Source organism: Lysinibacillus sp. NPDC093688 (assembly GCF_050280145.1).
Taxonomy (GTDB): Bacteria; Bacillota; Bacilli; order Bacillales_A; family Planococcaceae; genus Lysinibacillus; species Lysinibacillus xylanilyticus_B.
This window is the reverse complement of record NZ_JBNNUX010000001.1, coordinates 355,259-412,929: the sequence shown is the minus strand read 5'-3', so window position 1 is coordinate 412,929 and position 57,671 is coordinate 355,259. Positions and strand designations below refer to the sequence as shown.

At 34.4% G+C, this 57,671-nt stretch carries 66 protein-coding genes and 1 pseudogene (1 of these 67 cut by a window edge); 10 read left to right on the top strand and 57 right to left on the bottom strand.

Going from position 1 to position 57,671, the window contains the following annotated elements; translation table 11 throughout:
• On the top strand, positions 1–731 hold the 3' portion of the coding sequence (locus tag ACQKN2_RS02085; RefSeq protein WP_427413454.1) for a TRM11 family SAM-dependent methyltransferase. Its footprint begins 223 nt before the window's first position; 731 of the gene's 954 nt are visible here — the last part of the coding sequence; its start codon lies off the left edge, out of view; its stop codon occupies positions 729–731.
• A 336-nt stretch (positions 732–1,067) separates the two neighbouring features.
• On the opposite strand, the gene ACQKN2_RS02080 is transcribed toward ACQKN2_RS02085, so the two are convergent.
• From ACQKN2_RS02080 to ACQKN2_RS02070, 3 genes are all read right to left on the bottom strand, one after another.
• On the bottom strand, positions 1,068–1,163 hold the full coding sequence (locus ACQKN2_RS02080; RefSeq protein WP_427413453.1) for a putative holin-like toxin: 96 nt from the start codon (positions 1,161–1,163) through the stop codon (positions 1,068–1,070).
• Between the two features lie 549 nt (positions 1,164–1,712).
• Positions 1,713–2,099, bottom strand: a complete 387-nt coding sequence (locus tag ACQKN2_RS02075) for an SET domain-containing protein (RefSeq protein WP_427413452.1) — start codon at positions 2,097–2,099, stop codon at positions 1,713–1,715.
• Between the two features lie 97 nt (positions 2,100–2,196).
• Entirely contained in the window at positions 2,197–2,406 is a 210-nt protein-coding gene (locus tag ACQKN2_RS02070) for a hypothetical protein (RefSeq protein ID WP_323649546.1), read from the bottom strand.
• Between the two features lie 370 nt (positions 2,407–2,776).
• On the opposite strand from ACQKN2_RS02070, the gene ACQKN2_RS02065 reads away from it, so the two are divergent.
• A complete protein-coding gene (locus tag ACQKN2_RS02065; RefSeq protein ID WP_427413451.1) occupies positions 2,777–3,118 on the top strand; it encodes a hypothetical protein in 342 nt (113 codons plus the stop codon).
• Positions 3,119–3,254: 136 nt separating this feature from the next.
• Here the strand turns inward: ACQKN2_RS02065 and ACQKN2_RS02060 are convergent, their stop codons facing one another.
• From ACQKN2_RS02060 to ACQKN2_RS02000, 13 genes are all read right to left on the bottom strand, one after another.
• Complete coding sequence (locus ACQKN2_RS02060) at positions 3,255–3,572, bottom strand: thioredoxin family protein (protein ID WP_427413450.1); 318 nt, start codon at positions 3,570–3,572, stop codon at positions 3,255–3,257.
• A gap of 129 nt (positions 3,573–3,701) precedes the next feature.
• A complete protein-coding gene (locus tag ACQKN2_RS02055) occupies positions 3,702–4,598 on the bottom strand; it encodes an NAD(P)/FAD-dependent oxidoreductase (protein ID WP_427413504.1) in 897 nt (298 codons plus the stop codon).
• Positions 4,599–4,781: 183 nt separating this feature from the next.
• On the bottom strand, positions 4,782–5,168 hold the full coding sequence (locus tag ACQKN2_RS02050) for an Rrf2 family transcriptional regulator (RefSeq protein WP_427413449.1): 387 nt from the start codon (positions 5,166–5,168) through the stop codon (positions 4,782–4,784).
• Between the two features lie 123 nt (positions 5,169–5,291).
• Positions 5,292–5,810 carry a DinB family protein gene (locus tag ACQKN2_RS02045; protein ID WP_427413448.1) on the bottom strand — a complete coding sequence of 173 codons (519 nt, stop codon included), beginning with the start codon at positions 5,808–5,810 and terminating at the stop codon, positions 5,292–5,294.
• Positions 5,811–6,207: 397 nt separating this feature from the next.
• Positions 6,208–6,417 carry a DUF6440 family protein gene (locus ACQKN2_RS02040; protein ID WP_427413447.1) on the bottom strand — a complete coding sequence of 70 codons (210 nt, stop codon included), beginning with the start codon at positions 6,415–6,417 and terminating at the stop codon, positions 6,208–6,210.
• Positions 6,418–6,611: 194 nt separating this feature from the next.
• Positions 6,612–7,628: an aminoglycoside phosphotransferase family protein gene (locus tag ACQKN2_RS02035; protein WP_427413446.1), complete on the bottom strand. Its 1,017-nt coding sequence runs from the start codon at positions 7,626–7,628 to the stop codon at positions 6,612–6,614.
• Positions 7,625–8,692 (bottom strand): ribosome small subunit-dependent GTPase A, encoded by a 1,068-nt coding sequence (rsgA, locus tag ACQKN2_RS02030; protein ID WP_427413445.1) that lies wholly within the window; start codon positions 8,690–8,692, stop codon positions 7,625–7,627. The genes ACQKN2_RS02035 and rsgA overlap by 4 nt, the downstream gene beginning before the upstream one ends.
• 863 nt (positions 8,693–9,555) lie before the next feature.
• Positions 9,556–10,092 (bottom strand): methyltransferase family protein, encoded by a 537-nt coding sequence (locus ACQKN2_RS02025; RefSeq protein WP_427413444.1) that lies wholly within the window; start codon positions 10,090–10,092, stop codon positions 9,556–9,558.
• Positions 10,093–10,357: 265 nt separating this feature from the next.
• Complete coding sequence (locus ACQKN2_RS02020) at positions 10,358–11,185, bottom strand: CPBP family intramembrane glutamic endopeptidase (RefSeq protein WP_427413443.1); 828 nt, start codon at positions 11,183–11,185, stop codon at positions 10,358–10,360.
• Between the two features lie 160 nt (positions 11,186–11,345).
• Positions 11,346–11,960: an NDxxF motif lipoprotein gene (locus ACQKN2_RS02015; protein ID WP_427413442.1), complete on the bottom strand. Its 615-nt coding sequence runs from the start codon at positions 11,958–11,960 to the stop codon at positions 11,346–11,348.
• A gap of 55 nt (positions 11,961–12,015) precedes the next feature.
• Positions 12,016–12,147, bottom strand: a complete 132-nt coding sequence (locus ACQKN2_RS02010) for a hypothetical protein (RefSeq protein ID WP_427413441.1) — start codon at positions 12,145–12,147, stop codon at positions 12,016–12,018.
• 239 nt (positions 12,148–12,386) lie between these two features.
• Positions 12,387–13,181, bottom strand: a complete 795-nt coding sequence (locus ACQKN2_RS02005) for a MerR family transcriptional regulator (RefSeq protein WP_427413440.1) — start codon at positions 13,179–13,181, stop codon at positions 12,387–12,389.
• A 197-nt stretch (positions 13,182–13,378) separates the two neighbouring features.
• On the bottom strand, positions 13,379–14,122 hold the full coding sequence (locus tag ACQKN2_RS02000; RefSeq protein ID WP_427413439.1) for a GNAT family N-acetyltransferase: 744 nt from the start codon (positions 14,120–14,122) through the stop codon (positions 13,379–13,381).
• A 592-nt stretch (positions 14,123–14,714) separates the two neighbouring features.
• Here ACQKN2_RS02000 and ACQKN2_RS01995 point away from each other — a divergent pair.
• Entirely contained in the window at positions 14,715–15,917 is a 1,203-nt protein-coding gene (locus tag ACQKN2_RS01995; protein WP_427413438.1) for a macrolide family glycosyltransferase, read from the top strand.
• Between the two features lie 119 nt (positions 15,918–16,036).
• On the opposite strand, the gene ACQKN2_RS01990 is transcribed toward ACQKN2_RS01995, so the two are convergent.
• Complete coding sequence (locus ACQKN2_RS01990; RefSeq protein WP_427413437.1) at positions 16,037–16,486, bottom strand: VOC family protein; 450 nt, start codon at positions 16,484–16,486, stop codon at positions 16,037–16,039.
• Between the two features lie 114 nt (positions 16,487–16,600).
• Between ACQKN2_RS01990 and ACQKN2_RS01985 the strand changes: the two genes are divergently transcribed.
• Positions 16,601–17,536 (top strand): helix-turn-helix transcriptional regulator, encoded by a 936-nt coding sequence (locus ACQKN2_RS01985; RefSeq protein WP_427413436.1) that lies wholly within the window; start codon positions 16,601–16,603, stop codon positions 17,534–17,536.
• A 155-nt stretch (positions 17,537–17,691) separates the two neighbouring features.
• On the opposite strand, the gene ACQKN2_RS01980 is transcribed toward ACQKN2_RS01985, so the two are convergent.
• On the bottom strand, positions 17,692–19,353 hold the full coding sequence (locus ACQKN2_RS01980; RefSeq protein ID WP_427413435.1) for a M28 family peptidase: 1,662 nt from the start codon (positions 19,351–19,353) through the stop codon (positions 17,692–17,694).
• A 278-nt stretch (positions 19,354–19,631) separates the two neighbouring features.
• Here ACQKN2_RS01980 and ACQKN2_RS01975 point away from each other — a divergent pair, with 278 nt between their 5' ends.
• Positions 19,632–20,714: a helix-turn-helix transcriptional regulator gene (locus ACQKN2_RS01975; RefSeq protein ID WP_427413503.1), complete on the top strand. Its 1,083-nt coding sequence runs from the start codon at positions 19,632–19,634 to the stop codon at positions 20,712–20,714.
• A 207-nt stretch (positions 20,715–20,921) separates the two neighbouring features.
• Complete coding sequence (locus ACQKN2_RS01970; RefSeq protein ID WP_427413434.1) at positions 20,922–21,443, top strand: GrpB family protein; 522 nt, start codon at positions 20,922–20,924, stop codon at positions 21,441–21,443.
• Between the two features lie 346 nt (positions 21,444–21,789).
• Here the strand turns inward: ACQKN2_RS01970 and ACQKN2_RS01965 are convergent, their stop codons facing one another.
• A complete protein-coding gene (locus ACQKN2_RS01965) occupies positions 21,790–22,884 on the bottom strand; it encodes a DUF418 domain-containing protein (RefSeq protein WP_427413433.1) in 1,095 nt (364 codons plus the stop codon).
• 271 nt (positions 22,885–23,155) lie between these two features.
• Between ACQKN2_RS01965 and ACQKN2_RS01960 the strand changes: the two genes are divergently transcribed.
• Entirely contained in the window at positions 23,156–23,884 is a 729-nt protein-coding gene (locus ACQKN2_RS01960) for a MerR family transcriptional regulator (RefSeq protein ID WP_427413432.1), read from the top strand.
• Between the two features lie 192 nt (positions 23,885–24,076).
• Here ACQKN2_RS01960 and ACQKN2_RS01955 read toward each other — a convergent pair whose 3' ends face one another.
• The 26 genes from ACQKN2_RS01955 to ACQKN2_RS01830 all read right to left on the bottom strand — a co-directional run bounded on the left by ACQKN2_RS01955 (position 24,077) and on the right by ACQKN2_RS01830 (position 41,265).
• Positions 24,077–24,799: an SDR family NAD(P)-dependent oxidoreductase gene (locus tag ACQKN2_RS01955; RefSeq protein ID WP_427413431.1), complete on the bottom strand. Its 723-nt coding sequence runs from the start codon at positions 24,797–24,799 to the stop codon at positions 24,077–24,079.
• Between the two features lie 121 nt (positions 24,800–24,920).
• Positions 24,921–25,649 carry a DUF2087 domain-containing protein gene (locus ACQKN2_RS01950; protein WP_427413430.1) on the bottom strand — a complete coding sequence of 243 codons (729 nt, stop codon included), beginning with the start codon at positions 25,647–25,649 and terminating at the stop codon, positions 24,921–24,923.
• A 172-nt stretch (positions 25,650–25,821) separates the two neighbouring features.
• Entirely contained in the window at positions 25,822–26,070 is a 249-nt protein-coding gene (locus tag ACQKN2_RS01945; protein ID WP_427413429.1) for a hypothetical protein, read from the bottom strand.
• A gap of 18 nt (positions 26,071–26,088) precedes the next feature.
• The gene (locus ACQKN2_RS01940) at positions 26,089–26,319 is read right to left on the bottom strand and encodes a hypothetical protein (RefSeq protein WP_427413428.1); all 231 of its coding nucleotides are present in this window, start codon (positions 26,317–26,319) and stop codon (positions 26,089–26,091) included.
• Between the two features lie 37 nt (positions 26,320–26,356).
• A complete protein-coding gene (locus ACQKN2_RS01935) occupies positions 26,357–26,950 on the bottom strand; it encodes a TetR/AcrR family transcriptional regulator (protein ID WP_427413427.1) in 594 nt (197 codons plus the stop codon).
• Positions 26,951–27,298: 348 nt separating this feature from the next.
• The gene (locus ACQKN2_RS01930; protein WP_427413426.1) at positions 27,299–28,165 is read right to left on the bottom strand and encodes a phosphotransferase; all 867 of its coding nucleotides are present in this window, start codon (positions 28,163–28,165) and stop codon (positions 27,299–27,301) included.
• 195 nt (positions 28,166–28,360) lie between these two features.
• The gene (yiaA, locus tag ACQKN2_RS01925; protein ID WP_427413425.1) at positions 28,361–28,831 is read right to left on the bottom strand and encodes an inner membrane protein YiaA; all 471 of its coding nucleotides are present in this window, start codon (positions 28,829–28,831) and stop codon (positions 28,361–28,363) included.
• Between the two features lie 233 nt (positions 28,832–29,064).
• On the bottom strand, positions 29,065–29,421 hold the full coding sequence (locus ACQKN2_RS01920; RefSeq protein WP_427413424.1) for a hypothetical protein: 357 nt from the start codon (positions 29,419–29,421) through the stop codon (positions 29,065–29,067).
• A 239-nt stretch (positions 29,422–29,660) separates the two neighbouring features.
• Positions 29,661–29,948, bottom strand: a complete 288-nt coding sequence (locus ACQKN2_RS01915) for a GNAT family N-acetyltransferase (protein WP_427413423.1) — start codon at positions 29,946–29,948, stop codon at positions 29,661–29,663.
• Positions 29,949–29,990: 42 nt separating this feature from the next.
• Positions 29,991–30,380, bottom strand: a complete 390-nt coding sequence (locus tag ACQKN2_RS01910) for a hypothetical protein (protein WP_427413422.1) — start codon at positions 30,378–30,380, stop codon at positions 29,991–29,993.
• A gap of 122 nt (positions 30,381–30,502) precedes the next feature.
• The gene (locus ACQKN2_RS01905) at positions 30,503–30,910 is read right to left on the bottom strand and encodes a GNAT family N-acetyltransferase (RefSeq protein ID WP_427413421.1); all 408 of its coding nucleotides are present in this window, start codon (positions 30,908–30,910) and stop codon (positions 30,503–30,505) included.
• A 269-nt stretch (positions 30,911–31,179) separates the two neighbouring features.
• A complete protein-coding gene (locus ACQKN2_RS01900) occupies positions 31,180–32,448 on the bottom strand; it encodes a DUF4179 domain-containing protein (protein ID WP_427413420.1) in 1,269 nt (422 codons plus the stop codon).
• Positions 32,445–32,945 carry a sigma-70 family RNA polymerase sigma factor gene (locus ACQKN2_RS01895; protein WP_427413419.1) on the bottom strand — a complete coding sequence of 167 codons (501 nt, stop codon included), beginning with the start codon at positions 32,943–32,945 and terminating at the stop codon, positions 32,445–32,447. The genes ACQKN2_RS01900 and ACQKN2_RS01895 overlap by 4 nt, the downstream gene beginning before the upstream one ends.
• A gap of 340 nt (positions 32,946–33,285) precedes the next feature.
• Positions 33,286–34,455, bottom strand: a complete 1,170-nt coding sequence (locus tag ACQKN2_RS01890) for a hypothetical protein (RefSeq protein ID WP_427413418.1) — start codon at positions 34,453–34,455, stop codon at positions 33,286–33,288.
• A 13-nt stretch (positions 34,456–34,468) separates the two neighbouring features.
• Entirely contained in the window at positions 34,469–35,287 is an 819-nt protein-coding gene (locus ACQKN2_RS01885) for a hypothetical protein (protein ID WP_427413417.1), read from the bottom strand.
• Entirely contained in the window at positions 35,284–35,973 is a 690-nt protein-coding gene (locus ACQKN2_RS01880) for an ABC transporter ATP-binding protein (RefSeq protein WP_427413416.1), read from the bottom strand. The genes ACQKN2_RS01885 and ACQKN2_RS01880 overlap by 4 nt, the downstream gene beginning before the upstream one ends.
• Complete coding sequence (locus ACQKN2_RS01875; RefSeq protein ID WP_053596876.1) at positions 35,970–36,359, bottom strand: GntR family transcriptional regulator; 390 nt, start codon at positions 36,357–36,359, stop codon at positions 35,970–35,972. The genes ACQKN2_RS01880 and ACQKN2_RS01875 overlap by 4 nt, the downstream gene beginning before the upstream one ends.
• Before the next feature lie 359 nt (positions 36,360–36,718).
• Positions 36,719–37,204 carry a hypothetical protein gene (locus ACQKN2_RS01870; RefSeq protein WP_427413415.1) on the bottom strand — a complete coding sequence of 162 codons (486 nt, stop codon included), beginning with the start codon at positions 37,202–37,204 and terminating at the stop codon, positions 36,719–36,721.
• 69 nt (positions 37,205–37,273) lie between these two features.
• Positions 37,274–37,561, bottom strand: coding sequence for a hypothetical protein (locus tag ACQKN2_RS01865; RefSeq protein WP_427413414.1), 288 nt, complete (start codon positions 37,559–37,561; stop codon positions 37,274–37,276).
• A gap of 132 nt (positions 37,562–37,693) precedes the next feature.
• Entirely contained in the window at positions 37,694–37,987 is a 294-nt protein-coding gene (locus tag ACQKN2_RS01860) for a hypothetical protein (RefSeq protein WP_427413413.1), read from the bottom strand.
• Between the two features lie 292 nt (positions 37,988–38,279).
• On the bottom strand, positions 38,280–38,849 hold the full coding sequence (locus ACQKN2_RS01855; protein ID WP_427413412.1) for a hypothetical protein: 570 nt from the start codon (positions 38,847–38,849) through the stop codon (positions 38,280–38,282).
• Between the two features lie 245 nt (positions 38,850–39,094).
• Positions 39,095–39,511, bottom strand: a complete 417-nt coding sequence (gene arr / locus ACQKN2_RS01850) for an NAD(+)--rifampin ADP-ribosyltransferase (RefSeq protein WP_427413411.1) — start codon at positions 39,509–39,511, stop codon at positions 39,095–39,097.
• 121 nt (positions 39,512–39,632) lie between these two features.
• Positions 39,633–39,851, bottom strand: a complete 219-nt coding sequence (locus ACQKN2_RS01845; protein ID WP_427413410.1) for a hypothetical protein — start codon at positions 39,849–39,851, stop codon at positions 39,633–39,635.
• Positions 39,838–39,996: a hypothetical protein gene (locus ACQKN2_RS01840; RefSeq protein ID WP_427413409.1), complete on the bottom strand. Its 159-nt coding sequence runs from the start codon at positions 39,994–39,996 to the stop codon at positions 39,838–39,840. Before ACQKN2_RS01840 ends, ACQKN2_RS01845 begins: the two co-directional genes overlap by 14 nt.
• Positions 39,997–40,023: 27 nt before the next feature.
• The gene (locus ACQKN2_RS01835; protein ID WP_427413408.1) at positions 40,024–40,473 is read right to left on the bottom strand and encodes a GNAT family N-acetyltransferase; all 450 of its coding nucleotides are present in this window, start codon (positions 40,471–40,473) and stop codon (positions 40,024–40,026) included.
• Between the two features lie 294 nt (positions 40,474–40,767).
• Entirely contained in the window at positions 40,768–41,265 is a 498-nt protein-coding gene (locus ACQKN2_RS01830) for a hypothetical protein (RefSeq protein WP_427413407.1), read from the bottom strand.
• 292 nt (positions 41,266–41,557) lie between these two features.
• On the opposite strand from ACQKN2_RS01830, the gene ACQKN2_RS01825 reads away from it, so the two are divergent.
• Both ACQKN2_RS01825 and ACQKN2_RS01820 read left to right on the top strand, forming a co-directional pair.
• Positions 41,558–42,049, top strand: coding sequence for an RNA polymerase sigma factor (locus tag ACQKN2_RS01825; RefSeq protein ID WP_427413406.1), 492 nt, complete (start codon positions 41,558–41,560; stop codon positions 42,047–42,049).
• Positions 42,049–42,960, top strand: a complete 912-nt coding sequence (locus ACQKN2_RS01820; RefSeq protein WP_427413405.1) for a sigma factor regulator N-terminal domain-containing protein — start codon at positions 42,049–42,051, stop codon at positions 42,958–42,960. The genes ACQKN2_RS01825 and ACQKN2_RS01820 overlap by 1 nt, the downstream gene beginning before the upstream one ends.
• A gap of 197 nt (positions 42,961–43,157) precedes the next feature.
• Here ACQKN2_RS01820 and ACQKN2_RS01815 read toward each other — a convergent pair whose 3' ends face one another.
• The 7 genes from ACQKN2_RS01815 to ACQKN2_RS01785 form a co-directional block, all read right to left on the bottom strand.
• A complete protein-coding gene (locus ACQKN2_RS01815; RefSeq protein ID WP_427413404.1) occupies positions 43,158–43,550 on the bottom strand; it encodes a DUF5071 domain-containing protein in 393 nt (130 codons plus the stop codon).
• A gap of 173 nt (positions 43,551–43,723) precedes the next feature.
• Positions 43,724–44,131: a DUF6157 family protein gene (locus tag ACQKN2_RS01810; protein ID WP_427413403.1), complete on the bottom strand. Its 408-nt coding sequence runs from the start codon at positions 44,129–44,131 to the stop codon at positions 43,724–43,726.
• Positions 44,132–44,260: 129 nt separating this feature from the next.
• Positions 44,261–44,581: a putative quinol monooxygenase gene (locus tag ACQKN2_RS01805; protein ID WP_427413402.1), complete on the bottom strand. Its 321-nt coding sequence runs from the start codon at positions 44,579–44,581 to the stop codon at positions 44,261–44,263.
• Positions 44,582–44,847: 266 nt separating this feature from the next.
• Positions 44,848–45,441 (bottom strand): DUF2441 domain-containing protein, encoded by a 594-nt coding sequence (locus ACQKN2_RS01800; RefSeq protein WP_427413401.1) that lies wholly within the window; start codon positions 45,439–45,441, stop codon positions 44,848–44,850.
• 240 nt (positions 45,442–45,681) lie between these two features.
• Positions 45,682–47,511, bottom strand: coding sequence for an ABC transporter ATP-binding protein (locus ACQKN2_RS01795; protein WP_427413400.1), 1,830 nt, complete (start codon positions 47,509–47,511; stop codon positions 45,682–45,684).
• The gene (locus ACQKN2_RS01790; protein WP_427413399.1) at positions 47,504–49,267 is read right to left on the bottom strand and encodes an ABC transporter ATP-binding protein; all 1,764 of its coding nucleotides are present in this window, start codon (positions 49,265–49,267) and stop codon (positions 47,504–47,506) included. The genes ACQKN2_RS01795 and ACQKN2_RS01790 overlap by 8 nt, the downstream gene beginning before the upstream one ends.
• Before the next feature lie 72 nt (positions 49,268–49,339).
• The gene (locus ACQKN2_RS01785) at positions 49,340–49,771 is read right to left on the bottom strand and encodes a MarR family winged helix-turn-helix transcriptional regulator (protein ID WP_427413398.1); all 432 of its coding nucleotides are present in this window, start codon (positions 49,769–49,771) and stop codon (positions 49,340–49,342) included.
• Positions 49,772–50,153: 382 nt separating this feature from the next.
• On the opposite strand from ACQKN2_RS01785, the gene ACQKN2_RS01780 reads away from it, so the two are divergent.
• Positions 50,154–50,666 carry a peroxiredoxin family protein gene (locus ACQKN2_RS01780; RefSeq protein ID WP_427413397.1) on the top strand — a complete coding sequence of 171 codons (513 nt, stop codon included), beginning with the start codon at positions 50,154–50,156 and terminating at the stop codon, positions 50,664–50,666.
• A 202-nt stretch (positions 50,667–50,868) separates the two neighbouring features.
• On the opposite strand, the gene ACQKN2_RS01775 is transcribed toward ACQKN2_RS01780, so the two are convergent.
• The 5 genes and pseudogenes from ACQKN2_RS01775 to ACQKN2_RS01755 form a co-directional block, all read right to left on the bottom strand.
• Entirely contained in the window at positions 50,869–51,714 is an 846-nt protein-coding gene (locus ACQKN2_RS01775) for a nucleotidyltransferase (protein ID WP_427413396.1), read from the bottom strand.
• A 275-nt stretch (positions 51,715–51,989) separates the two neighbouring features.
• Positions 51,990–53,615: a DNA topoisomerase gene (locus ACQKN2_RS01770; protein ID WP_427413395.1), complete on the bottom strand. Its 1,626-nt coding sequence runs from the start codon at positions 53,613–53,615 to the stop codon at positions 51,990–51,992.
• A gap of 122 nt (positions 53,616–53,737) precedes the next feature.
• Positions 53,738–55,633, bottom strand: coding sequence for a group II intron reverse transcriptase/maturase (gene ltrA, locus ACQKN2_RS01765; protein ID WP_427413394.1), 1,896 nt, complete (start codon positions 55,631–55,633; stop codon positions 53,738–53,740).
• A gap of 697 nt (positions 55,634–56,330) precedes the next feature.
• Positions 56,331–56,882 (bottom strand): toprim domain-containing protein, encoded by a 552-nt coding sequence (locus tag ACQKN2_RS01760; protein WP_427413393.1) that lies wholly within the window; start codon positions 56,880–56,882, stop codon positions 56,331–56,333.
• 554 nt (positions 56,883–57,436) lie between these two features.
• Positions 57,437–57,671: pseudogene (locus ACQKN2_RS01755) on the bottom strand (hypothetical protein); the annotation flags it as partial.

Sequence of the window (57,671 nt, the reverse complement as noted above, 5' to 3'; positions counted from 1 at the left end):
TGAAGGATTTAAAAGTAAAGGAAGCAACTTATAAAATAGTTTGTTTAAATAATATGGATATAGGTGAAGAGAAGAAAATTCATCTGCCGGAGCGTAGATTGATAGAACGCGAGGTAGGACTGTGCATAGATGGCGAACCAGACCTAAATGAGCCTGAAATTGTATTTGGCCTTATTTTAATAGATCGAATATGGTATTTTGGAAAGCATATGAAGAGTGAATCCATTTGGCATAATCATTTACACAAACCACACAGTTATTCAACGGCACTTAGTACTAGAGTAGCTCGTACTGTTGCAAATATCGCAGTTCCCCAGCCTCAAAATATTCGTGCGATCGACCCTTGTTGTGGTATAGGGACGGTAGTAATTGAAGCCCTTTCTATGGGAATTAATATTGAAGGGCGAGATATAAATTACAATGTTTGTCAAGGTTCCAGAAAAAACATCACTTATTTTGGGTTAACAGGCAATATTACATTAGGTCCAATCTCCGAGGTTAAGGAACATTATGATGTCGCTATAATTGATTTACCCTATAACTTATTTACGCATACATCAGCCGAAGATCAATATGATATTTTAAAACATGCTCGACGCATTGCCGATAAGGTAGTTGTCGTTACTATTGAAACAATTGATGACATGATAGAGGATGCAGGTTTTGTTATATCTGATCGATGTGTTGCTAAAAAACAATCGTTTTTACGTCAAATTTTATTATGTGAATAAAAACCATTATATCTGCTAATTTGGAAAAAATACGCCCATTAGCTTCCGATCATCTCTAAAAAAACAGTTACATAAAACAGACAACTATTTAGTTATCTGTTTTTCGCCTGTCGAATTTTATATTCTTGTGAAGCTTATATAATTCTGTATTTATTTGTTCTAATTGAATAAATACTTATCTGCGTGTTATAATTCATATTAAAGATGTATATAAAATATATAAGACCATTTAGTGTTGTAGCACCAAATGGTCTTCGTAACAAGACGAATCGCTTCAAAGGCGATTTGCAAAATGATCAAGTAAACCGACTCACATGCTTGGGAGGCAAGGGCGGTTTACTTTTTTTGTGTAAAAGTAAACGACAATGCAATTACTGAAACTATAAGTGATGAAAAACTTATAGCAACCATAATTGCTTCAAAAATAGTCATTGGCATCAACTCCTTTCTCTTCAATGGCTTGAAGAAAATAGGTGGAAATTTGATTACCAATCGCCCATAAAACCTCTATCTAGTTACTCTCTCATTATACCATATTTTAAGAATAACTCCTTTTTCGCGTAGAAATTCAAGCCACGTCAATGGACAAAAAAGCCCACTCTATTTGAATGAATAGTAGTCTTTTTCATATCGAGTGACTAAAATTAGTTGAAAAATGCTAGCAAAAACATTTTCCGGAAAAAAGTCTCTAAACCATGACAGGTTTATATCACGGTTTGTTTTGTATCATAGAAATATAAACAAGGTACAACTAGGAGGAACGCAACATGGAAAGTAGAAATTAGAGAAGCTGGAAAATCAGCTAAAGCTCCCTCCCTCCTTTCCATCTATAATGGATTATTTATTTCCAAATTTACTTTCTCGAAAAACACCATTTGAATCACGGTGTACTGTAGCAGCAAACATACCTGATAAGTAATAGACTCAATAACTTCAACAAAAAAAGCGTCAATCCTTCTTGGATCAACGCCCTGATTTATTTTAATCCTCTTTTTCCTGATCAAACCACAGTAGCTCTTTGTCATCAACATCGCCATTATAATTGATTAGAATTTCATCTCCGGCTTTAATATCCGTATAAGCAAAGAAGTCAAATGTTTGGTTTTTAAAATTAATCTCATATGTTGCATTAGGTTCATAAGAATGGTTAAACAACATACCATAACCAAGAAGGATAGCAGTTCGACCGATCCCATACTCAAAAGCGTAATCAGCGAGTAACGTTTGCTCAATGTATTGGTGTTCTTCATTTGGATAAGCAATGACAGGGGCTTCGTGTAAAAGTTGTCCTTTTTTGATATCACACGTTGCAAATACCCCTCTATTGAATTCTCCATCACTTAATGGAGATGTTTTGATCTCTATCATGTTTGTTCTCCTACTCACTTTTAAAATATTCTTTGTAGCTGTAATCATTGAACTTTTTTTATTAGCTAGTTCATTTAAACACTTCGTTTATCATTGATTAGCGTGACTCTTTTGGCGGTTGGCAAACGTCACATTTACGTTGATGTTTATTTTTAAACTTTGTAAATGTTTTTTCAAACTTGCTACCACACGCACATTTTAATAATAACTTTTGAGAAAAACCGTGATATTCCGTCGTTAGCAACTTACTTTCCGAATTAGTCTCAATAAATTCTTTAATTTTTTCAATCGTCCATTTTTTATTCAATCTTTTACACCTCTATATTTTATCTCTATGCGGAGGCTTTCATGGCATCCGTTCAGTTATAAGGAACGTCTTAATTACCTTAAGTTACTCATTATAACACGAGCTGGTATATAATCAAAACAGATTGAAAAAATCATATTTGACTAACATTCTACTACAAACATTTATGTATCAACGGTCTACCACTTTCATGTTGGGAGGAAATGTCCCCCTGTTTTATTTATGACGGTACTTCTAATGATACAAGCGCAATCTTCCCGTAATTCGAAAAGACTTCATACACGCTATTGAAATGTTCTTATGCTCCACCGAATTATTTCCTTTTTACAATATGTGTTATTCTATTAACAAAAAAAGGAGTGATATTTTGATGAATTCCTTTAGCAAATTTATAACATATATACCACCACTCATTTTAATTTTCAAATTAATTTATTTTGGAATTCCGGAATATGTGAAGCCTGTTTTTGTTTATGAATATATAATATTTTTCGGAGTATCTTATTTATTTGCTATTCTTCAAGATTTTTTTAATCCAAGTGAAAAAACAGATATATTACTACGGGTTGTCATGATCATTAGTTCTCTTATCCTATTGATTACATCCATCTACTATACAGCCACGTTTTCGATTATATTTTCTACGATTATGTTCGTTGCAATTAGTTTCTCATTATATTTAGAAATCAAGTCAAACAAGCAACAGGATTAACCTTTTTTGCTTGTCTGGCTTGATGATTATTATAGTGAAACATTCACTTCTCTAATTTTGTATACAGACGGCTTTCTTTAAATAGAGCAACCATTTTAGATGTTCATCCAAAATGGTTGTACAGCTGTTTAACGAATCATATTCCAATCATCTGCTTCAGTTGTTCAAACGGCACATATCCAATAATTGGTTCACGTAATTTATTATGAATAATCAATCGAGAATGAGGAATTCCCATTACCTTATATTCTGCTGCAATATCTGGGCTTTTTTCAACATTCACCCTTATAATTTTCACCTTACCACTGAATTCTTCATTCAGTTCTTTAAGCACCCCTTTGAACATTTTACACGGGCCACACCATTCAGCCCAAAAATTTATTAACACCATTTTTTTAGTCTTTAAGTGTTCTCTTAATTCTTCCTTTGTTGTTACCTGAACAATTGACATCATTCTTTTCCTCCTTTGTGAAAATAAAAATCTTGAAGTTATAATATGCTTATTATTATGATTAGACCGTACTCTTTCTCTTTTATCGCACATTAAAGACCTTTAATATCTGTAATTAAGCTGAAAAAATTTTTAAATTGTACTATCGAAAACAACTGCCATCGATGCTTTATATCCCTCGGCAGCAGCGACGATTAATGAAGACTGGCCGAATTTAGCTGTCTCCCCCGCTGCATACACTTTTTCCTGTGATGTGCGGCCTGCTTCATCCACCACCATGCTACCATTTTCATTTAAATGACAACCGAGCTGCTCTGCAAATTGATTCGGACGTACAAAGTTAGGTACTATAAAACCGCCAACTCTTTCTATTTCAAGCCCAGAACTAAACACTATTTTGTTTAAATACCCATCTTCACCATGAAGATTTTGAATAGACTCAGTAATGACAGTTATATCTTTTCTTTGTAGTTCATTCAATGTCGGAGCAGAAAGCTCATGACCATTTGTGGCAATCACTAAATCCTTTGACCAATTATAAATAAGCTTTCCTTTAAAAAGGGTATGTTCTTCATTTTCGGAAATAATAATTAGCGGTTGATCTCTTAATTCCCATCCATCACAAGTTGGGCAGCTGAATAAACTTTTGCCATAATACTTTCGAATATCCGGAATTGATGGAAATTCCTCTTGAACACCTGTTGCCAATATTATTCTCTCAGCAACAAACTCGATTTCTTCTAACGTCTCAATTTTAAAGAAGCCATCTGGTTGTTTCGTAATATTCTTTACCGTGTTTTGATAATAATGAACTGACGGGTATTTCTTCACATCATTCAAAGCTACTTCTTTAAACTCAGCTGGTTTAATTCCATCACGTGTTAGAAATCCATGTGATTCCTGCGTCACACGATTCCGATTTGTTCCATTATCAAATAACGCGACTTTTTTACGAGATCTCCCTAAAATCAAACTAGCGTTTAACCCAGCGCCACCTGCACCGATAATTGCACAATCAAATATTTCCATCATGTGACTCCTCCATAAATTTAGTAGAGTACATGTTGTTTGCTACACAACATGCCATAAAGGCTCAAATTAAAGTTAAAAAACAAAATGATTATAAGCTAACCTTTCGAATTAATCACAGACTTAAAAGACTCGTTATATCGACGATTAATCAAAAAATAATGGTGGACTATAAATCCACTACTATTTTTTCACAAGATCCGATATTTTGCTGTTTCTTAACTCATTCTCCAGTTTTTCTTCTGCAGATAACATTACTTCTTTTATGACACACTTAGGATCGTCAAATAAACAGCATTCAAATAATGACGATTTGCCTTCAATTGCATGGATAATATCTAAAAATGAAATATCCTCCCAGTTATGACTAAGAGTGTATCCTCCATTGGCACCCGATACAGAATTGATCATCCCCTCTTTTACTAACTTCGTGAGGATTTTAGACAAATACGTAGGTGAAACATTTTGCATCTCTGCTAATGGTTGGACACCAACTGGTTTATTCGGTTCTTCCTTCGCAAGAAAGAGCATTGTGTGTAGTGCATAATTTGTAGCTTTAGAATATTTCATACTGTTTTCCACCTCAATTAGAGACTTTACTTATCTATAATAGCATTGAATTTATACCACTTCAATATTTGTGTCTTTATGTTGATTTCGAGATGAAATTCAACCATCTTCTAAAGATAGCGGCTAACTTTGTCTCTTCAAAATGGCAAGCATCTGAAAAATCTGGCCCCTATGATGTGACTCGTGTTCAAGGAGATGATAAATAACCCACTCAGGTGTTACATTGTAATGAGGGAGGCTTCTGGATGCACGCCAATTCTCTAAATTCATAGTACGAAAATGGAAAAGTAGTTCATCACGTACACATTGTAGACGATGTAAATGTTCATCTAAGCTTTGGCCCTCTATATGGCTCAAAGTATCATCCTGATTGCGGTCTTCTTGAGGAAATAAGGAACGGATCTTTGGATTCCATTTTCCGCCAAGAACCTCTTCATAGAGCCAGTCTGCTTCAATTAAAGCGATATGATATAACAACGATCCAATCGAGTGACCGTTTAATTCGGTATCAAGATATTGCTGACTTATGCCTGATATTTTTTCTAAAAGTGTTCGCCGAACATCTTCCAAACACCATATCCATCGACCAATCTCTGACTCAAATTCCGGTAAGGGTAAGACAACCAAATTTTTTCTGTTCATCTATTTCTCCTCCGTATTCCATAAAATCAGCCTATTTGTTGCAATACGCCTGTTGCTGTTTTGCTACTTGCATCTACATGTTTATGGCGGTACTCTTTCTACTGTAAGAAACGGCAGCTACGGGAGCTAATGACCTTATCGACACGACAATTACTAATAAATATAATGTAGTCGACTTCTGATAGATTAAATGTAAATAAAAAAGTTCTGACTGAACTATATAATACGAACGCCTCCGTTAATTGAATTAAATCTAGGCTGTTTTCTCAAAGATTGTTGCTGTTAAAAAAAAGGCAGAATTAATCTAATAAAACGTGTAGATTAAATTCTGTCTTTTTATATTTCGTGAATCAAAATTTAACTAAAGCTACCATATAGTTGAACAGGATAAAGTATGTTATTCATTAGTTGGTATTATCATTGGTTTACCATCCTTATCCAATGACGGGATGATCCCCCCTGCATATCCAGCCCAACTAAATAAATAATGAATTCCTGTTTCTCTATCTACTATTATTCTGTTTCCATTAGCCACACCATTTTCTGTAAGGATTTCTTCAAATCTCTTCTTTGATCCTTTATTCTTCTCTGAGTCTTTATTTAACATTTTTTCGCCCCCATATTCATTAAATGTTAACACTATTACTGAAATTTCAAATAACACCTTTTTACACTACGCTCTTAACAGGTGATTATTACAAAAGTAGTAAAAGGCAACAATTCTCTTGGAAACTACTTAAAATAGTCATTTCACAGACTTTCATCCAGTTGTTTACATCTAATATACAATAGTTATATTTTCTACATATTTCTCATCTCATAGATTTTTCGCAAAGTATTAAGGTGCATTGCTTTATCTTCGGGCGACTGAGCGAATTTATACCACTCCACAAGCCTGTATCCGAACATAACAAGTATTAATTCATAAATACAATGATCGGATACAGAGGACACATCCGCATATTCCGAAAAACCCCTGTAATATGCCGGAATGCATTTTTGATAGTATTCAACCATATGACGGACGTCCGCTTCATCAGTTATTAAACTCGCGATATCTTCGCCCATGTACCCCCATCCAGCGGTATCCCAATCGATAAGTACGATTTTACTGTCCGAATAGAATATGTTTGCCACCCAAAAATCTCTATGGCAAAGAACTATTGGAAGCTTTTCGATTCGACTGAATATTTCGTCCGCATTGTTATCTAAGTCTATGAGCATTTTACACAGGTGCTTCGGGATTTCACAGTCATCGGAGCGTATATAATCATACAAAACATTCCATGACCGATAACGCAGATAGTAGTTTTTCGTAAACTCAACTTTGCTTAAATTGGACAAATTCTGCAATACGTTTGGTCGTTCAGTGTACAACTTGCCTTGAAATCGCCCCAATTCCTCGGCTATACGTTCATACATTTCCGAGGTTAGATTTAAGCCTGACACACCATCAATATATTCCATCCACAGTTGAGTCTCATCACCATTAATTTCGGCGTGATAACACTCCGGCCAACGAAACGAATCGAAGAAAACCTTTTTGAAATCCGATGCATAGAGGTCGTATTCCCTACGCCATGAATCCGGATCACCATAACGCTCAAATTTTTTCTGTGTTTTCCAAACCATCTTATACGGCAGATTTTCACCATCAGAAGTTTCAGCTATACCTGTTACAAGCCGAACAACCCCTACTGTCCCGCCTTGCAACTCTTTAAGTTGATAATCTGCGCGGATTATCGTCTGACCGAGCATTTTACTCAAAACAAGCTCCAGTATTTCGGGCTTTACAGCCTTTTCAACATAGTTGTTCATTTCTTGTATCCTCCCTTTTTACCTTTATGTCGCATGTCAATAGACTTTTGCCTCGCCCGTTTATCCATGAGATACCTCGATTTATCATCTACAAACTTATTTTCCCGCTTCTGTGCAAGATAACGATCCCAATGCTCTGGTGCCAATGATCCATCAGCAAGGGCAGCAAGAACAGCGCAGCCCGGCTCCGTCTGATGGCGGCAGTCATTAAAACGACACTGTGTGAATAATTCCTCCACATCGTTAAATCCCGCACTGATCCCGTCGTCCGCACCAAACAGACCAAGTTCACGCATACCAGGCGTATCAATAACCATTGCACCGGAAGGAAGCATAAAAAGCTGACGATGCGTTGTTGTGTGCCGGCCCCGACTGTCGACCTCTCGGATAGCCTTGACAGTCATCACTTCCTGATTCATTAAGGCGTTTAGCAACGAGGATTTTCCAACACCGGACATGCCAAGTAATACAACCGTTTTACCTGGTTGCAAATATTCACTCAACTCATCTAAACCACTCCCAGTGTGGCTGGAAACTGCGTGAACTGGGACATCAGGAGCGGCTTTTTGAACTTCAACTAACGGTACGCTGTAATCCGAGGCCAAGTCAGCTTTTGTTAAGATAACGATTGGCTGGCTGTTGCTCTGTCGTGCCTGTGTCAGGTAGCGCATGATGCGGCTGACTTTGAAATCCCAGTTTAGGGACGACACGATAAATACGTAATCAAAATTCGTTGCTACGACTTGCTCCAGTATGCTTTTGACATACCCTGCTGCATGTCCCGAATAGTCAGCGCGGGAAAATTTCGAGCGGCGAGGCAGCAAATTGGCAATGCGCGAAGCACCATTTTCGTTGTATTGCAGAAATACAAAATCGCCAACGCACGGAAAATCCTCCCGAGTTACCGCAGTATGGTAAAAAGTGCCCTTCAATACAGCCGTCACTTCTCCTTGTTCGGTGATGACGGTATATTGCTCTCGCTGTAGTTCCATAACCCTTCCAGGTATTAAACCTATCGGCGGTGTTTCGACTTTGATATAGCCGTATTGTCTCAAATCAATCATTGAACCGATCCTCTCCCAAAAATTAAAGTTGTTTTTGGGCATAAAAATACCGCGAACAAGTAGCCCCGTAAGAAGCTGCTGTTTCGCGGAGAATAGCCAAAAGTCGACTATAATTAAAAAAGAATACGACCTTCATCGTATCCCGCTAACAGCAGTATTCACGAAAGATTACTGTATACGGCATAACAAAAAATACGGGTGATATTCCCGTTGCTCTTATTCCAAGCTATAATAAAAGATTGGAATTCACTATGCCCGATACTCGGTTAAGTTAAAACCACCAATATCATATAAATTGTCATTAATAACATCCCCTTTCGCAGGAAAAAGTTGGAATATAATTTACTTCTATAGTGTGCCATAACACTTCATTAGAAATCAACAGAAAATTTAGATTATAACAAAATTTCATCGGTCAGCTACCTCTCCAACTCATTCCTACAACTATCGCATATAACATGAGAAAAGCTACCTTCGTTCTCGATATGTAGGTGGCCTCTCGTGACCCTTTGCTCGTTTACTTTTTTTGTGTAAAAGTAAACGACAATGCAATTACAGAAACTAAAAACGATACAAGTTCTAAGTCTCAATCAGCCTCAAACATATTTCTACAAGTAGAGGTTGAACAGTTTAGTTGACGAGATCAATGTTCCACGCCCCGTCCATTCTACCCTAGCTATTGTTAGATTAAATCGATAAAAAAAGTTCAACCAGAAAGTACTGGCTGAACTATATAATCCGAAAGCCCCCCGTTACTTTAAGTGCAATTCTTCACATTGTTATATAAGATTCGTTTGGGTATCGCTCCGATGTAAAACTAAATGACTTTTTAGTAACTAATTTTGAACTTTCTCCTATAATCTCTAGTATAGAAACGGAATAATTCGCCAAGTCTTGGACTGATATTGCTTATATTGTTCACCAAATAGTGTAACAAGAATTCTCTCTTCAATTTTTATACGATACGAATACGCAAGGAAAAATAAAATGAAAGTTATAATAATCGCAATGAACGAAGATGAAGATATAGCAAATCCTAAAAAGGTCAAAAAAGACCCTAAATAACCAGGATGGCGAATATATTTATATAGACCGTTTTGAATTAACTTATGCTCCCCCTGCATTCCAACATTCCTACTGTAAAATCTCCCTAATAACTTCATTGAAGAATATCTAATCCATACACCCATTAGCCCAACAATAACACCCATAAACAGCATTGAATTAATCTTATTTATTGTAAAAAAATACATAACCTCTGAAATGGTTAACATCAAGGCTAAAACTACTCCGATAAAAAAACTAGAACCTCGATTTTGTTTTTCTTCTTTAACAGGTGAACTTCTATAAAATTCTAATAATAAATATAGAAAAATAGGTAAATATGCTATGAAAAACATAATTCTGTTTCCTTTCATTAAAAGTATTTAAACTTGTTTTTCTAATTGGTCTTCATTTTCCAATATAATTCACCGCCTAAGCAAATAAGTCGCATCACGACGCGTCGTGATACGACTTATTATAATATTTGAATTTTTAAAAAATCACTCCCAACCCAAAATGTTTTTTAAACTAACGTGCTCCGTTTGTTTAATGTAGATAGAGAGGGATAATGGGACACCCCAACCTTGAGAGCTGTTCGAAACAGAAATGGACTGCAAACGCTTAGTTACTCAGGAATCCCACTATCATTAGTCGCTTGTCCCCATACAGTACATTCTTTGGATTGATAATGATGAATAAAACCGCTACAACAAAATAAAAAATGGCGTTATACATGATTAAATCGAGTAAGTTTCCGTTTATTAAGCCTATAAAAAAATTAAATAATTGATGGATAATGATTGGTATGATTAAATTCGGATTTAAGTTATAAAATGCTGTCATGACGATTTTAATGGAAATGAGTGCGATCATAAAAAATAGAATATATTTGATTAAATCAAGGCCCACAAGCCCTGAAGTAAACCATATAGGTAGATGCCACATCCCCCACCAAAATCCTATAATAATTGAAGCCATTAAGGGGGTATGCCTCTTTTGAAGCTCAATTTGAGCAAAACCTCTCCATCCTAGTTCTTCTCCTAGTGGACCTGCAAGAAGGTTTTTAAAAAAGAAATAAATCAGCATCCACGAAGATGAAATAGTAAAAATAGAGTCTGCTTCACTATTTTTCGATACAAGAAACAATATGATTAAAAATATCAATGCTTGAATCATAACCACAGTTAGAATCACAGAAAACTTAAGTTTACTGTTAAATTTATCTTTTACAAATTGCATAATACTCTGCCCAGGATAGATCTTTTTAAACAATAATGCAAAAGCAAAAGTCGAGGACCAAGCTGATAGACAAAGCATGACATCAAAAATCCATTTAGGAAATCCTAACATGCTGATGGCTCCTATAAGACAAAAAAGTGGCAAAAAAATGATATTGGTTAGTACAATAAAACTCGCTACTGGTTTTTTTAGTTTCTTTTCTCTAATCATGCATACTCCCCGCTTCAAACTAAGATTTCAATAATAATAATATTTAAGAATATCTTTAGCTTAAACCTGGGGGTTACTCACAGGTCAATACTTATACCATCAAGTAATTCGACGAAAAAAAATACCCTTCAAAAACAATGAAGGGTAAATAATATTCTTTCTATTCATCGAAATATGTGGTTTTAATTTTTTTCTCGTCCAAAAATTTTTCGATTTTTAGTTGCTGCCTTCCGTTCGCTTTAGTAAAATGCTCAGAAGCAAAATCTGATATATCTGTCAAACTACCATTTTCAACCGCTCCAACAATTTCTTCTTCAAATTGTGTTAAAGTTTCCCTGATTGATGAAACAAATTCATAAATTGTCTTTGAAGGTTCTTTATAATCATTTGGGATACTATTATTACTTATAAAATCATTGAAATTCGCATCATTCTTTTTCCCTTGATCCATTAATACATTTAATTTTTCCCGATCCGATTCAGTAGCATCCTCATATTCATAAACAATTGTTTCCATTTCTTTATCGATTACATGACTATAATCCATATACTTTTTTATACTTGATTTCATTTCATCTTCACTAATAGTTTCATTCTTTTTATTAGAAACAAATAGATCGTCTGGAATTTTAACAGGTACATTGCTAACGGAATTTCCCTTACTTTCTTTATTGCTTGCTTCATCACTTTCTTCATTCGACAATGTATCGTGTGAACAAGCACACATCAATACAATAGTGAATGCCATTAATAGATATAAAGTAAATTTTTTCATTTTAGTCTCCTTTTCAATCCAGTAGATATTTCTATATTGCTAAAGCTTTTGGTTTCTAACATCCCCCTTTTATATTCACGGTACCTCTCATTACCTTTAATAAATCAATATTCAATTGTTGAATTAATTGCTGACCACCAATGGTTTTTGATAAATTTTGCGGTTGAACAATTGGTTGTGTGGTCATTAATTTCACCCTTACTTACAATACGCATTCATCCATTGCCAGCATCTTTATTCAACATATTGAATCGTTGCTACATCCTCGTGTCATAGTGTACTAGTTAAATAGTACACCGTAGCTGTTAAGTATTCAAGTATTAAATTCAAAAAAAAGGAAGAGCTGTTAAATAAACAGCTCCCCCTTCATGAAATTATGTTGAATAAAGTTTGCCTCTTTAGCAATGAGGAGGGAAACAATAAGGTTCACTTGATAGGTGCATAAATCTCTAAAAATACACGTTCAAGACCATCTTCATAAGTGGTCAGTAATAGATTTATATAAACTTGTCCCAATAGTTCATACCCTTTTTCTATTGCAAACTTTCTTAAATTCGCTTCCACGTGTTGATCAATACTTTCTCCACCAGTTGACCATCTTCCATCTTCAATAATTGTATAAATACATTTTGGATGAGATAGAATTTCACCTTCTATTTCTTCATCAAGGTCTTGCACTTTTCCTACAATTATAAACTTATCTTCTATAATACCTATATCATTGAAATGGATGACTCTTCTTAAAGATGTGAGCGTAACTGCTTTTTTTAAGCTATCTGCATTCTTTTTTAAAGTGTCATATTCTTCATACGCCGTAAAATGTTCTATTTCTCCCTTTATTGTTAAAGGTTTCATTTCCTTAACTATGTACGCTCCTAAGAATTGTTTGATTTTCTTACAATCTTCTTTTACTATTTGAATCTTTTTCAATAGAAGTTTTTTATATTCAATTTCCTGTAAAACCTCTTGTTCTTTTTCTTCTAATAATGATTGAATTCCATCAATACTCTTACTCTTTCTTAATTCCTGGATTTTTTTAATTTCAATATCAATTTCTCTGTAGAAATTTACTGTTGTAATATCATAAATATCAAATTGATTATAATTTCTATATCCATTCACAATATTTTGCTTTGGCTTTATTAATTCCTTTTCCTCATAAAATTTCAAGGTATCTCTAGATACACCTAAAAAATTAGCTACTTGCCCAATTGTGTACATTTTACCATCCTTTTACATTGCTAAATATTCATTATGATACTTCCTAGCAGGCCGAAATACTGTGTTAAGCATAAAAAAATCAACAGTACCAACGTTGCACCTAAAGCACAATACTACAATTTTTATAATAAACCTATTTTTACCATTGCGAGAAAAATAGGTTTAACTATCAACTGTTATTCTATTTAGATTCTATCCTACTGAGACTCACCTACAGTGCAATTAGGAGAAATTACATCCCACTTTCCAAACAGCGTCAAACCAGCCGCTTTTGCTAGGTACGTTGAAGCCTCATTATCAAGCTGGCATCTGTACTGTGGTTCGTAACCCTGCTCAAAAGCGTACTTACAAATTGATCGCACTACTTTGCGAGCATGACCTTTTCCTCTAAAAGATGTCAAAGTCAGTACGCCGAGGTCTGCAATTTGCGCATCTTCTTTCCAAGGATACATGCTGGCAGCACAGACTAATCGGTTATGCTCAAAAGAACCGAACACCGCCCAATGATCCAACTCCACATACGCATCATCCAAGTCTTGTTCCGACGCGGAGGACTCGAACTCAGTGAACACTACATCATCTTGCTCTGTTAATTGGCGCAATGTCCCTTCCAAACTTTCTTGCAGCAAGACATTCTTTTCTCCTTCTGAAAAATAAAAAATATAATCTGCACCATGTAGTGTGACTCCCGCTTCCTTTAATTTCTGACGGAAGACCTGATCAGTCAGTTTGTGTCCTTTAGAAAGGGCTAACTTATCGGCCATCTCAGGCGTCAAGACTGCCAAAAAACGGCCGTCATTCGTTTCCAGCACCATGACCCGACTGTCTTCGCTCAGGTCAGGATTGATGGTGACCGTAAAGTTTTCATTGTTGCAGATAACGTCTCCGTTTAAAAATTGCGACTTCCAATAGTCAGATATCGTTTGTGAAAATAAAGGCATACTTTATCCCCCTTATAAATGAACTTCTACTTAAAAATACCATATTTACCCTGTTTCCTTCTAATCTTTTTGTTTCAACCGTAGTATTTAACAGCACCATTAACCGGAACACGCATTTTAGTTGAACATGAACCATCTAAAACGATTGAATTTGCAGGGCCAAATCCCACTTGTGTTAGATGATTTTAAGCACAGCAACATTTACTTTTGAATCAATATCATGAGAAACAATCAGATAGCTTTCCCTTTTGCATTATCCCACGCTAAAACAAAACGGTTAAAAGCTCCGTAATATTGAGCAGTACCCCAACTATCATCATTGTAATCAGTTCCACCAATTACAGCTTTCAATCGCTACGAAGCTAAAATGAGGTAACAGCTTAAAGAAAAAGCATATACTGTTTCCAGAAAATTGGATATCTTGCCTCTTTACTTTTTCAAATGTCAGCATAGGCTATTCATCTATAAAAAATACAAGATCAAACTTGCTAAAAGATCTCAGGGTGTTTTAACATAGTTAAGCAATGATATGTGACAGTATCCATTACTCTTACACCATCTTGAATATATCTTTACCTAAGGAGTGGTAGAATTGGCACGTGTTTTATTTATTAATGCTGGATCAGAAGGACATATCAATCCAACGATTGGCGTTGTGCAAGAGCTCATTTCGCGTGGAGAAGAAGTCGTGTATTTTACAATAGAAGCTTTTCGGGAACGTATTGAGAAGACGGGAGCTACTGTACGAACATTTGATGGCCAAAAATTTATAAAAGCATTTATCTCAGGGGGAAGAAATCATTTGCTCGAAAGGGTCAATGGACTTTTACTTACTGCAGATATCGTTATCCCTAGCGTACTTGAACAGATTAAAGGAGAACATTTTGATTACATCATCCACGATTCTATGTTTGGATGTGGCCATTTACTTGCCAAGATCCTTAAGCTTCCGGCAATCAATTCATGTACATCTTTTGCTGAGACTAAACTATCATTCGATCAAACATTAGAACGTCTTTCACAAAATGTTCCAACTGAAGTTTTAAATAGAATAAATGATGATTTTCTAAACCTGACAACAAAAATCAAAGAAAAATATGGTGTTGAAATCCGTTCACCTTATGAAGTTTTCTGTAACCCAGCACCATTGACAATCGTTTATACAACGAGGGAATTTCAACCTTTTGGAGAAGCATTCGACCCACCCTATAAATTTGTAGGCCCATCCATCTCTTCACGGTTAACGCAAGAAGACTTCGACCTTTCCGCAATCAAGGGAAAACGCCCAATTTATATTTCATTAGGTACGGTCTTAAATCAAGCCATTGATTTCTATAAGCTGTGTTTGAAGTCATTCGAGAATACTGAGCATACCGTTGTCATGTCGATTGGGGAACAAACACCACTTGATGTATTAGGAAAGGTTCCTGAAAATTTCATAGTGAAAAATTATGTTCCACAAACCGAATTGTTACAATACACTAAATTATTTATCACACATGGTGGCATGAATAGCACTAATGAAGCTCTCTATAACGGGGTTCCATTAATCGTGATCCCACTAAGTGCGGATCAGCCGATCATCGCTAAACAAGTTACCAACATCGGAGCAGGTGTTCAATTACAAATGGAAAGTTTGACAGCCAATCAACTAAATGAAGCTGCCAATCATGTGTTAAACACCCCTTCCATCCAAAATGCTGTTGCAAACATAAAAAAATCCTTCCAACATTCTGGTGGGTATCACAAAGCTGTTGACGAGATTTTTAAGTTTAAAAGTCAATACGGTATTTAAAAGCTGCCATTTTTTATAAATGAAATAAAATAGCTGGGTAAAGATTTCTCCCATACCCAGCTTTTTTTCCACATTTAGTCAAATAACGATGGCTACATGTTGTAAAAACGAACCATGTTTTAATGTAATCGATCATCAAACATTAATTGTATTTGAATACCAAACGGGTCTTCAAGTATGCCGTATGCTTTACTAAAAGCATTACTCGATAGTGGAACAATGATTCTCACTCTCTCATCTGTCGTCAAACTCTTGTAAAAATGTTCGATTTCTTCTAAGTCCGCACTTTGAATACACAGTGAAGTGTTGTTCCCCACTACATATTTTTCTGATGCATCCATTGTATCTTCTGCCAACATAACCTTTGTTTTTCCAATTATTAAAACGGAATGAGTAATATAATGTTTATTCTCCTCAGTAATCTGCAACACGCTATCACGTTTTGCCATATCTTCATAAGTAACGAGTAACAATTCCTCTGCGTTAAAGTGCTTTTTGTAAAAATCGACCGCTTCTTTAGCTTTCCCATTCATGGATAAGAAAATAGCCACTTCTAGTGTTGAACTCATAGTATCAATCCCCTGTATAAATAATTTTAGGTAAATATCTTATCAATTGATATTACCTTGACCTTATTTTAAGATATAAAGATATCAAAACATGATACCTTTAAGGAGATTCACATGAAGAAATCAGAAAGATTAAATGACATGATTAGATACTTGAACAGTCGGGAGTATTTTAATTTAAGTGATCTAATGGCTAAATACAATATTTCCAAAAGTACGGCTCTGCGTGATATTAGTTCATTAGAACAATTGGGTATGCCTATTTTTGCTGAGCATGGCAGACATGGACGTTATGGAATCTTAAAAAATAGATTGTTATCCCCTATTATTTTTACAATTGATGAAGTATATGCTCTGTACTTTGCCATGCTGACACTAGAATCTTATCAATCAACCCCATTCCATTTAAGCGTTCATAAACTTAATGAAAAGTTCGAAAACTGTCTGTCTAACAATCAAATACAGCAAATTCATAAAATGAAAAAAGTTCTACAATTTGAAGTAAATCAGCATAATAATGTTAGCCGTTTTTTAGATAAAATTTTAAAGAGTATTCTTACTGAAAGTAGCTGTAAGATACACTATTTGAAAAATAACGAGCAAAAAAGTTACCAAGTTCAATTTTTCAAAATTTCCGCTAGGTTTGGTCAATGGTATGCTACTGGAATAGAGTTCGATACGCATAAATTTAAAGTTTTCAGATGTGATAAAATAACCTTCTTAGAAGAAGAACTTAATTCTCAATTTTCTATAGATGAGCTTATTAGTCGTTCATTAGAAATTTATCAATCCGAGAAGAGTATTGATTTTGAGGTAGAAATTTCAGCACAAGCAAAGGATATTTTTTATAAAGAACATTATCCTTCTATGAAAATAGAAATTGGTAATAAAACAGTTGTGAAGGGATTTTATAATCCTGGAGAAGAGGAATTTATCGCTAACTATTTTATGAGGTACGGTCATAGTGTAATATCGGTCCGGCCTGAATCATTAAAACAAATTATTCAGGATAAAGTAGAGAGCCTCTTTAATCACTATCAAAAATTATAATCCAATATGTAGATCCATTTAAGTAATTTTTGTGTTGTACAACCCAGTATCTACTATGGATTAGCACTTATTTTCCTGCATTTATAATTTTTCTCAGACGAAGAAAAGGAGAAAAACGAATTCGCTTTTCTCCTCTTTTTTATTTAATATCCCTTCTATTCTTCACCATCAAAAGCCATTAACCAATTCACAATTGTTACTATCGGGAATATAATGATTGCCGTTAGAATGGCTATTATAGGTGCCATACTAATTGTTAGTGCAACATATATCAAATACATAATTGGCGAAAGTAATATTATACTTGGAACTGTCCATCCTGCAACTGCTATATATGGATACACACCCTTCCGCCAATTAGCTTTCAATATGATAGGTAAAATCAACAGCAAACTTATAATTGCTGGAATCGTAAAAGCGTAACTAATACCTTTGAACGTAAAGCTAGTCAACGCAGCCAATACAATCCATAAAACCTGCGTACTCATCACGAAATTTGCGGAACCGTATTTTTTCGAAATCCACTTCGCAAAAAAGAGACAAAACACCATCGCAAGTAAGACCAACGACGTAAGAATCGTCGGATCATACGTACCAAACATCGCCATATTATATTCATTTATTTCACCGATCAATACAATTGTGGAAAGACGCATTAGAAGAAAATAGAAGATGAAAATGGCAACAAGACTACCCATCATCGCTAAAAAGCTTAAAGCAAATCCCTTAATCTGTATCACTTTCATTTTAAAACTAAAGATAAATATAGCGACTGTTAAGACAAGTAAAATAATCAGCATTGGGACTACTAACTTTTCGGAGTACACAACTAGTATTTTTTTCATTAACGGGAAATAAATCGCATTACTTTTACTTTCCTCTATCGTTTGAAACTCTTTTGCATCCATCATCATAAACCTTTTCACTAATGGAAGAACATAGCTCCCGAAGTGACGAATTGTTGCCTCATCACTATTTCCCACACGATCTGTCGTTGCATGATATGCCTCAAATCCATTCATATTCGCAAAATTATAGCCTAATTTCTTTGTCACTTTCAATTCGGTAAAATCGGTATCGTTCGGCATCTTTTTATACATTTCAGCAGCAAATGAGTATGCTACAGGATATGGAACAATCTCTTTATACAATTGCAATAACTGTAAATCATTTGAACTCGTTTCAAACAAAATGGGTACCCCTGTATTGCCTCTTGCTTCGAAATTCAACATCACGCTTACATTATCCAAAATATCCGCTCGATCCTTAAGGGCACTCGCGCCTAGTAAACCCAGCTCCTCACCGTCTGTTAGAACAAAATAAATTGAATTTTTAGGTGCTGGCATTTGTTTTAATACTCTTGCTGTCTCTAAAATTGTGACAACGCCATAACCATCATCTGATGCTCCAGGGGTTTCTGTTACAGAATCATAATGAGCTGTTAGTAATATCGCATGATCATCACCTGATGTCCCTTGGATTTTTGCAATTATATTTTCAACATTTTCTGCTCCTATATCCGAAGCATACTTCTCACCTCTAAGATCCTTCACTGGCTTCGATTGAATTTCAACCGGTATATCAAGATGTTGAAAGTGTTTAACAATGTAATCCCTAACCCTTTTATTCGCAGGAGAGCCTATTGGATGTGGTTGTTTTGCAACTTCTTTTAAATAATCCAGAGCTCGATCTGATGAAAAATCCTTTTCGGTTTCCCCCATTTCTTCTTTAGAAGGACTTAAAAACTGACTAAAACTTATAAACAGCGTTAACAATCCTAGTACTATCGAAAAAATAAGCCATTTTCTTTTTTTCATCTAATCTTCTCCTTATTCTATCTACTTACTTAACAGAATTTTAGCCACCTAGATTTATCATATGTTTTTAATTTGAATTCTTTTCCGATCATCAGATTTTACTCTTACGCAGTCGCACAAAACACTTGTTGCTGCCGCTTCGCTTTCGCACAAAAAACACTTGCTATTACACCACATCAACCTTAACGTAGAATCTAGTTCATCTCATTCAAAAAACACAACGAATATCAAAATCGCTTTTATTTCTTCACTATAATTAAATTTAGGAGTGATGCATGATGAACAATATGATTCAAGATATGATTGATTGGATTGAAGGACATCTGTTTGAGGGGTTTTCCCTGATGAAACTAAGTGAAGCAATGGGCTATTCTTCTTATTACTGTTCCTTTAAATTCCATCAAATAACAGGCATTAGCATTAAACGCTATATGACCCTTAGAAAAACCTATCTGTCTTCACTCTCTCTTAGTGAAACAGATGAAAGGATCATTGAGATAGCGATCAAGCATGGCTATTCATCGCAAGAAGCATTTTCCCGAGCTTTCAAGGAAATATTCGGCGTTACCCCCAATGCCTTTCGTTTATGTCCTGAACCATTGCAATCTTATGTAAAGCTCACTATGAATGAAGCGAGGAGTTATTATATGGATATTTCAAAAAAATTAAAAATTGAAGATTTACAAAAGCATGTGGATAGGCATTTTGATCACGAAGTATTAAATATTTTAAATGGACAAATGATGTATGAAGAATTCAGTTCTCAACAATTAATGGGAAAAAGCGATTACGCACCATTTAATGAAGCGATGTGTGTACACAACACCGATAAAACAATATTTAGCGACTCATTTAAACAAGTTCGAGCAGCAGGACATCAAGTCTCACTTGAGGATTACGAAGCCATTACAGTTGCTCCACTTGAAAAGACCTTATTTTCAAAAGAATATCAATGTATCGTTCTTTGGTTTGGGGAAGATATGTTTTGTCAGATGAATTTAATAACCTTGTTAGCGTATTTAGAACAAACATCATTCAAAGGAACGATTTACTATCATGCGGTGAGAGAGCAAACATATGATGTGCAAGAGACTGACATAACATTAGGAAGCTATTATGAAATATATAAAACAGTGTTAGTAGACCACCGTATGCCAGATGTAGAACTGATGCCTGTTATGTATCAAGGAATCAAATTGTATTTAGAACTATTGAAAAACGACAACGAAATTACAAAATATATTCAAACACATCAACATCTATCTCAAGATGAAATCGTACGAAACTTACTACATCTCTTCCCTCAGTATGGTTTAGGGGATTCTCAATATTTAGAATTAATTAAAGCAACGCAAAAGTAAAGATTGAACGTGCTTACCTCCCCTATTGAAGTGATGACGAGTTGCTATCAAACTCTTCATCACTTATTTCAACTCCACAAAAAACGAATCCCCTGCTTTGTAGAGATTTTCAAACAGCATTGTTGACAATGCATTAGATTTTTAATAATCTGTAATAATGCATAAAATTTGTCAAATAACACGAGAACAAAGAATGGGGTGTATTGAATGAGGATTATTAAAGTTGTAGATTATAACCACAATTGGAGTAGCGACTATCAAAAAGAAGAACGTTCTATTAAGGCTATCCTTCAAGATGAATTGGTGAATAGTTTTCATATTGGAAGTACATCCGTCCCAGGTCTAAAAGCAAAACCAATTATTGATATTTTACTAGTAGTCAATGATTTCCATAAATTAGATTCATTTTCCAAGCAATTTCAAGAGATTGGATACGAAGTTAAGGGTGAATTCGGGATAACTGGAAGAAGATATTTCCGTAAAGGTGGCGATCATCGCACACACCAAATTCACGCTTTTCAATATAACAACATTGAAGAAATAGAAAGACATTTAGCATTTAGAGATTACCTTCGAGAGCATCCCGATGTTTGCAGGCAGTATGGGGAAATAAAGAGCCAACTTGCCAAGCAGTATCCAAATGATATGAATGCCTACTGCAACGGGAAAGACGATTTTGTCAAAAGTGTTGAAAAAGATGCTATTAAATGGCATTGGAATGTCCGTTAATATTATTGTCCATTTTGTGTTTGTATTTGAAAGCTTTCTTTATTATATGTAACAAAAAATTAGATATAATTTTTTATATACAACATCATAATCGAGTGTGTAATGAATGAAATAAGCAGTGGAAATAGCCTTTTAAGCTCAACATTAATAATGGAGGTAATTATCAGGCTGGGACTATACTGATTAAAACCTTAAAAAGCGCGAGAAATCAATTTTAGTAACGTTGATTTCTCGCGCTTTTTCTGATGTGAAATTTTTAATTTTTTTGCTTTGAAAATAACCTTATGTCCTACTCTTTTTATAAGCTCTCCTTATGTAACAGAAATTCACTTCCTCTCCTACAATATTAATTTGTCATTTTTCTCATCACCCATTCAATCGGCCCTCTTTTAAATCTATTTCTCCATAAAACTGAAAATAAAATACTCGCTACGAAAAACAATAGTGTAAATACTAATGAAAATGCTAACGTTTGGTTTTCTAACCGATTGAATAAAGCCAATATGCCAACACCGATGAATACATGACTTACATAATGCGTTAATGTTAATTGTCCTGTTTGAATAAGTGATTTAATCAACCATTGTCCAGCAAACCTTTCTACGATATAAATTGAAGCAACAATGACAATAATCGCAGAAGCAGAATTTGATAAGATATATAAAATGTTTGGTGGAATTGGCCCTGTTTGAAACAAGAATTCTGCACTGTTTACATCTAGCACCGATATAGATAGTCGCATTAATAATTTTGAAAGTACCTCTATTGTTATTAGTAGAATTATAGAAATAAACAACATTTTGTTTCTCACAGCTTTCTTCGATAAATCAAGTCTGCCAAGGAGCATTCCAAGCAAAAAGAAACAGATCCAAGGGAATATCGGATGATACCCATTGTACAAAAGATTTCTTAGAAAACCTTCGATCGTCCAAAAATCAAGATATTCCATAAATAGTTGATCTGGACGCCATCCTTTCAAATAGTTCATTGTCACTTGTAAGACTTGCGAAGTGATTAAAAAAAGACTAGATAGGATGATCATGAGCTTTGTAGAAGCTACGATAAGGAAGGATGCAATCAGCATATAAACACCATAATAATGGAGAATATCTCCAGTCCAATCAGCAACATATAAAAGTAAACCTAGAATAAAGAGAAAAGCAGAACGTTTCCATAATTTCATCCTATTCTCTTTAATAGAAGAAAGCTCACCGCTATTTCTAGCTTTTCTTGTCATTAACGCAACTCCGATACCCGCCAACGTAACAAAAGTGGCAGACGCCCTTCCTTCGAAAAGTCCAGTAAACCATATAAGCCAATCTGGCCCTCTCCCTGCCGCTCCCATAATAATTTTAAAGTTGACTATAAGCATCCCAAACATAGCTAAGGCTCGAGCGAAATCTAACCCTTCAATTCGTTTAGATTGTAACGGTTCGGTCATAAATGTTCCTCCTTCTGTTAATACACCATCACTATAAACTATAGGGTTGACCTAATGTCAAACCAACTTTTGTTTGTCCACCACTCAATTCGTTTGCCCTAATTATTCATAGGTAGAGGCTAAAACACTCGTCGAAAATCCGTTAGCTTAATCGTATGGAATTAATCTTTCTTTCATTCTCATTGATAACTGTTTGAGTTTTTATCTTAGGTTTATTGTTTGACATTAGGCTAGCCCTAGAGTTTATATTTATATAGAGAAGAGGGATATTATGGATGAAACAATTACAATAAATCAATTGGCTAAAATATTTGATATTAGTCATCATCAAATACGCTATTACGAAGAAAAAGGGCTCTTATTGCCATCCTACACAGATAATAATAGATATCGAAAATATTCTCTGAAGGAAATTTATCAACTTGCTCAAATATTAATGTTGAGGGACTTAAATCTTTCAATCGCACAAATTAAAGAGGTTTTAACGACGTATGAAAAAAATGATTATTTAAGGTTATTAAGAGAAAAATCAAATGAACTTTCTGACGAAATAAACAAACTACAAAAAATTAAAAAGGCAATTGATCACCATTATGTAAATATTACAAACCAAAAAGTAAATTCAACAAAATACTTAATAAATAAACATTTAGAAAAAATTATCACTTTAAAAACAAATGAAACTTTATCAGCCAAAGATATGTTTAAATTTCAATTATCAAAGCAATATTTTTATAATGATATTATTTATGTTTTTGAAGAAGATGAATATCATATATGTATAGAAACAGAACAGAAAGCTGATTTCATCATGAATGAAGGTAAATATAGTTCTATATTTATTATGGGCGAAAATGATGATGAAATTGAGAAACAAATATTATCTATTATCGACAAGAAAAATGCCCCTATCTATGTAATGGAGCTCTCAAGCGGCATTTTTACTAATAGTAATATTCTAGAGTTAGAAATTCTAATTCCCGAAAAAAGTGATCAATAATCGGGTTAAATTTATTGGAATATTAACCATGATAGAGAATACGAGATCCTATCTTTCAAGACTCAATCAGAACAGTAGAACTCTGTGCTGCAACTTTTATTCAATGAATCGAAATGGGATTATAAACTATAATTTAAAAAGCTCACATGTTGAACAGAATCGTTCAACATGTGAGCCGTTTTTTATACTGAATTATACATTCATATCTGTAATAGCTGGAATATTTATTTCCTTCACACATGAAACTGCTGATAAATTAATCACACATTGGACAATGGCTACAATATCTTGTACAGGAATACGTGTACCTTCGTACAACTTAATTGCTTTTTCAGCCCCTTCTTCAAAAGGTACTTCAGCAGCAAGTTCTCCTGGATTAATACACGTTACAGTGATCTTATCTTTTCTCACATGCTCGCGTAAAGCATTTGTAATGCCTCGTAAGCCAAATTTAGATGTCACAAACGAAACTTGCGCATTATTCGAATGATCTAAACCTGCCGTCGATCCTATTAAAATTATTTTTCCATTTTCCGCCTGCCTTAAATTAGGTAATAGCGCCTGAATATATGTAATTGTGGAAGTTAAATTAATATTTATTAAGTTTGCAATATCCCCAACTTCATCTTTATCAAACGTGTAATCATCTTCAAAACCACGATTTTCCCATACTCCAACATTGTAAATTAATACATCCATAGCAACGCCTTGTAAAGCTTCTTTTAAATCAGGAATATGTTGTTGACTAGATAAATCAATAGCCAGCCATTTACGATTTATGCCATCATCTATATCTAAACTACTTGGTCGTGTTCGAGACACCATCCATACTGTATCCCCTTTTGTTGGTAACCCCTTTACAAATGCATCACCTAATCCTTGGCTTGCTCCAAATATAATAAAGTTCTTACTCATCCAATCACCCCTTCTATATGACTACAACGTAAGTATAGTTAATATAAAAAATAGTAACAACTAATGTGATTTATAGAAATATTTAGGTGCTCGAAATTTCCTATGCTTGTTCATTTTAAACTTATTTCACCCAATACGTTGTACAATCGTCACTTCGATCTAGGAAACCATATTCAATTAAGTATCTTCTTAATGATACGTAATCACTGTAAATAAGTTTTAAAATTTCATTGATTTCTTTTTCATTATATTTATGCCCTACCTCAAACTTCGTTACAATGTATTGCAGTAAAATAATTTTTCGTTTTTCTTTACTTGGAAAACTTTCAATTGAACCATCTAAGCCATTTTTAAAATACGTCGCTAGTACTTTTTCTTTCTCGTCTACTGTAATCGCATAACGTTCATCCACCTGTGTTGCCCCCTTATGAATTGGTTCGTATACTTTTGTTGTTTCTAAAGCTTGCATAATTGCCAGAAAAACTTTTGCTTGTTTTTCTTTTTCTTTCAATTTAAATCGATGCTGTCGAATTGTTGAAATGCTATTTGCAGAAGTGCTATTAACAATTTCCTTATCTGGCGCCCCTGTCGCAAATAGCTTAAGCAATTCGGTTTGGATATCTGATAGCCCTGTATCCTTCTTATCTAATTGAAGTAACGCTTCAAACACAGAGATATGTTCATTCTCAATATGGCGTTGTATAGCTTTTTTAGCCGTAAAAAAACGATCATCTATTTTGAATACTTCTTCGGCATCAAATATTTTTTTACAAAATACACACGCATATGCATCACCTGTTTCTACATATCCCCTCGATAATTCCTCTATAGTCAAATCAGTTAAACTCATAAACAAAACCTCACTCCGTTCACCATTTAATAAACAATATATAATAAGTTTATTTATTTGTAAACAACGACAGCATTTGTTTATCTAAAAAAAGAAGAATCTATTTTGACAATACTCAATCAAAACAGATTCCTCTCTACGTTTAGCTATATAAATAGTACATGTTAGTTATTTAATCGTTCTTTTCACTTTGCCGATATATGAAAACACTGCTTATTATGCCAAGTCCACCAAATAACAAAACCCATATATTCTTAAAAAGAAGTCCATAGATGGTCATTACACTACTAATAATTCCACTTGAAAAAGCACTGGATACGATGGATTTTTTTGTTGGCTTAGGGAATTGAATAGATGTTCCCAAATTTTTATTTCCCCATTTACATGCCGCATCCATAATATTTTGTAGTTTGTCTAACATCCTCTTCTCCTCCTAATGTTAAAATACGAAAAAAGAAAAAAATGCATTGGACAGAGCACCTAAAAAAGCCAACATTGAAAATGATAAACAAACCATTCCGCCAATCATTTTCGACTTCTGCTCTCTATTCTTTTTGGATAGTAAAACTAACCCGAAGATTAGTAGGAAGATTGCTAAAATGATATTAATCGCGATAAAGAACGGTGCTGTTTCTTTTAGAAAGTCTATAATACTCCAAAATAAACTCATTGATATCTCCTCCTATTTAATAGTTGCAATAGAGCCTCTACTCAAAGATGCTTGAGACCAATTGCTTCGTCATAAATTGAAATGCTGCTAAATGATCACAGTTCTTTGAAATTCCTTCTTTACTTGCAATGCTAGAAAGAAGGACGGTGAAGGTAGAAAAGGCTAAATTTTCAGGAACTTTCAATTTAAGATTTGCTCGTTTGATGGCTGTACGAAATAGTTCACTACTATCAAACATTAGTTTTTCTTTCATTTCCTCTGAAAGTTTACTATAAAACGATGTAAAATCAGTCGTTTTCACATCATAAAGAAATGGTTTGCTTTCGTATTCATAGTAAAGCTCGATTACGGCTGCTTCAAAGCCAGACTTTTCAGGGCATTGCTCAATTCGCTCAATGAAATTTTCATAAATAGTATCTTGAATGTCATACAGAACTTCAAAAAAAAGTTCTTCCTTACTGGAATATAAATTATAAAAAGTACCTGTTGATATTTCTGCTTTTTTACACAATGCGCCAATGCTTGTTTCCTTATAACCTGGAGAAATCCAAAATGCCATACATTCATCTTTCAATTTACTTTTAATCAGAATTTTATCTTCTTCTGAAAAAACTTTTTTCCCCCTTGCCATAGATGGTCCCCCCTTTTATGAATTAATTATACGAATATTCATATTTTATATTCATATAATAGCATTAACGCCAAATTTTAACAAGGGATTAAATAACAAATTATTTCATATCGTTATCATTGCATGTGATTAAGGTTAATTAGAATAGCTATAAAACCAACCTTAATCGTCTCTGCGTATATATTTATAATAAAATTTGGTTGAAAAATACCGCTAAACACTTTTGATTTCACTGTACATAAAAAGCCAACGTTTTGAATAATGTTTCTTCAAAACGTTGGCTTTTCTTTCATTTTTTTAATTTTCTCCCACGTATTCTACTAAAGTAAGCATTTGTCACTGTAAGTGCTAAGAAAGATACTTCCTCCATTCCTCCCAGGCTTTCATATATCCATTAAGGTCGTGCGGATGAACTTTAATACACACACCAATACGAGTATATAATTGAAAAACAACTTCATTCAAAAGTTGTTCCTTCGTAAAGGATGCATGCCCGTTCCACAAGGAAAACGATGAAAAAAGTGTATGTAAATCTAGACTATCTGGTGAAGAACAAAACGCATAGGTAAAATCGTAAATTTTGGGACCGATTAAGGGTGATGGGTCAATAACCCCTTTTAACTGATTACAAGCGTATACAAAATTATGAACCCCCGTATCTCCGTGAAGGTAATACTTCTCATCTTGATGGTGATACGTTTTTAAAGTATTTACCAACAACTCTACTCTCTTATGGTCCACTCTTGGTAAAAGCTTACTTATATTAATTTTGGCAGACTCAAAACTACTTTGATTAAAGTCTGACCAGGAGCTTCGATGAATCCCGTTTACTCTTCCCCAAGGAATGTCTGTGTCCACCTTTTCATAATGATTGAATAACTCTTGCGTTAATATTTTCATCCATTCTAATTTCGATCCTCGATTATAATGAGTTTCTCCGGGTATATAAGAGTACACAATAAATTCTTTTTTATGATCCGTGTAAAGAACATCTGGCAACAATTTCACCTTTTTATATGCAAGCAGGAATTCCTCTGTGGCAGATATTATCATAGGATGGTCGATCTTAATCACAAAGGTTGGCATATTTTTGCACAGGATCGTATATAAAATACCATCAGTTGTACCACTTTTTAACCTCTTTAATTCTAGATGATCATTTATGACCAAGCCTTTATTAATTAGTAAATCCATGATTTCATTTATTTTTTCCATTTCTCAATCCCCTTCAAACGATTTAGTTTAACTAGCTTAATAAGTTCGCTATCTTTTTCAACAATCCTGCTCAAATAAAAAAAGCTGCCTTTGACTTTGGCAGCTTGATCTACTATTTGTAAGTCACTATTAGACCCTAAAGAGCCACGGAAACCCCTTGACCATAGTGGATTCTGCTCCATTGTGGTACATAACTCAAACTTTTTCTCTTACCCTCTGTGTATCTCTTATATTCTTTTGAACCGTTATAGCTGCAAATAAACTAAGAACAAATGCCATACTAAAAAATCCTTTTTCGCTTAAAACTATACTCCCCGCATTGTATAAACCGATGGCCATTAATGCAATAGATACAATAAGTGCGAACCAACTAATACCATAATAAATATTCGTAACTGATATTCCCTCATCTTTATCTCTAACTGCTTTTTGTAAAGATATCGCGGCATAAAGTCCGAACACTAAAACTGCAAAGTAAAATCCTTTTTCGTTCAATTCCATAGTTGCGTTAAACAAGCCTATAAGATAAGACGCAACACCTACTAATAGCGCTGCCCACGAAGCCCCTTTGAAGGCTGGAGTCGGTTCTCCCTCTTTCCTTTCTTCTTTCACTTTTAAATCATTTCGTTTTTCTTTATCTACTAAAACTTCATTATCATTGGACATTCAATTTTTCGCCTCCATCTTTTAGTCTAATAAAAATGCAGCACCAGAGACACTGTGGTGCACCCTAGTACATAGACCTGCCAATAAGTTGAACAAGAAAAAACGATCTTCGTTATTAAAGTATATGCTCATTAGCATGAAGACTTCACAAACTTTAGGTTTTCGCGATTCGGCATTAATTACGTCCGGAATCAGCTTTGTGGTTAGGCCTGCATGAGGTATGACTGTATATCTTAAATAAGTTGTACTAACTCTGGATTTAATACAACTTTATGAAACCTCCAACAATCAGAGTATTCTGTATCAATTTCGTGATCATGCAAGCAAACCCTGTTCATCCCATCACAGCCGTCAAGACCACAACAACCATTTAATCTACGGCTGTCTGAATGGCGGTTTGAATTGATTAAATCCTTGATGTTGATAATGATAGAACCTTTCAATATTTCGTATGCTGTTTCCTCTTGAATTAAATAAAAACCTCTAGGAATATAATCTTGACCATCGTTTTCATTAATCAAATTCAGGTCTTTTAATTCCGATAATGGTTCAGAAATTTCTACATTACACGCTTTACAAATCAGTTTCAAATGTCGTTTCCTCCTTTAATATGAATAGATGTTCCAGTCAATGCTAGAAATCGGTTACCCGTTAGCCATCCATGTAGCACAAAACTAGCGCTACACCACAGACAATGAAAGATTATTACGTTCTTTCATAAGGGTTCAATATAGAAAAAAAGAGCCGCCTATGCAACTCAATGATCTTTACTTAACGCACTCCGTTACTTCAATCAGAACCCCTAAAGCTTTAATGAATAAACCCATTCCTAAATAGAATATTGTAAAGAAATTACTGTATTTTTATTATGAATGCATCCGTTTGAAACCATAATATTTCTCATTGGAAAGTTATCAACTTGAGTCATTCCTAAATAAGACGTTGCTTTAAATTCATTTTTCAATCTGTATAACCCTATGGAATGTAAGTCCCTTCCCAATCCTGACCCCAGAAAATTAGGATGTATGCCTACCCAAAAAATGCGTCCTTCATTATCTGTATTTGGTTCTATATGAGGAAAAACTACACCAACAGGTTCATTGTTAACTTTATACACTGTAAACATTTCCTTTACTTGTGATGGGAGTTCGGTGCTCATTCAAGTTAAAAACTTCTCTGCATCTATAAAACTTGTACCCATCACTTCAGATAAAAAAGAAATAGCGTTATTCTCAGAAAATGACCATACTTCATAATCTGGTATTGAAACATTTAATGGTGTCATTAAAGATCTCTTATACACAACTCTTTCACCGACAATTTCCATTTTCGACCTAGTACAATTTAAGCTATCTAAAAGAATTTTAGGACACTCTAACTTAACTTTTTTCAGACTACTACTCTGTAATTTATCTAAAAGTTCATTTATAAGCACATCTATTTCAGAAGCAAGATGAAGTCTATTCTCTAAAATTTCCAAAATAATCACACTATCACTTTTTAAATTATGTACGCCAACTCTTTGTAAATGTTGAAGCAGTTGATCCACGAATTTTCACCTCTTTTTTATGTTTAAAACAATTGCCTTCTTCCACTATCCTGCATTGTTAGTGAAAAAAGCGATTGCTCTAATTGAACAATCGCACTTGATAGTGTAATAACCAATTAGATTTAACGATTTATACTTTTGGTCATTCCAATAGAAAACTTCTTAAAGCCAAAAGTTTCATAATAGGTTTCTAAACTTTCAACACACATTAGTTGAGGAATTACTCGATTTTGCTCACAATGTTGAATTATTCGATTCACCATTTCTTTGCCGATTCCTTCAGACTGATAGCTTGGCATAACACATACTCCACATACTATTCCAGTAATTACACCATCTGAAATAACACGTCCCATACCTACTAATTGTTTTTCGTCATAAGCATAAATTGCATACCAACTTTGACTGCACATTTGTTCCAAATCATTAATTGTTAATTTAAGTGAATTCCATCCTAAAGATTCATATAAGGTTAGTAATTGCTCAAAGTCATTAGGTGGCTCTATCGTATAATCTATAGATTTTCCCATATAATCACCTCAGAATTTTTGTTTATTTCAGTTTAACATCAACACTTTAATTTACATATTTTTTAACACATATTTTTCCATTACCCTGATCTTTTACGTTTCAAAACGAAGGAAAGCCACTCCAAAAGTTTGGAATGGCTCTTACTTTTATCTCACGTTATCCTTTTGCCTTGGTTTTGCTTTACCCGAAGCCAACACAGAGATATTACCCCAAATATGGAAACATTAAAAAGAGTTCAAAAAGGAGAGCCTTTTTGAACATCTTTACTTTATTTCAATGGAATATTCAGTTCAATATTTTTTCCGATAGGATTGAAGTAATAGTTAAAATATATTTTTGCTTTGCCATCATAATTTTCAAAGCTCTCCGTCGCAAATAGGTACTGTTCATCATCTGAGTACGAGCCACCTGTATAATTTAACGGCGTGCCATCAGCTTTTACAGCACTATTTAGAAACGAATGTCGCATTCTATCATCCCATTTCTTTGCAGCAACTGATACACCTTGCTCTGTTACAGAAATATCCCAATCTAAATAATCGGGCTTCGTGAGTACTTCATTCGTGCCAAAATCAACTTCGATAAAATCCTCGCCCTTTGGAACGGCATGAACAGCTCCAATTAATAGTTTGAGTGAATCTGAATCATGGAAATAGTTACTTTGTAAATTTAGCGTGAATTTGCCGTCGCGACTATTTCTGCCTATGAACAAGCCGTTTTTAACGACTTCTTCTCTTCGCTCCCCATTTTCCGTCTCGACCGCAATATTTTCAAGAGATAAAATTTGCATCGTATTCGCTTCATCTAATTCAATATCGATTGCCATTCTTAATGGAGAACGGCGAATTTTTGTAATCGTAAATTTCTGACCATCGACATTTACAGTACGATTCGCAGTAACAGTTTTCTCCTTTGCGATTTCATTTTGTAGCGAAAACGGTACCGATATTTCTATGTTCCCCTTATCTTTTTCATAAAAATGAAAAACCGCTTTAAAATCCTTTGAAGTATAAGCGAAAGGCTCTGAAAAACTATAATTTACCGAAGAAGAGATACGTGTTTGATTTGACTGATGGCTTGTAGATGAACCTGAACTTCCGCCTTCAATTTCTTCGTCCCCTTGGTACAATTGAACTTCTTTCAAGTGTAATTCCGAAATATCAAATGAGGCATCGGCGTCATAGTAAAGTACTAATCCCGAACTATCTGCAATCACGCCTTGCAATGTAAGCGATAGGCCATTTTTAGACTGCGTCGCATTGATTTCCTCATAGTAGTCATTGTCCACAATATCCTTTATCCCTTTATCTCTTACAACCGCAGATACAATTGCTTGAAAGCCAGGTATTTTTGCAACATGGCTAGCAATCGTAGGAGAAACACGAATTGAAAATAAAAAGCTTAAGCAAAACAAAAAGGCTATTGCACCCGAAACAATGCGCTTCTTTGTTCTTTTTTCTCGTTGAACTTTACGAAACATATCCATCCGTACTTGTTGAAGTTTCTCCTTTGGAACGTCAATCGGTAGTTTACTCATAGCCAGTCCTCCTTTTCTCCAGCGAAGTTTCTCAGCTTCTTTAGAATGTGGTGAAGCTTAGACTTTACAGTACCCTCCGGAATTTGATTTAGCTCAGCAATTTCTTTGTTTTTTAGTTGCTGAAAATATTTCATATAGACGAGTTGCTGCTCCGACAAAGATAAATGTTCCAATAACCGCTCCATATCAGAGTAGATACCCCATTCAACTTGGTGATGCTCCTTAATTGCAACGGTTGGTTGGCGTTTTCGCAAATGGTCTTTACAACAATTGATTAAGACGCGCACGAGCCATGTTCTGGCATATTCGTGCTGTTTAACGGTATGCATTTTTTTCAGTGCCTTATAAACTAGGTCCTGCATCACGTCTAAAGCGTCTTGCTCATTTTTCAAATATGTAAAAGCCATGCGATATAAAATTTCTTCATCCATTTCAATAAGTTGAAGTATCGCTTGATGATCCCCACGAATAGCACGCTGCACGATTTCAAATTCCATCCTTTTCGCCTCCTTCCTCCATTAGACGGAGCGATGCTTCATTTCGTTCAAAAATTTTAAAATTATTTGAAACCTTCTATGAATTTACCTTAAATCTTTGCGTCAAAAATGTTCCTTTGAAGACATAAGTTTTTAATTCCGTCCTTAACTAACCTACTCCGTTAGCTCAATAAGAATAGTTGCCTTTAACTTTACCCAGTGACTAATTTCATTATCGGCATACTGTCATTAGTATTCCACAAATATCCACCCAAGGAACAAAAAACGGCAGATATGAATCTTAGAATTCATATCTGCCAAAGTTGCTTACTCTAATTTATTAAAATGTCTGTTCTTCAATTTAATGAATGTTGTTATATATTTGCTCGATATAAAGTGAGTAATCTGCATCTAGTTTTTCTTTATTTTCAATGATGATTTTACCTTCATATAATGATTCACCTGTCCGTAAATCACCGATAAGGAACAAATGACCATCCGAAACACGATCGACTAAATATAGCTTACCATCTGTAATCTGTATAGAAGGTTTTTCTTTAGCATTAGCAATGCTTGGATATTTAAAGCTGATAGGTTCTTCCCACTGATTCTTCTCTATATTATAACGGTTCAGTACTAAACCATTGGTTGAACGAACAGGAATGAATATATCTGTTCCTTGAAGAATGATCGAGTTCTTATATGATTTTAATTCGGCTGGAATTGTCCATTCCTTCACTTCATTATTGAGATAGTTATACAGATACATTGAGCTAGAGATAATTTCACGCTCACCATCTTCTAGATATTTGTATTTTTCAACCATATATAAGAAATAATTTTCATTTTGTATTTTATTATAGTCATTAAATATATCGATGTTGACCCGGCTTACCTCATCTGACTCTACAATAATTGAGTCTTGTTCTAATTCCTTTTTGTTTTCATCAACCGTATATAAGTGCAACTCTTCCTCATTATTGAGATTGCTTGTTGCTATTATTTTTATTTTTCCATTTTCTACATAGACATCTCTCTCATTGATCCAGTCATATCTTACTTGGTCTGGCATATTGATTTCAAATGAAGAACTTTCATTTGTATTTTTATCAAGTATATCGATTTGCAGAGTGAAAGAATCACCTCGGCCCTCTTTATTTGAAAAAAACGTGTAAATTAAACGGTCTTCATCTTCAAAATACTGTCCAGGATTAAATTGTTTTCCACGCATAAACTTACGGTGTTCTTGAATATATTTTTGAAACATCACAGGGTTATTTCTTCCTATCACCTCTCCAATAAAAGACCCGCTCTGATTAGTCGAACCATCCTTTGATATATCAAACCTACGAAAAATATTATCACTTTGATAACTTGCATGAAGGATAAGATTTTCGATTTCTCCCTTATTCCCGCTAATAGTTTCAATTTTAAAAGATACATCCTTTGCCATTGCCTGTTGAATATAGTAAGTACCGATTGTCGTCACGATGATTAAACTAATCAATATCGTTTTCCAATATTTTTTCATTGTCTTTCCCCCCTTAAACCCTGATTTTATATTTTAGTAAATGATTCGCGATCCAAATGGCACTCCCTAATATGATGATGCTCATTACCAGTTCCATTAGAAAGACTTCAAGTGAGTAAAAATAGCCACTAGAAAATCCATTCAATAATATTGGCGCAATAAAGACTCCGAATGAAAGCAAGCCATAAACGATTGCGAAAAAAATGCCTTTTAAACCGTAACTTCGCTCAATTAAAATGGCAGTGAATACTACTGCTACAAAGATTAGCCCGACACCATAATACAGGATAAATTCTGTAAAGGTATTCGGATACAGCCAGTCCCATCTTTCTAAACTATTAATATCAAAATTTGATTGGAAATCTGTTGGTATAATACTTTTAACAATTTGTATTTCAATCGGTATTAACAAAATTTGCATGGTAACTAAACCAAGTACCAAAAGCATAATAGTCGTTAATTTCGCGAAATAAATAGTAATTCTTTCCGTTGGCAACATTAATAATCTGTAAATAAACGTATTTTTTCCAAACCAATCCCGATACCAAATAAAGAAAACATAAATCATCAACATGGCGATGCTAAAAAAGATTGGGATCAAAAACCATTCAGACTCAATGAAATGTTGAAAAGAGAAAATCCCGTATTGCTCCAAATATTGGCTCATTGATAGTTGATTTTTATACATTACCTGATCTGTTCTATTCATATATCCTTTTGACACGACAATCGCCCCAATGAACTGAGTGCCAATTATCAATCCTATTAAAGTTAGGTACAGTTTGAAAAATCGATTTACTTCGAAATTAAGAAGTTTTAAATAGTTTTTCATCCACGATACACCTCTCTCATGACATCAACTACTGATTTCCCTTCCTTTTCACGCACTTCCTCTACGCTAAATTCTTTTAATACTTCACCGTTATCAATAAGCACTGCTCTATCAATCAAGTGTTCTATATCACTAATTTCATGGGTTGTGATAATCACGCCACGATCTTCAATTAAATGGCTTGTAAACACTTCGGCAATCTGTTCACGGGAGAAAATATCAATACCAGAGAACGGTTCATCCATCAGTAAGTAATCGACATTCAATGCCAAACCTAGTATCATATTGACTTTAGCCATATTCCCCTTTGATAGATTGGCAATTCGTTCAGTAGGGTCTAGTTTAAAAAATTGCAGCAGCTCTTCTGCCCTTTGAGGATCCCAGTTTTTATAAAAATCGGCCATGAACGCAAAGGCATCACAAATTTTCATTTGCGGCAACATCGTAATCGTATCTGGAATAAAGGTAATTTTTTCAAAGCTTTCTTTCCTAATTTTTTCCCCATCGATCAAAATTTCACCGCTATTAATCGGAGTGAGCGCCATAATAGCTTTCATGATTGTCGTCTTTCCTACTCCGTTTATACCGATTAAACAAGTAATTTCACCTTTTTCTGCAGTGAATGAAAGACCTTTTAATACCTGTTTTCTGCCATATTTTTTCTTGACATTTTTCACTTCGATCATTTCGATTCCTCCGCTTCTCCGCTTTCGGCATCATGCTTTTTCTTAACTAGTTCCAATACTTCGGATAACGGCACATCAATGGATTTAATAGAACCTAAAAATAAGTCGACCGCTTCGATAATCAATTCCTCACGGACACTTTTAAGGACCGCTTCATCTTTAGTAATACAGCTCGGCATATTCCCCTCAGTAAATATCAATCCTTGTTCCTCCATTTCCTTGTAAGCTCGTTGTGCGGTATTTGGGTTAATCTTCAGCTGATTAGCTAGTTCTCTTCTTGACGGAATCTCCTGACCTGGTTCAAAATACCCCTTGGCGATTTGCTCTTTAAAATGCCGGATAACCTGGACATACACTGGATCCCGATTATTAAACTTTACAGTCAATTACCTCAACCCCCAGAAAATCATATTTTCGTGTATTAAGTACTTAATACAGATTGGGCATAATGGTAGGCTAAGTACTTTTAAAGAACCATCCGCTATATTATTTAGCCATTACCCCGCTAATCGGATTCGGCGTATTAACAACTTAATACACCATCCTCAAAAAAATGTACAAGTGTATTAAGTACACAATACACTCTTCGTAATGTATTATATGCTTAATACACTTTTTATGTCAATCAAATCCATGGAAATAATTCTCAACATTTAAAAAGACAACCAATTGTGAGACTAATTTGCCACGAAAGTTTAAGTAGAAAAAGGCTCTACCCCTTATTGAAGAAAAGTACTCCGTTAGTTTAAAAAGACATTCCTGCTTCTTTTAATGCAAGATAATAAACCTCATCGTTTGATTTTTGAACATCAGTCTCCAGCAATTCTTTTCTAATGCTACTAAATAGGTCACTTGTAATGTTAGGAAATGTGTTTTCCCAATCCTCTCTTTTATTCAGATTGTTTAGCGATTCAATGATAACAAAATAAATGTTCGGGTATTGCTTCTTAATGTCGGAAGAATATTTTAAAAACTCTTTAAGGTACTTATCAAAATGATGACAGTCGTATTCTTCAACACCTGTATAGAATGGAAATCCACTTTCGTCTTCCCACTCAAAGAGAAGTCCCGAAAAAGCAGTAAGTGAACCTGCTCTATATCTGAAATTATCATCATTAAAATGTTTATAATAGGGGTACAACAATTTGCCACACCAGTCTAAGTCTATTATCCCACCCATTGTTATTATTTCATTATGTAACAGGACCAGTTTTTCATTAATTGAACTCATTGATAGTCCTCCTTAAACAGTTTATTTGTTTTTCCATATTCAAGTAGCCTGCCCCGTTAGTGAAAATAATTATAATTTTACTGTCCAAATTTTATAGATGATTTGACCATTTATTGCTGTTTTTCCTGTACAGACACCGATTTGCAAATTGTTATGAACAGCCCATTGAGGAAAAAGGGATGCTAAATATTTAATTACCTTTTCATCAGGTGTTACATATCCTACATTATTTTTATCACTTAAATAGGCAACAAAATCTGAATATAATGCTTCTGTCCATTCTTTAACTTCAAACTCCGAATCAAAAATACGGTTATCCTCTTTATAGCTTCCATTTATCCATTTAACATTCTCCATTGAATCCACCTCATTTCTAAGTTTCTCCTCAACGATTGCTATATTATTATGCTAACCTGCTCCGTAAGTTCAATAAAGAAAAAAGAGCTGCCTCTAGTGTAAATTCCCATCTTGAAGTAAGACCCCGTTAGCTTAATAACAATTTAATCTATCGTTTAAAAATCCTTTAAAACGCTGCCGTTCCTCTTTGTCCCCTTGCAATTTTCTAACCACCTTTCTCGATGATAGATATCGCCTAATCTCTTCATCTTCTTCTATCAATTTAATCTTAGATGGTTCAGCAATCATTAGTTCCTGGAACCAGTATTTATCTTTAATTAAATTTATATTAATTTCAATCTTTTCTTCTTTTGAAAGGGTAAGGTATCTAAGATAAGAAAAAAAGTATTTAATCATACCCCAAACTGCTTCTTCGTTCATCTTCATTTAAATCCCTCATATATATTTTTATTGTTCACAAACCTGCTTCTTTAGTAAAAAACATCCTCACTTGTTGGAGAAACTCCACCGTTCCTATTTCATTCCATAGAATACTTTACCTATCAAATCTTAACAATGTATTTCCTTATTTTATATATGTAATTTTTTCCTCCTTCGACTAAACTGTGTCGTTAGTTCATTAAGAAAAAAAGAGCTGCCTATGCAACTCAATGATCTTCAAGTAAAGCTCCCCGTTTGTTTAAGAACAATTCTTCACAAACTTTTCTAACTCTACATTTCACTCAATATTTTTATTCAACAAATTAAGTTCCTCATCAAGTGATGTGCCACTGTCCTTCTTTGTAATTTCAAAAGGTTTTTTATAAAGACAAGCATATTTCAAAGCAAGAAAACCATCGACTGGAAATGTGGAACTTTGCCATTCTTGACGGTATCCTAAAATTCCCCTTTGCTTAATAATTCGGTCCAATTCTTTTACTACACATAGTACAAATTCATCAAAGTTGCATTTCGTCTTTAATACCGTTTTAGGCAAATTAGGATTCATTTTTCTATCTGCAATAGGATTTTGAACTTCTGTAATGATAATTTCTAAGTCTTCAAAATCACGCTTAAATTCCCAACGCAATAAATATGGGCCAGTATGCCACTCAATACCTCCATTGATTTTATGAAAAGCACCCTCTTTCCAACTTAAATTGCATAATGGATGTATTGATGCTAAATATGAAACAAAGTCTCCGAGAGCATCTGAATGAAAAGTAGGATAAAACTCAAATTTTTGCTCGTTAATCTCTAAAACACAGGTTGCATTACCACTTTTAATATTTACATATGAAAATCTCAAATTAGACCACCTCCACAATATATCAAAGCCCATAATATATATTTCTTTAACATAATAGTTTAACCCTTTTTGCGTTAACCTGCTTCGTTAGTTCAACAAAGAAAAAAGAGCTGCTTACGCAACTCAATTTTCTTCATGCAAAGCTCCCCATTCATGTTACAAGCTACTCTATACTACCAACTTATTACCTTCTTGTAATTGCCCCATTAGCTCATGTCTTTGCGGTAGTTGTAGTAATGTGCGAATCAATCGTATATTATATATTGTCCTTGTTCACTTAAATTTTTTAAAGATGTAAGCATATGACTTATTTCTTCATCTGAATGTCTTTCCCATGAACTTAATTCTGCTATTATTTTCAAAGGAGATTTAGATCTATAAGAACGTGTTGGGTTTCCAGGAAATCGTTTGTCAGTTAAGTTCGGATCATCTTCAAAATCACCTAATGGCTCTACAATATAAATTCTCTCTTTTGATTTAGGTCTTGCTAATTCAGCACCCCATTTAGCCGCGTCTAATGTTGCAGTAAAATATATATGGTTAGATTTTTTATCCTGATAATTGGATAAGCGCAAAGGTTCAAGCAGGTCTCCGATTTTCAGTTCTGCTTTAGTACCATGAAAGAACGGACCGGGATCTAAGATATTTTTTTTGTCATTCATATATACGCACCCCTTATACTTTTTTTGACTTGCGTATAACAGTATACGGTAAGGAATGGGTGAAAAAGTAGTCTATAAATAATTATCAAATGGGGTTATAATATAAGTAGAGAGTAAGACGTTAACGGTATTCAACCGTTTTTTGAAAGCGAGTTTTGCGTAAACTGAGATGAATTTGTCCAAACATTTTTCCAGCTTCATAGATGTTTTTTTCTTTGCCTGAGTATTTCTTGCCTTTTATAAATGGATAAACAACAAAATTTGTATCCTCATATTTTTGAGGGTTATCTACTTGTAACTTAACGGGTGTTACAACATTTATCCGTTTATCTTTTAGCATTCTTTGCTCTTCTTTGCGTACACTTTACAACAACATCCTTAACCCCACATTTCACTTGATATACTGGAGAATATGGATAAATGCTTAAAGGCTCTTCTTTAACTTTAAATCCAAATATATTCAAAATCTCTTTTCCATTCATCATTTTTAACCACCTATTCCTGATAATCATTTATTTGGATACCCATTCATATTGAATATCAGCTAAATTTTCTTCATTTTCATGTCCTCTACCTATGATTTCAAATCCTTGTTTTTCATAAAATCGTTGTGCATTTTCATTTACTTCAAATGTGTATAATGTTAATCTCCCACTTGATTGTGCTTTTACTTTATCTAGTAATGTATGACCTATACCGATCCCTTGATAATCTATATGAATATATAGTTGGCTTATTTCCCTTTCATTATAGGCAATCATTCCAACTACTTTTTCATCAATTAAAGCTAAATCTATTTGAAACTGTTCAGGCAATATATGATTTAAAAAATAAACGTGACTTTCAAAGCTGTGAATTTCTTTCTGACCAATAGCCTGTTCCTTACTATTTCGCCACATATCCACTGTTTGTTCAGCGTATTTGGGATTATACTGAGTAATTATCATTTTATGTCGGTTCACTACAATACCTCCTCAAGTTTCGTTTACTGCTTAATATATAATTCGATGAATACTACCTGTTGCAGGTATATTAGCATTAATAAAGCTTTTTGCTAATTTCTTTCACTAATCTGCGCCGTTAGTTTAAGTACATTTCTTCACAATCATCAAATCGATTTTAAAATAAATATCCAACAAAAAAATTCAGCTCTAAGGAAAATGAACTGCTCTTTTAATGAAAAAGCAATTGCTCTACTTGAACAATCGCACCCTTAAGTTTACATGTAAATCTTCACATTCTAAGATTGTAGACACTTATTTCTTCCATCCTACAGCTATATCGTTGGAGGGGAATTCAATCACCAATTTCATTTGAGGTGAATAAATATATCTGTCCCAATTTCTTACCTCTTCAACTCTATGTATAATTTTAATCAGTTTTGTTTTAATGACATGTTGAGAGTAAAGGTCAATAATATAGCAAATTTCATTATTTACTTTATGATTTTTAATGACTAGTTCAGCTAATGCACCTTCATAGTCAACAAAGTTAGAAAATATAGTTTTGTAAAACATAAGTGTCCATTCAATTCCGTTAGCACCAAATGGAAATTCATCAAATAATTCATCTGTAATTTTTTTTGAATCTTCCTTTGATAATATTTCTACGTCCTCTTTAGAATCAGTAGTTGGAAATAACTCATTCACTTTCTTTAAAACAGTTTCGTATTCTCTTTTTTCCTCTTCCATTAATTCTTTTTGTTTTTGCTTGGCTAGCAACTCTTTTAAACGTTCCTTTTTATCCTTCACCATAGTCACTCTAACAATTTCGTATATTATATTTGATAGTATACAAATTCCGTCGTTCACTAGCTTGCTAACAATCCGTTCTACAACTTCAATAGTAATTATACTGCTTTCAGAGGATTTCAAAGTTCGGATACGCTTACTATCAAGTCACGAATACTTGAAATTTGTCCCCTTAAATCGATTTATACATGATATTTCTATATCGATCGAAATATTTACAATTTCATATAAAATTAATTTATGTGTATACATTTGGAAACGCTCATTCGTTGTATAAGTATAAGGAGGACAAAAGATGAAAAAAGAAGACGCACTAGCCTCCTATCTTATTAATTTAGGAGAGGAAGTGTTCCGCCTATTACTAGCGAAAGGAGCCAAAAAAGAGGATGCGGAAGATATTATACAAAATACCTTTTATAAAGTTTATCTATTGCTGGATGACTTAACAGAAAGAAATTTACGTCCGTGGTTTTTTAGAGTATCACTTAATGAATATATTGACTTGAAAAGGAAAAAAGAGCAAAAGAACATTTACTTAAGCGAGGAAATCTATTCAAAGCTACGACATATAGACTGCGAGATTAATACGATTTTAAATAATGATGAGATTTTCTATTTATTAAAAGACGTCAAAACAGAATATAAGGAAATTTTCTTTTTAAAGTATTACTATGAATTTTCTTATGAAGAGATTGCAACTATTTTGGACATACAAATAGACAGCGTAAAGCAAAAATTATACCGTGCACGTAAATCTATTCACTCAAAAATAGGAGGAAAACGTTAATGGATATTTCAATCAAAACCGCTTTAAAAAAAGCGAAACGAAAACAACTTCTAAAAATCATCATTACTTCAATTATTGTCGTACTGATTCTAATACCAATCTTCTATATAACAGGCAACTACTTTGCAGCCAAAGGTTCTACTCGACTTCATGATTCACTTTTCTTACATAATGCAATTGCCGAACCGAATATTCAAATAGACTCTCAAGTAACAGCTAATTCATCCATGTTTGGTGGTAATATTATTTCGAATCGTTCAAAAAATATTAATGGCTATGTAGTTCCTTGGAGCACACTTACGAGTTCGTATCATTGGATTCGCTTGGATATTGACACCAATGAATTTGCACCTGGCTTTTATTGGTCTGACACAGGTTTTTATGAGTATGATAAACAAACAAAAACTAAAGTGGCGACATTTTATCATCCTTCTATTCAAGAGTATTTTGATGGTGAACAAAATGAACTCAGTGAAGTTTCTCAAATAAAAAACTACGTGGCGGAAGTTGCTATTTCTTTTGATCAACCGTATACATACCAAGAAATACAGGCAAAAATCCCCAATAATTTAAACATTGTATGGCTGTATATGGCTTCGCATATTGCAGATGAAAGTAAAGGACCTTCTGGGGTATCGGTTTATGGATTTGAACTATCTTCATCACCAAAAGATGCTTATAATGGATTTATTGATGCGCTCAAAAAATATGATGCTAGTGGTATGGATGAAACTATTCAAGAGTTTTTAAAATTGAATAAAAACAAAAAATGGGATGAAGTAGAAATCTTAGGGGTAATGCTGACGGGCCAAGCCCAAAATTTTAAAGCCCTAGAAAATCAAAGTTTTGTTCGTGGAGCTTCAGTAGGCGCCACTGCACAAATGGTACCTTATATTAAACCAGAAAAATAACGGGGCGAGCTTAGAATTACAATTGGTCTTACTTTACAGTAAGTGGCTGGATATACAGAGCAAAACAATTATAAGTCCCTATTTTGCAGTTGTAATTGTATGAAAGAAAATGAGGCAGTACCCAAAATCGGTACTGTCTCTTTTTCTAAGTACTTCTTTAACTAATCTGCTGCGTTAGCTAAAAAAAGGGGATTTTTTTAGATTGTTTCCAAAATCTCTTTTGCGACTTCATCAAGTTCTTCTGCGAGTTCATTATGTGTAGGTGTTTCAGCAACTCTTGTTAAATACCCTCTAAACTGAGCTCTTGACTCTACTGGCAATTCAATAACCAAAAAGTTTAAAATAAACCACTTCCAGTTTTCGTCATCTGAAGATAAAACATCTTGCACATGTGGGACAATTTCTTCTGGAAAAGTTAAAAGTAATTCTAATACACTTGGTGCTACTGGCCAATTCATATCTTGAATCCATTCAAGAAGGTTAGGCAGTAAAGGTAATATTTTATCTCTATCCATTTTTTTAATCATTTCTACTCTATCATTATCAGATTTATTTCTAGGTAAAACATCTCCAAAGTTTTCCACATGCATCCCTCCCTTTGATTTTTATACATGGCAATTTATTTATTATATCAGTCTTTATTAAACTAAACTGCCACGTAAGTTCAAGATGAAGGGATTGTTCCACTGTACATTAGTCTCGGAATGTGTAACGAATCTTTTGTATTAACTCAAGGCAGATAAAAGAGTCGTTAATTCTTTCGTTATTTTCCACTCCGTTTAGAACGCATACCTTTTAATAAAGTGATATTATCCGAATTGAGAAATTGCTCGTACCCTTCACTATTCACATCATATATTGCAAGTTTTCCTTCATCATCGTAATGTATTCCCCACCCATATTTCTTTACCAATGGTGAAGCTCTAAAACACGCTTTAGGTTTTTGGAAAAAATGTTCTCTGGATTCATCTAATTGATCTGATTTAATTTGGTTTTTAATCAAATAGGTTTGAAACTGTACATCTTCCTGCGTATATTTGTAAGGGTTATTACTGATTAAGTCATATTCAATTGAAGCTATAGTAGGTTTGTTATTTCTTGGGAGAGGTGTAATAGCTGAATTAACTTCCGAATCCTCTGAAATTTTAATAAAAGTATTTTTATAACTCATTATATTAATCCCTCCTGTAACCATTTACATTAGTTACCTTGATAATATAATAAAATCATTAGTTGAACCACAATAAGAAAAAAGAGCTGAAGACTATCATTTTTGATCTAGATTCTTACATTCGTTAGCTTAATTAAAATTCGATGGAATGCACTTACCACCCTTTGTTTTTAGGGTGCTGATTCTCTCCATTCCAGTAATGATTGATTTTGCACTCTTTATTAATGTTTGTGTAGCTTCAAGCGTTAGCGACGCTTGATGGGCATTATCATTACTCCACACTTCATAAACATAAACACAATTTGGTTCGCTTTCAGAAACATTTACGAAATATATCTCGCATTCATCAAGATTCTTCATTGATTCCGCTGCTTCTAACAAAATATCTACCATTTTGTCACGTTCGCCCTCTTGTATCGTAAACTTCTCAAATAAACTGAATTTGTTCATTATGAACCTCCTTCATTTTGTCAAATATTTATAATTTCTACATCCGACCTCTGTTATCCTATTATTTCCACGAACAAAAACTAATACTCCTATTTCGCCTATTCCCTTAATTCGCAACTCATTAGTATGTTGTCACAAATAAATACTTACTCTACTAAACTTCATCGTTAGTTCAACAAAAAAGCGTTAATCCTTTTTGGATCAACGCGCCCGATAATCGAACAAATCCCGTATCACAGCACATGCCTTTTACGAGTTTCCAGAAATCAAGATGAAAAATCATGAACAATTTCTACCACTTCAATTTTTCCGTTTATTAAAATTTCTGTAAGCTCGTTTTTAACCTTACCCTTCCAATATTCTCTAGCTTGTTCAATTTTTTGAGAAAACGGAACCCCATCCTCCTTTGGTAAAAGATTTGCATCACCTTCAAAATAATTCCCAATAACTCGAAGTTTAACAATCTGTAAAACATTACGATTGTATGAATCAAATATTTCTTTCCATTTCAAAGCGTCTTCATAGCTTTTTGCAGTGTATAAGCAAGACAATCTTGAAGGATATTCAGGATGTTCTTGTAGTCTAACCATTTCTACCACTACTTCTCTAATGGCTCTGATTGTTTGTCCTACATACTTAATAGCTACTTCGGTATTCTCTTTATTAATGTTCATGCCCTCATTTGTATAATGACCGTATAAAATTTTAATAAAGTCTTCACCCTTAGAGTTTAATTGTTCCCTTTCAAAAAAGAAGCTATATAAGGTGTTTTTTTGGTTCTTGTCAAAGTTAATGATCTGCCCTGTGCTCATTTTATTTCTAGTAACGATATGATAAACAAAAAGTTCTTTCTCGTTCATGATCTGCCTCCTGTTGGTCTTAATTATTAACTATCATTTCACCAGAATAATAGAGTATTTTTCGAACTAACTGCGCCGTTCATTTAAGTACATTTCTTCACAATCTCAAAATCGATTTTAACATAAATATCCAATAAAAAAATCACCTCACAGAAAATCTAACGAGGTGATTATTATCAATCTTTTTTACGAAGCTACACACTGCCTTAGTAACCAAAAGTGAATAGATAGCATTCAATTTTAAGAAACATTTTCAAACTGACTATTGTATAGATCCGCATAGAATCCTTTTTCTGCTAGCAGCTCTTCATGATTACCACTTTCAATAATATCTCCGTCTTTCATCACTAAAATCAAATCGGCATTTTTAATAGTTGAAAGTCGATGTGCAATCACAAATGATGTTCTTCCCACCATCAATTTATCCATTGCTTGTTGAATAAGTGCTTCAGTACGCGTGTCAACGGAACTAGTAGCCTCATCTAAAATAAGTAATGGTGCTTTTTTAATCATTGCCCTTGCAATCGTAATGAGCTGTTTCTGTCCTACAGATAAACTTGTATTATCATTTAAAACTGTGTCATAACCTTTCGGCAAGGTTTTAATAAAGTGGTGCAAACCTACTGCCTTACAAGCTGCAACTACTTCTTCATCGGTTACATTATCTTTGTTATAAACGATATTTTCCTTAACGGTACCTTCGAATAGCCAAGTATCTTGCAGCACCATGCAAAATAAATCGTGAACATTTTTACGAGTAATCGACTTAATTGGTACGCCCTCAATCATGATTTCCCCGCTATCTACTTCATAGAAACGCATGAGAAGATTAACAAGCGTCGTTTTCCCAGCCCCAGTAGGTCCGACAATGGCAACCTTTTGACCTTCTTTTATCTGAGCAGAGAAATCTTTAATAATAAGTTTCTCTTTCGTATACCCGAACTTAACGTTTTCAAATTTCACATTACCTTTAACATCCTTGGCTTCTAAAGTGGCTTTCTTATCACTTTCATCTTTAAGCTCCTCTTCTTGTAAGAACTCAAATACACGTTCACTTGCTGCGGCAGTTGACTGCAAGCTTGTAGCTGCCTGTGCTAACTGAGCCAATGGTTGTGTAAATAGTCGGATATAAACCATAAATGAAACAATAACACCAAATGTAATGGAACCTTTCACTGCAAGTGCAGCCCCTACGACACAAACAACAACATAACCTAAATTTCCAATAAAGATCATGAGAGGCATCATCATGCCCGACATAAACTGTGCGCGCCAAGCGCTATTAAAAAGACTTTCATTGATTTCATTAAATTCTTGCTTCGCTGCTTTTTCACCGTTATAAACTTTCATGACATCATGCCCTGAATAGATTTCTTCAATATGGCCATTTATTCTACCAAGGTCTTGCTGCTGGCGTACGAAGTATTTTCGGGATTTGGATATAATAAAGGTCATTAATACAAATCCAACGAAAGTTGCAGCAATGGCAGAAAGAGCCATCGTAACATTAATATAGAACATCATAATCAATGATCCGAAGAACATAACACCTGCTGTCACTAACGAACCAATACTTTGATTTAGAGACTGACCAATCATATCTACATCATTCGTGACACGACTTAACACATCACCATACGATGTTGAGTCAAAGTATTTCAACGGTAATTTATCGATTTTGTTCGAAATATCTGTACGTAACCTTTTAGAAACTCGCTGTGTAATAGTAGCCATAATAAACGCCTGAATGTAATTGAAAATAAAACTCAATCCATACAAAATAGCAAGGAGCAGACCAATTTTTCCTATTGCCGTAATATCAATCTCACCTTTAATGCCATCAATTATCAAATCAGTTATCTCACTAAGCTTATTGGGTCCAATGATCGTAAAAATGGTTCCTGCAACTGCCAATACAAGTGCAAAAAGAATCGCTGGTAAGTAAGGTTTACAATAGGCAATCAACTTTCCCCAAGGCTTTTTAAAATTTTTAGGCTTTTCTCCAGGAGCTGCCATATGACCTGGGCCACCGGGACCTCTTCGGGGCTTATTTGTTTGTTTATTACTCATTGTCCAACTCCTCCTTCGATAGCTGAGAATAAGCGATTTCCTGATAAGTCTTACAAGTTTTCAATAATTCACTATGTTTCCCCATACCTACGATTTTACCTTCATCAAGAACAATGATTTTATCAGCATCTTTAATCGTTCCAATTCGTTGTGCCACAATCAAAGTGGTTACACCTTGTGTTTCTTTTTTCAAGGTAGAACGAAGTTGACGGTCTGTTTTATAATCTAGAGCTGAGAATGAATCATCAAAAATAAAGATTTCTGGATTTCTATTCACTGCTCTTGCAATAGAAAGACGTTGTTTTTGTCCTCCTGAAAGATTTGTACCACCTTGAGCAATAGCCGCTTCATATTGGTCATCCATGTTCTCCACAAATTCTTTACCTTGGGCAATTTCCACCGCTTTTTTAATCTCCTCATCTGTTGATGGAGTCTGGCCGTTACCACCGTAGGCAACATTAGATTTTACTGTACCTGAAAATAGTACGACTTTTTGAGAAACGTAACCAATCTTATTATGGAGAGCTTCTTGTGCATATTCTTTTACATTAATGCCATCGACGAATACTTCACCCTCAGTTGCATCGTAAAATCTTGGGAGTAAATTAATCAGCGTACTCTTACCACTACCAGTAGAACCGATGAAAGCGACAGTTTCCCCTTTATGTGCTGTAAAGCTAATATTTTCTAAAACATAGTCCTCTGCATTAGGATATTTAAAGCTAACATTACGCAGTTCAATTTCACCTTTGATCCCCTTAGGTGACGATTGCTTTTCTCCATCAATAATTGTCTGAGGTGTATTTAGCACTTCATTAATACGCGCTGCAGATACTGCTGCTCTTGGCAGTAAAATGAACGTCATTGATAATAACATAAATGCCATAACTACCTGTATTGCATAAGATGAAAATACGACCATATCACTGAATATACCGATTCTATCCATAACCCCTGCATTATTAATTAAATGCGCTCCAATCCAATAGATTGAAAGAGTTAAACCTGACATAATCAGACCCATCCCCGGCTGCATAAGGGCCATAAGTCGGTTCACGAAAAGATTTGTATCCGTTAAATCCTTATTTACTTTTTCAAATTTTTCTTCCTGATATTGTTGTGCGTTATACGCATGAACAACACGAATACCAGTTAAACTTTCTCTTGTTACTCGGTTAAGATTATCTGTCATTTTTTGAACGACTTTAAATTTTGGTATCACAAAGATGATCAGGTTGCCTATCAAAATAAGTAAAACAATGACAGCTACTCCTGTTGCCACTGACCACTCCCAGCTTTTCCCGGTAATCTTCAAAATAGCCCATACTGCAAGGATAGGAGCCTTAATCATGACTTGAAGACCCATTGCAACAGTCTGCTGTATTTGCGTTATATCATTAGTAGAACGAGTAATTAGACTTGCGATTGAAAAACCATTAATCTCCTCCATAGAAAAAGATAAAGTTTTGTCAAATACGCCTTTTCGCAATTCCTTTGAAAGAGATGTTGCTACCCTTGCCGCAAAATACCCAACAATGACTGCCAATATCATACTGCCAAGGGCACATAAAAGCATCTTCCCTCCAGCTGCCCATATTTCGCTCGTTTTACTGCCCTCTGTTTGTACAAGGGTTGTAATTTTAGCCATATAATCCGGCAACTTTAAATCCAAATAAACTTGACCTACAATGAACACAATACTAGCAATAATAAGCGTCCATTCTTTCGGTTTTAAGTATTTAAATATTTTCAACATATTCGCAGTCCCCCTCATTTTAGTTAGCACGCTAACTATATAGTCGTAAAAAGCTTCAATATAGCATCTTCTTCAAGATTCTATATTTTCTTTCATAGCATCCATTACTTCAAAAAAAACGTCAAGTTTCTCTTCCGGGATACCTGTTAGTAATTTTTGTTCAAGAATCGCTCTACGAGTCATGATACTGTCATGTATTTTCAGCGCGTCTTCTGTTAATACAATTTTTTTAAGTCTTGAATCATAGGGAACAGATTGCCTTGTGACCAAACCATTATTTTCCATAGTTTTTAGTGTTCTAGAAGCTGTTGATTTACGAATAGAAAAGTCTCTTTCAAAATCCTTTTGAAAGACATCTTTATCTTGGTTTTTGTAAAGATAACTAATCGTCCAACCATGCATGGCAGTAAGGTTTTCTTTTTCCAAAAGTGTATGGTCCAATTGTCTTCTCATTAAAAGCGATAATGTACGAAACTCTAATCCAACTGATCTCCTTTTGCTCAATTTTTCTACCTCCAATATTTCTACGGCCTAACTATCGTATTAAAAACTAGTTTATTAGTTTTCCTAGTGGAACATCTCCATAATAAAGATACTTTAGTCCTTAGGTGCCGATGGATCATGTTGCGATTTATCTTCGTATTCAGTTTGCCATATTGTCTTTAAATAATCCAACAATAAAGTATGCTTATAAATGTCAAAATAACAATGACAATGTGCTTGGGTACATAAATAATTTCCAATAAAGTACGAATGACATAAAAATTGTTAGAGAAGAAAATTCACCTCCAATGATCCTCGGTAATTTGGGTATACATATCTAATTTAAAATAGGAAATAATACAAAGTGGTAATTAGATTTTCAATTTTAAGGAGGATAAGTAGTATGCCTACATTTAATTTGCGTGACAAAGTACCTGATTTCACTCTTCCAGCAGTGAATGGAGAAGAATTCTCTTTTGTATCCCATCAAAGCCAGCATAAAAGTTGGCATCTTATTATCTTTTTCAGAGGATCATGGTGCCCTGCTTGTATTCATGAATTAAAAGAGCTTGAAGAAAGCAAAAGTTATTTTGAAGGCAAGAATGTACATCTAATTACCATCTCAACGGATCAGTTAGATAATTTAAAGAAAATGGTTGATGAGCTCAACCTTACTTTTACCGTCTTAGCTGATGAAGAGTTAAAAACATTACAAGCATATGATGTTTTTTATCATGGTGAAGATGCCCCATATGAGGATCATGGCACGCACGGAGAGCCAGCCTATTTCCTAGTTGATGAAAATGGACAACTATTATATCAACAAAAACAAACAAGTCCATTTGGACGCCCAACATCTACTGAACTTCGCAAAATCGTCCAATATATTGGAAAAAATTTAAAGTCAAATCAATAAACAAAAGTGATCGGGCGCAATAGTAGAACAACATAAGTAGAAAATGATCCATCTTAATGTATTTTTTAACTATCGTAAATATGAAGTAAATACTTAAATATAAAAGGTAATCACATATGATGATGTGATTACCTTTTTCTTAAAGGCTAAAAAACAACACTAATTCCATTTGAGGTAGCTAACGAGAATTTGATTTCGGAAGTTATTTTATTATCATGTTTAATTCTCTATTAGGGTTATAGCATTGTAGCCATTTATCAGCTTCACTAACCATCCACGTTCCAAATTCATTTAAAAACGATAACAATTGGTTTGTATCTATTATGGGTGTTATGGCATATTCAAGTGCCTTTCTCATGTCGCCTTCCTTTTCAGGGTAATATTTAGAAAACACTTTATAAGCGGGGTATAAATCCCTTGTATATGTGTTTTCCTTGGTTATGACAAGTGCAAACCCTGCTCTTACTATAATTTTCATAATCCACTTGCAACAATCTTTAATATCCTCTATATCCGAATTATCTTGAAGATCATCACAGGCATTTTTAATTTGACCATGTAAATGAATAAGATGGTCATTTGCTAAAGCATCGTTCGCTTTATATCTAGGTAATTGAGGTATTAAGTCTTCTCCAAACACACATATTCCATGAGTTTGGAGTATGAAACTAATGATAGAAAATGATGACGTATTTAAAAGATCTTCTTTGCAGTAAACACTTAGTTCAATACCATCTACACAAGTATGTTTTTGATTTAATTCTTGTTCCACTTCTTTTATCCGCTTTAACTGCAGTTTATTAGGGTTTTGCTTAGTAATCGCTATTGTGTCTAAGTCAGCTACTCCTTCAATACCTATTCCTTTTGGAATGGATCCCCTTATGTATACACTATGGAAGTCATCTTGAAGAAGGGTGGAATACGTATGAACCACATCGTTTATCACAGGAAGAAAAATAGGGTTGATTTTATTCCAATCTGAATCGTTAATAATGAGTCCATCACTATCCGTAACACATAAGCTTCCAATTTCTCTAATTGTAGTCATCACATTTCTCCTTTTATAAATTTATAGTAACTCTGCGCCCATCGCTGTGGGTTTTATATTCTAACGAATAAAAACACGACAGCACATAGTCATTTTTTTGAATATCTGATTATTATATCTATTTCGCATAAAAATAGGATAGCATGCTCTATATCGAACACGCTATCCTACTTTCATTTTGGAATTACTTAGGATTGAGATACCCTTCAAAAACTATACTTAACTTTTAATCCTTATTTTCAGCAAACTCCATCTTCCAGCTAAAGTATTCGCTTTTACTTTTCATTAAACTCAAATTCAATTTTTCCTTCTACCAAACGGAGTGACGCGTTAAATTGTTTACCATTCTTTGATTTAAACCCTTTAACCACAGCTGTTTTACCAACCTTACATAAATCATTAATGTTCTTTTCAGTTAGTTTTTTTCCTAATAGCCTTCCTGGGAACGTTTGCTTACAACCATTTTTATAATTCGAACAACCGTAAAAACTTTTACGCAAACCTATCTTTCCTACTTTACAGGTTGGACACGTCACAATATCTTTCACAGTAGCTGGTTTAAACTGCTCAGCTTCAATTGTAAGTGACTCTATCTGGTTAGGTACCTCCGCTATTAATTGATTAACAAACTTACCTATGCTTTCAATAAAATGTTTTGCAGAGCCTTCCCCACGACCAATTTTATTTAAATAAATTTCCCATTTTGCTGTCATAGATGGACTTGAAAGTAAAGTCCCTTCAATTGCCCGACATAAAAGCGCCCCTTTAGGCGTAATGCTCACTATGTTTTTTCGTACTTCAATAAATCCATGCTTTTTAATCGTCTCTATAATGCCGCTCCGAGTTGCTTCTGTGCCAATACCTTCAATCGATTTCAGCACCTCGATTTCCTCTTCATCCTCAACTGATTTACCGCATGTTTTCATCATCGTAATAAGTTGCCCTTCGGTATAAGGTTTAGGAGGAGTTGTCGTGCCTTCTAGAATAGAAATCTTACTTTGTACCATCTCATCTTGGAAAACGATAGGTAACGACTCTTCACGCTCCTTTAACTCTCTTTCACTTGAAAACAATTCTTTCCAACCTTTTACAAGTTCTGTTTTCCCTACCGTTTTAAACTCTATTTTTTTGACATTCGTTAAAATCGTTTTTTCATCGTATTCATAATCTTGATGGAACATAGCAAGTGTCGTATTGACTATCTCGAAATAAATATTGCGTTCATCAGCATTCATTGATTGTAACGCTTTTTCTGTCGGCACTTTTTTCGTTGGAATAATAGCATAGTGCTCCCCAACGTTGGCACTGTCGACGTAGCGTTTGTTATTCCCTCGATTTATCGCATTAAATGACTTTCCCACGAGCTGCTGATATTTTGCCAATGATTCATTTAAATAAGCAAACTCATTATGTGTAATGAGCTGTGAATCGGTACGTGGGTAAGAAACGAGCTTTTTCTCATAAAGTGATTGCGTAAGTTTCAACACATGCGACGGACTGTATTTCCAACGTTTATTGGCGTTGGCTTGTAATGTTGATAATGCATGTAGTTTGGGTGGTGCAATACGCTTCGTTTTGTTCGTTACACTCGTAATTAGACCCGTATCCATCGGTTCAACCCCATGTTGTTGCAATAATTGCACAGCCTCTGCACGCTCTTTTGTTTTTAACTTTGCCTTCCCTTTATATGCACCATTTTGTGCTTTAAAAACCCCTTCAATTTCATAAAAATTTTCAGGCTTGAAATGTTCGATTTCCTGTTGTCTTTTATAAATTAAATATACGGTTGGCGATTGCACACGTCCGATGGAGATACTACCCTTAAAGCCTTTTTTTTGTAAAAGTAGAGTATATAGGCGACTACAGTATAGCAATAGGTAAGACTTTGAAGTTATCTCCATCTTTTCCCCTGCTCCACACCGTGCGTGCGAGTTTCCCCGCACACGGCGTTCCCTCAATTTTGTCTTATCTTAGTTTCCCCTAATCTAGTAACGTTTTTGATACGCAAAATATCATTTTCATCTTATAAAATTGTTTGGCATTGAATAGCCTTATTACCAATCTTTAAACGGAATTTGTTGATTTTCTCTAATTGATTTTGGTTTAAGTCAAACGAGTTTAACATTGAATTAATGATTATTGCTTCGTTGGTGTGAATCAATTTATGAATATCACTATGAACAATCACTAGATTGTTATATCTATCATCATTGGACACATGGTAAGGTGTGATGTGATGGCAGTGAATCTCATTGAAGAGTAACTCACGCCCTGATACTGCACATTTACCGTGTTGAGCGACAAATTTAGATATTCTGTTGTCATTATATTCAATCGTTGCTCTATCGTTAATAACAGGATTCTCTCGTAACCATTGAAGTACGTATTCAGGTACTAGTGTTTGGTTTTTATGTATTTCAGCCCTCCCCGTAGGGGTAAACTTACATACACTTTTCTTTTTACCAATAGGTTTCCTATGCTTCACATATCCAATGGGAATGATTGGACTACCACATAGAAATCTCATATTACTAGATTTTATGTATCTATGAATACCTTTATCTTTGGTTTTGATTTCGCCTGTTTTGCTTAACCCACGTAGACGGTTTTTCATACTCTTGATAATAGAGTAGTGGATACCTTTAAAATCAATTGATATGTGTGAAGCAATTCCGTAATAATTATGAATACCTATCACTAAAGCGTTGTATCTACTAATTTCTGCGATCGTTTTATTTGAATTTGGGCTTTTTTGAATAGCTTGCAACTGATTTTTCAGTTGAAATCTGATACTTTGTATAGCCTTTTGCGACACATGTGTGTGCATGACATACCTTTTGCCTTTCTTTTCAGCCTTTATCTCAAACCCTAAGAACGCACTTCGTTCCGTCCGTAGGTACGTAATTCCTGACTTTTCGGTCGAAATAGGTAGCCTAAGTCTATCCTCCAACCACAACTTACTAGCATTTAATATACGTTCAGCAGTGTTTTTGTCTTTACAGAAGATTTTGAAGTCATCTGCATATCTGATATAGTAGAATTCTTTAAGTGACGTGCTTGACCTAAGTTTTCGGTAGTGGTTAGATTTCACTTCACCTTTACCTTTAGCATATTGATTGATGATTTCTTTACAGTGACGGTTTTGCCACTGATTAGACATCCACCAATCGAATTCATTAAGGTTAATGTTGGCAAGTAAGGGCGATAGCACAGCTCCTTGTGGTGTCCCTTTAGTTGGTATTACCACTTTGCCGTTAGGTAACTTTATTGGAGATTTCAGCATTTTCCCAATAATGGCTAATAACTTTTTATCTCTAATGCCTAAAGTCCATAGTTGTTTCATAAGTTTGCTATGGCATACTTCGTCAAAGAAACCTTTGATGTCTACATCAACTACGTATTGACACTGGTTGAAGTTAATTCTGTTACCACAGGCAGCAATTGCCTGCTCTACTGCCCTGTTAGGTCTGAAACCATAGCTGTGCTCACTGAATTTCGCTTCGCAGATTGGTTCAAGTACTTGAAGAATACTTTGTTGTGCCAACCTATCCCATATCGAACCTATTCCAAGAGGTCTTGTTTTGCCATTTGGTTTAGGTATATCGACACGTTTAACTTTCCTAGGTTGATACCAAGCAAAGCGTTTTTTCATGATAGTTAGGTAATCATTGGTACTAAGTTTTTCAATGTCTTTAATTGATAGCTTGTCAATTCCTGCTGTATAACTACCTTTATTGCGTTTTATGTTACGATACGCAAGTAGGAGGTTTTCATCAGAAATAATGTATTGCATAAGATTCTTGAAGTTTGCGTTTTTGGAACTATTGAGATAAAGCGTGTCGAACACATCAGTCATGCCATAATATTCGGCATGCCTTAACTTGCTATCTTTCAGTTCCTCTGTTGACTTGTTACTCATAGTTAATCACTTCCTATCGGACGTGTTTTAGTTGTCTTACACGAACCTATGAAAAATGATTAGGGTTTCTGATAATTAAACAAAATTGACTTGTGGCTATTGCTCCGTTCTCATTACAAGAACATCAACGCTCATGCCACTACTCTCACTAGAACTAAACAAGGTTGTTCACTATTTGCGTATTCCCTTGTAACGCTTCTACGAGTGTGTCCTCTCCACGTTTCTAGCTTTCCACGTTGCCCCATTTCTATCTAACTTACATTAGGTTAGGTGCTGACTATGCCCCACCATTTTATCCAACGCCTTTAACGTTGCATGGTCTTTCATAGAATGAATTCTTACTTGACCACAAAATGATGAACCTGGATTTCTCAAGGCCAGTCGTTGGGACGTACATTCGCCAGTTCGTCAGTGTATTACCACATTCTCACCATACTAAGTTTTTAACGACTTCCGGATTATCATATACGGACAATACCTCTATTGCCTTTTCGGTTTTTCAATTGAATACTACGGTATACTTCACCCGACTTCACCGAGCTTCACACCACTTTCGATTACACATTCTACTCATAGCATGTCGGAGTATTAAAGATAGCGTTTCAAGGCGTTACCCTGTCATTCCACTATTCGAAATAGGACTTTATTCCATTTAAAGTTTTCACTTCACGTTTGGAATAAGATAGCTTTTCACTATCTAACGTGTCGCACTCATACCTACTAACCAATCGCTAATTTGACGTGTTTTTGCTTCTTGGTACATGAGCAAATCACGCTCATTACTTTGCATATTATTAAAACCTTTTCGAATTTCCTCAACCTCTAATGAATTGATCCATAATCGTTTAACAGGCTTATTTACTTTCGTCATTTTTAATAGTGAGTAGAAGATATTTGAACCCTCACGTTCACTATCGCAGCAGTTATAAATCATTGTTATTTGCGGATCATTAAAGATTTTTTTTACAGCATTAAATTGTGTATACATTTTCGAGACAACTTTATCTTCAAATTTTTGAGGAATGATAGGTAATGATCCAAGCGACCATTTCTCCCATTCCTTTTGATATTCTTTTGGTTCCTTTAATTCAACAAGATGACCTACTGCCCAAGTAATTACTGCACCTTCAGGAAAAGTAGAACAAGGTTCCAATTCAATAAATACTTTCTCTTTTTGTTTAATTTTAAATGCGTCTGCATAAGCTCTTGCTTGAGATGGTTTCTCTGCCAAAATGGCGATTTTCCCCATTAATCATCACATCTTCTTTAAAATATTTTAGTAGCTTTATATATAAACAATAAACTCAACTAATCAGATTAGTTGAGTTTATTGTGAAATACCTTACTACTATCTTACTTTAAACAATGTAAAATATCACTTACTAAAATCTATGTACCAGGAGTGTAATACGTGTCATTCTATAAAGCTTATTATCATCCCATTCATCAGGGGACAATTCTTTGATTGTATTGAAAAATGCACAAAAAATCGCTATGTACCTATTGGAACATAGCGATTTTCGTATGAGGAGAACATTTCATCAGCTATTGGAAGTGTAGTTTTTTCTATAGTAAATGTTTCTCCATTGGGGGGAGTTTATATGAACCTCTATGAAGAGGGATGTTTAGAAAGCTCAAGTACAAATATTACTGTATTTTATTTAAGTTTGTTTTTTTACTTCTTATTCTGATCTGCATCAAATTGGCTTATTGCTCCCGAGTGTACCTATTCGTGCTAGTTAAATAGCTTATACCTTCTCTTTAATTACCGCTGGTTTGCTTACTGAACTACTCACTTTACTTTTATCTCTTAATTCCAAGAGCTTCATCAAGTTGTTTTGTTGCTTTTTCTTTCGTTAATGTACCTGCTTCTGCTTGGCTGAAAATTTCTTGTACTTTTTCTTTAGAAATCTCATCTAAGTTAGTTGGTTTACTTAATGTTTTTTTATCTACCTTCATTCCAAGAGCTTCATCAAGTTGTTTTATTGCTTCCTCTATCGTTAATGTACCTGCCTCTACTAGGTTGAAAATTTCTTGT

Bases quoted from the DNA above. Each gene is read 5' to 3' on its own strand.
- ACQKN2_RS02080 (WP_427413453.1), bottom strand. From the start codon at position 1,163: ATGACTATTTTTGAAGCAATTATGGTTGCTATAAGTTTTTCATCACTT.
- ACQKN2_RS02075 (WP_427413452.1), bottom strand. From the start codon at position 2,099: ATGATAGAGATCAAAACATCTCCATTAAGTGATGGAGAATTCAATAGA.
- ACQKN2_RS02065 (WP_427413451.1), top strand. From the start codon at position 2,777: ATGAATTCCTTTAGCAAATTTATAACATATATACCACCACTCATTTTA.
- ACQKN2_RS02060 (WP_427413450.1), bottom strand. From the start codon at position 3,572: ATGATGTCAATTGTTCAGGTAACAACAAAGGAAGAATTAAGAGAACAC.
- ACQKN2_RS02055 (WP_427413504.1), bottom strand. From the start codon at position 4,598: ATGGAAATATTTGATTGTGCAATTATCGGTGCAGGTGGCGCTGGGTTA.
- ACQKN2_RS02050 (WP_427413449.1), bottom strand. From the start codon at position 5,168: ATGAAATATTCTAAAGCTACAAATTATGCACTACACACAATGCTCTTT.
- ACQKN2_RS02045 (WP_427413448.1), bottom strand. From the start codon at position 5,810: ATGAACAGAAAAAATTTGGTTGTCTTACCCTTACCGGAATTTGAGTCA.
- ACQKN2_RS02040 (WP_427413447.1), bottom strand. From the start codon at position 6,417: ATGTTAAATAAAGACTCAGAGAAGAATAAAGGATCAAAGAAGAGATTT.
- ACQKN2_RS02035 (WP_427413446.1), bottom strand. From the start codon at position 7,628: ATGAACAACTATGTTGAAAAGGCTGTAAAGCCCGAAATACTGGAGCTT.
- rsgA (WP_427413445.1), bottom strand. From the start codon at position 8,692: ATGATTGATTTGAGACAATACGGCTATATCAAAGTCGAAACACCGCCG.
- ACQKN2_RS02025 (WP_427413444.1), bottom strand. From the start codon at position 10,092: ATGTTTTTCATAGCATATTTACCTATTTTTCTATATTTATTATTAGAA.
- ACQKN2_RS02020 (WP_427413443.1), bottom strand. From the start codon at position 11,185: ATGATTAGAGAAAAGAAACTAAAAAAACCAGTAGCGAGTTTTATTGTA.
- ACQKN2_RS02015 (WP_427413442.1), bottom strand. From the start codon at position 11,960: ATGAAAAAATTTACTTTATATCTATTAATGGCATTCACTATTGTATTG.
- ACQKN2_RS02010 (WP_427413441.1), bottom strand. From the start codon at position 12,147: ATGACCACACAACCAATTGTTCAACCGCAAAATTTATCAAAAACCATT.
- ACQKN2_RS02005 (WP_427413440.1), bottom strand. From the start codon at position 13,181: ATGTACACAATTGGGCAAGTAGCTAATTTTTTAGGTGTATCTAGAGAT.
- ACQKN2_RS02000 (WP_427413439.1), bottom strand. From the start codon at position 14,122: ATGCCTTTATTTTCACAAACGATATCTGACTATTGGAAGTCGCAATTT.
- ACQKN2_RS01990 (WP_427413437.1), bottom strand. From the start codon at position 16,486: ATGAGTTCAACACTAGAAGTGGCTATTTTCTTATCCATGAATGGGAAA.
- ACQKN2_RS01985 (WP_427413436.1), top strand. From the start codon at position 16,601: ATGAAGAAATCAGAAAGATTAAATGACATGATTAGATACTTGAACAGT.
- ACQKN2_RS01980 (WP_427413435.1), bottom strand. From the start codon at position 19,353: ATGAAAAAAAGAAAATGGCTTATTTTTTCGATAGTACTAGGATTGTTA.
- ACQKN2_RS01975 (WP_427413503.1), top strand. From the start codon at position 19,632: ATGAACAATATGATTCAAGATATGATTGATTGGATTGAAGGACATCTG.
- ACQKN2_RS01970 (WP_427413434.1), top strand. From the start codon at position 20,922: ATGAGGATTATTAAAGTTGTAGATTATAACCACAATTGGAGTAGCGAC.
- ACQKN2_RS01965 (WP_427413433.1), bottom strand. From the start codon at position 22,884: ATGACCGAACCGTTACAATCTAAACGAATTGAAGGGTTAGATTTCGCT.
- ACQKN2_RS01960 (WP_427413432.1), top strand. From the start codon at position 23,156: ATGGATGAAACAATTACAATAAATCAATTGGCTAAAATATTTGATATT.
- ACQKN2_RS01955 (WP_427413431.1), bottom strand. From the start codon at position 24,799: ATGAGTAAGAACTTTATTATATTTGGAGCAAGCCAAGGATTAGGTGAT.
- ACQKN2_RS01950 (WP_427413430.1), bottom strand. From the start codon at position 25,649: ATGAGTTTAACTGATTTGACTATAGAGGAATTATCGAGGGGATATGTA.
- ACQKN2_RS01945 (WP_427413429.1), bottom strand. From the start codon at position 26,070: ATGTTAGACAAACTACAAAATATTATGGATGCGGCATGTAAATGGGGA.
- ACQKN2_RS01940 (WP_427413428.1), bottom strand. From the start codon at position 26,319: ATGAGTTTATTTTGGAGTATTATAGACTTTCTAAAAGAAACAGCACCG.
- ACQKN2_RS01935 (WP_427413427.1), bottom strand. From the start codon at position 26,950: ATGGCAAGGGGGAAAAAAGTTTTTTCAGAAGAAGATAAAATTCTGATT.
- ACQKN2_RS01930 (WP_427413426.1), bottom strand. From the start codon at position 28,165: ATGGAAAAAATAAATGAAATCATGGATTTACTAATTAATAAAGGCTTG.
- yiaA (WP_427413425.1), bottom strand. From the start codon at position 28,831: ATGTCCAATGATAATGAAGTTTTAGTAGATAAAGAAAAACGAAATGAT.
- ACQKN2_RS01905 (WP_427413421.1), bottom strand. From the start codon at position 30,910: ATGGGAAAATCTATAGATTATACGATAGAGCCACCTAATGACTTTGAG.
- ACQKN2_RS01900 (WP_427413420.1), bottom strand. From the start codon at position 32,448: ATGAGTAAACTACCGATTGACGTTCCAAAGGAGAAACTTCAACAAGTA.
- ACQKN2_RS01895 (WP_427413419.1), bottom strand. From the start codon at position 32,945: ATGGAATTTGAAATCGTGCAGCGTGCTATTCGTGGGGATCATCAAGCG.
- ACQKN2_RS01890 (WP_427413418.1), bottom strand. From the start codon at position 34,455: ATGAAAAAATATTGGAAAACGATATTGATTAGTTTAATCATCGTGACG.
- ACQKN2_RS01885 (WP_427413417.1), bottom strand. From the start codon at position 35,287: ATGAAAAACTATTTAAAACTTCTTAATTTCGAAGTAAATCGATTTTTC.
- ACQKN2_RS01880 (WP_427413416.1), bottom strand. From the start codon at position 35,973: ATGATCGAAGTGAAAAATGTCAAGAAAAAATATGGCAGAAAACAGGTA.
- ACQKN2_RS01870 (WP_427413415.1), bottom strand. From the start codon at position 37,204: ATGAGTTCAATTAATGAAAAACTGGTCCTGTTACATAATGAAATAATA.
- ACQKN2_RS01865 (WP_427413414.1), bottom strand. From the start codon at position 37,561: ATGGAGAATGTTAAATGGATAAATGGAAGCTATAAAGAGGATAACCGT.
- ACQKN2_RS01860 (WP_427413413.1), bottom strand. From the start codon at position 37,987: ATGAAGATGAACGAAGAAGCAGTTTGGGGTATGATTAAATACTTTTTT.
- arr (WP_427413411.1), bottom strand. From the start codon at position 39,511: ATGAATGACAAAAAAAATATCTTAGATCCCGGTCCGTTCTTTCATGGT.
- ACQKN2_RS01845 (WP_427413410.1), bottom strand. From the start codon at position 39,851: ATGCTAAAAGATAAACGGATAAATGTTGTAACACCCGTTAAGTTACAA.
- ACQKN2_RS01840 (WP_427413409.1), bottom strand. From the start codon at position 39,996: ATGATGAATGGAAAAGAGATTTTGAATATATTTGGATTTAAAGTTAAA.
- ACQKN2_RS01830 (WP_427413407.1), bottom strand. From the start codon at position 41,265: ATGGTGAAGGATAAAAAGGAACGTTTAAAAGAGTTGCTAGCCAAGCAA.
- ACQKN2_RS01825 (WP_427413406.1), top strand. From the start codon at position 41,558: ATGAAAAAAGAAGACGCACTAGCCTCCTATCTTATTAATTTAGGAGAG.
- ACQKN2_RS01820 (WP_427413405.1), top strand. From the start codon at position 42,049: ATGGATATTTCAATCAAAACCGCTTTAAAAAAAGCGAAACGAAAACAA.
- ACQKN2_RS01815 (WP_427413404.1), bottom strand. From the start codon at position 43,550: ATGCATGTGGAAAACTTTGGAGATGTTTTACCTAGAAATAAATCTGAT.
- ACQKN2_RS01810 (WP_427413403.1), bottom strand. From the start codon at position 44,131: ATGAGTTATAAAAATACTTTTATTAAAATTTCAGAGGATTCGGAAGTT.
- ACQKN2_RS01805 (WP_427413402.1), bottom strand. From the start codon at position 44,581: ATGAACAAATTCAGTTTATTTGAGAAGTTTACGATACAAGAGGGCGAA.
- ACQKN2_RS01800 (WP_427413401.1), bottom strand. From the start codon at position 45,441: ATGAACGAGAAAGAACTTTTTGTTTATCATATCGTTACTAGAAATAAA.
- ACQKN2_RS01795 (WP_427413400.1), bottom strand. From the start codon at position 47,511: ATGAGTAATAAACAAACAAATAAGCCCCGAAGAGGTCCCGGTGGCCCA.
- ACQKN2_RS01790 (WP_427413399.1), bottom strand. From the start codon at position 49,267: ATGTTGAAAATATTTAAATACTTAAAACCGAAAGAATGGACGCTTATT.
- ACQKN2_RS01780 (WP_427413397.1), top strand. From the start codon at position 50,154: ATGCCTACATTTAATTTGCGTGACAAAGTACCTGATTTCACTCTTCCA.
- ACQKN2_RS01775 (WP_427413396.1), bottom strand. From the start codon at position 51,714: ATGACTACAATTAGAGAAATTGGAAGCTTATGTGTTACGGATAGTGAT.
- ACQKN2_RS01770 (WP_427413395.1), bottom strand. From the start codon at position 53,615: ATGGAGATAACTTCAAAGTCTTACCTATTGCTATACTGTAGTCGCCTA.
- ltrA (WP_427413394.1), bottom strand. From the start codon at position 55,633: ATGAGTAACAAGTCAACAGAGGAACTGAAAGATAGCAAGTTAAGGCAT.
- ACQKN2_RS01760 (WP_427413393.1), bottom strand. From the start codon at position 56,882: ATGGGGAAAATCGCCATTTTGGCAGAGAAACCATCTCAAGCAAGAGCT.